The 54,978-nt window shown below is 69.9% G+C and carries 59 protein-coding genes (1 of these 59 only partly in view); 22 read left to right on the top strand and 37 right to left on the bottom strand.

Annotated elements, in window-relative coordinates; all coding sequences use genetic code 11:
• Positions 1–144 carry the final stretch of an NADH-quinone oxidoreductase subunit D gene (locus ABZW60_RS28515; RefSeq protein WP_355481923.1) on the top strand. 1,056 nt of this gene lie to the left of the window's left edge, so 144 of the gene's 1,200 nt are visible here — the last part of the coding sequence; its start codon lies off the left edge, out of view; its stop codon occupies positions 142–144.
• Between the two features lie 4 nt (positions 145–148).
• On the opposite strand, the gene ABZW60_RS28510 is transcribed toward ABZW60_RS28515, so the two are convergent.
• The 16 genes from ABZW60_RS28510 to dacB form a co-directional block, all read right to left on the bottom strand.
• Entirely contained in the window at positions 149–865 is a 717-nt protein-coding gene (locus tag ABZW60_RS28510) for an NAD(P)-binding domain-containing protein (protein WP_355481922.1), read from the bottom strand.
• Positions 866–871: 6 nt separating this feature from the next.
• Positions 872–1,657 carry an inositol monophosphatase gene (locus tag ABZW60_RS28505; protein ID WP_355481920.1) on the bottom strand — a complete coding sequence of 262 codons (786 nt, stop codon included), beginning with the start codon at positions 1,655–1,657 and terminating at the stop codon, positions 872–874.
• Between the two features lie 184 nt (positions 1,658–1,841).
• Entirely contained in the window at positions 1,842–2,237 is a 396-nt protein-coding gene (locus tag ABZW60_RS28500) for a hypothetical protein (protein WP_355481918.1), read from the bottom strand.
• A gap of 22 nt (positions 2,238–2,259) precedes the next feature.
• Positions 2,260–2,616 carry a hypothetical protein gene (locus ABZW60_RS28495; protein WP_344197441.1) on the bottom strand — a complete coding sequence of 119 codons (357 nt, stop codon included), beginning with the start codon at positions 2,614–2,616 and terminating at the stop codon, positions 2,260–2,262.
• A gap of 95 nt (positions 2,617–2,711) precedes the next feature.
• Positions 2,712–3,230 (bottom strand): DUF3180 domain-containing protein, encoded by a 519-nt coding sequence (locus ABZW60_RS28490; RefSeq protein WP_355481916.1) that lies wholly within the window; start codon positions 3,228–3,230, stop codon positions 2,712–2,714.
• Between the two features lie 2 nt (positions 3,231–3,232).
• Complete coding sequence (gene folK, locus ABZW60_RS28485) at positions 3,233–3,790, bottom strand: 2-amino-4-hydroxy-6-hydroxymethyldihydropteridine diphosphokinase (protein ID WP_355481914.1); 558 nt, start codon at positions 3,788–3,790, stop codon at positions 3,233–3,235.
• The gene (gene folB / locus ABZW60_RS28480) at positions 3,787–4,179 is read right to left on the bottom strand and encodes a dihydroneopterin aldolase (RefSeq protein WP_355481912.1); all 393 of its coding nucleotides are present in this window, start codon (positions 4,177–4,179) and stop codon (positions 3,787–3,789) included. The genes folK and folB overlap by 4 nt, the downstream gene beginning before the upstream one ends.
• Positions 4,176–4,649: a nuclear transport factor 2 family protein gene (locus tag ABZW60_RS28475; protein ID WP_355481910.1), complete on the bottom strand. Its 474-nt coding sequence runs from the start codon at positions 4,647–4,649 to the stop codon at positions 4,176–4,178. Before ABZW60_RS28475 ends, folB begins: the two co-directional genes overlap by 4 nt.
• Complete coding sequence (folP, locus tag ABZW60_RS28470) at positions 4,646–5,443, bottom strand: dihydropteroate synthase (protein ID WP_355482991.1); 798 nt, start codon at positions 5,441–5,443, stop codon at positions 4,646–4,648. Before folP ends, ABZW60_RS28475 begins: the two co-directional genes overlap by 4 nt.
• 126 nt (positions 5,444–5,569) lie before the next feature.
• Positions 5,570–6,715: a S1 family peptidase gene (locus ABZW60_RS28465; protein WP_355481908.1), complete on the bottom strand. Its 1,146-nt coding sequence runs from the start codon at positions 6,713–6,715 to the stop codon at positions 5,570–5,572.
• 136 nt (positions 6,716–6,851) lie between these two features.
• Positions 6,852–7,424, bottom strand: coding sequence for a GTP cyclohydrolase I FolE (folE, locus tag ABZW60_RS28460; protein ID WP_355481907.1), 573 nt, complete (start codon positions 7,422–7,424; stop codon positions 6,852–6,854).
• 88 nt (positions 7,425–7,512) lie between these two features.
• Positions 7,513–9,552 carry an ATP-dependent zinc metalloprotease FtsH gene (gene ftsH / locus ABZW60_RS28455; RefSeq protein ID WP_355481905.1) on the bottom strand — a complete coding sequence of 680 codons (2,040 nt, stop codon included), beginning with the start codon at positions 9,550–9,552 and terminating at the stop codon, positions 7,513–7,515.
• Between the two features lie 174 nt (positions 9,553–9,726).
• Positions 9,727–10,278, bottom strand: a complete 552-nt coding sequence (hpt, locus tag ABZW60_RS28450) for a hypoxanthine phosphoribosyltransferase (protein WP_355481903.1) — start codon at positions 10,276–10,278, stop codon at positions 9,727–9,729.
• Positions 10,279–10,282: 4 nt separating this feature from the next.
• The gene (gene tilS / locus ABZW60_RS28445; RefSeq protein ID WP_355481901.1) at positions 10,283–11,323 is read right to left on the bottom strand and encodes a tRNA lysidine(34) synthetase TilS; all 1,041 of its coding nucleotides are present in this window, start codon (positions 11,321–11,323) and stop codon (positions 10,283–10,285) included.
• A complete protein-coding gene (locus ABZW60_RS28440; RefSeq protein ID WP_355481899.1) occupies positions 11,295–12,389 on the bottom strand; it encodes a zinc-dependent metalloprotease in 1,095 nt (364 codons plus the stop codon). The genes tilS and ABZW60_RS28440 overlap by 29 nt, the downstream gene beginning before the upstream one ends.
• A gap of 39 nt (positions 12,390–12,428) precedes the next feature.
• Complete coding sequence (gene dacB, locus ABZW60_RS28435) at positions 12,429–13,790, bottom strand: D-alanyl-D-alanine carboxypeptidase/D-alanyl-D-alanine-endopeptidase (protein WP_355481897.1); 1,362 nt, start codon at positions 13,788–13,790, stop codon at positions 12,429–12,431.
• Between the two features lie 50 nt (positions 13,791–13,840).
• Here dacB and ABZW60_RS28430 point away from each other — a divergent pair, with 50 nt between their 5' ends.
• Positions 13,841–14,329 carry an inorganic diphosphatase gene (locus ABZW60_RS28430; protein ID WP_355481895.1) on the top strand — a complete coding sequence of 163 codons (489 nt, stop codon included), beginning with the start codon at positions 13,841–13,843 and terminating at the stop codon, positions 14,327–14,329.
• A gap of 21 nt (positions 14,330–14,350) precedes the next feature.
• Here the strand turns inward: ABZW60_RS28430 and ABZW60_RS28425 are convergent, their stop codons facing one another.
• Positions 14,351–14,788: a MarR family winged helix-turn-helix transcriptional regulator gene (locus tag ABZW60_RS28425; protein WP_355481893.1), complete on the bottom strand. Its 438-nt coding sequence runs from the start codon at positions 14,786–14,788 to the stop codon at positions 14,351–14,353.
• Between the two features lie 88 nt (positions 14,789–14,876).
• Here ABZW60_RS28425 and ABZW60_RS28420 point away from each other — a divergent pair, with 88 nt between their 5' ends.
• The 3 genes from ABZW60_RS28420 (at position 14,877) to ABZW60_RS28410 (ending at position 17,609) form a co-directional block, all read left to right on the top strand.
• Complete coding sequence (locus tag ABZW60_RS28420) at positions 14,877–15,836, top strand: zinc-binding dehydrogenase (RefSeq protein WP_355481892.1); 960 nt, start codon at positions 14,877–14,879, stop codon at positions 15,834–15,836.
• 126 nt (positions 15,837–15,962) lie between these two features.
• Positions 15,963–16,853, top strand: coding sequence for a LysR family transcriptional regulator (locus ABZW60_RS28415; protein ID WP_355481890.1), 891 nt, complete (start codon positions 15,963–15,965; stop codon positions 16,851–16,853).
• Positions 16,854–16,901: 48 nt separating this feature from the next.
• The gene (locus ABZW60_RS28410; RefSeq protein WP_355481889.1) at positions 16,902–17,609 is read left to right on the top strand and encodes an SDR family oxidoreductase; all 708 of its coding nucleotides are present in this window, start codon (positions 16,902–16,904) and stop codon (positions 17,607–17,609) included.
• A gap of 45 nt (positions 17,610–17,654) precedes the next feature.
• Here ABZW60_RS28410 and ABZW60_RS28405 read toward each other — a convergent pair whose 3' ends face one another.
• From ABZW60_RS28405 to ABZW60_RS28390, 4 genes are all read right to left on the bottom strand, one after another.
• Positions 17,655–19,073 (bottom strand): C40 family peptidase, encoded by a 1,419-nt coding sequence (locus ABZW60_RS28405; RefSeq protein WP_355481887.1) that lies wholly within the window; start codon positions 19,071–19,073, stop codon positions 17,655–17,657.
• A gap of 257 nt (positions 19,074–19,330) precedes the next feature.
• The gene (locus ABZW60_RS28400) at positions 19,331–20,143 is read right to left on the bottom strand and encodes an endonuclease/exonuclease/phosphatase family protein (protein ID WP_355481885.1); all 813 of its coding nucleotides are present in this window, start codon (positions 20,141–20,143) and stop codon (positions 19,331–19,333) included.
• Between the two features lie 117 nt (positions 20,144–20,260).
• Positions 20,261–21,331 (bottom strand): oxidoreductase, encoded by a 1,071-nt coding sequence (locus tag ABZW60_RS28395; RefSeq protein ID WP_355481884.1) that lies wholly within the window; start codon positions 21,329–21,331, stop codon positions 20,261–20,263.
• 21 nt (positions 21,332–21,352) lie between these two features.
• Positions 21,353–22,624: an RICIN domain-containing protein gene (locus tag ABZW60_RS28390; RefSeq protein ID WP_355481882.1), complete on the bottom strand. Its 1,272-nt coding sequence runs from the start codon at positions 22,622–22,624 to the stop codon at positions 21,353–21,355.
• A 108-nt stretch (positions 22,625–22,732) separates the two neighbouring features.
• On the opposite strand from ABZW60_RS28390, the gene ABZW60_RS28385 reads away from it, so the two are divergent.
• The gene (locus tag ABZW60_RS28385) at positions 22,733–23,674 is read left to right on the top strand and encodes a bile acid:sodium symporter family protein (RefSeq protein WP_355481880.1); all 942 of its coding nucleotides are present in this window, start codon (positions 22,733–22,735) and stop codon (positions 23,672–23,674) included.
• Here ABZW60_RS28385 and ABZW60_RS28380 read toward each other — a convergent pair.
• Complete coding sequence (locus ABZW60_RS28380; protein WP_355481878.1) at positions 23,650–24,495, bottom strand: helix-turn-helix transcriptional regulator; 846 nt, start codon at positions 24,493–24,495, stop codon at positions 23,650–23,652. The two genes, ABZW60_RS28385 and ABZW60_RS28380, sit on opposite strands and share 25 nt — an antisense overlap.
• A 99-nt stretch (positions 24,496–24,594) precedes the next feature.
• On the opposite strand from ABZW60_RS28380, the gene ABZW60_RS28375 reads away from it, so the two are divergent.
• Entirely contained in the window at positions 24,595–25,335 is a 741-nt protein-coding gene (locus ABZW60_RS28375; protein WP_355481876.1) for an SDR family NAD(P)-dependent oxidoreductase, read from the top strand.
• Here the strand turns inward: ABZW60_RS28375 and ABZW60_RS28370 are convergent.
• The 4 genes from ABZW60_RS28370 to ABZW60_RS28355 all read right to left on the bottom strand — a co-directional run bounded on the left by ABZW60_RS28370 (position 25,324) and on the right by ABZW60_RS28355 (position 28,351).
• Positions 25,324–25,623, bottom strand: coding sequence for a thiamine-binding protein (locus ABZW60_RS28370; RefSeq protein WP_355481875.1), 300 nt, complete (start codon positions 25,621–25,623; stop codon positions 25,324–25,326). The genes ABZW60_RS28375 and ABZW60_RS28370 overlap by 12 nt on opposite strands.
• Positions 25,620–27,185: an MDR family MFS transporter gene (locus ABZW60_RS28365; protein WP_355481873.1), complete on the bottom strand. Its 1,566-nt coding sequence runs from the start codon at positions 27,183–27,185 to the stop codon at positions 25,620–25,622. The genes ABZW60_RS28370 and ABZW60_RS28365 overlap by 4 nt, the downstream gene beginning before the upstream one ends.
• On the bottom strand, positions 27,182–27,805 hold the full coding sequence (locus ABZW60_RS28360; RefSeq protein ID WP_355482989.1) for a TetR family transcriptional regulator: 624 nt from the start codon (positions 27,803–27,805) through the stop codon (positions 27,182–27,184). Before ABZW60_RS28360 ends, ABZW60_RS28365 begins: the two co-directional genes overlap by 4 nt.
• A gap of 81 nt (positions 27,806–27,886) precedes the next feature.
• Entirely contained in the window at positions 27,887–28,351 is a 465-nt protein-coding gene (locus tag ABZW60_RS28355; protein ID WP_355481871.1) for an isoprenylcysteine carboxylmethyltransferase family protein, read from the bottom strand.
• Between the two features lie 63 nt (positions 28,352–28,414).
• On the opposite strand from ABZW60_RS28355, the gene ABZW60_RS28350 reads away from it, so the two are divergent.
• The gene (locus ABZW60_RS28350) at positions 28,415–28,972 is read left to right on the top strand and encodes a hypothetical protein (protein WP_355481869.1); all 558 of its coding nucleotides are present in this window, start codon (positions 28,415–28,417) and stop codon (positions 28,970–28,972) included.
• Here the strand turns inward: ABZW60_RS28350 and ABZW60_RS28345 are convergent.
• Both ABZW60_RS28345 and ABZW60_RS28340 read right to left on the bottom strand, forming a co-directional pair.
• The gene (locus ABZW60_RS28345) at positions 28,954–30,582 is read right to left on the bottom strand and encodes a hypothetical protein (RefSeq protein ID WP_355481867.1); all 1,629 of its coding nucleotides are present in this window, start codon (positions 30,580–30,582) and stop codon (positions 28,954–28,956) included. The two genes, ABZW60_RS28350 and ABZW60_RS28345, sit on opposite strands and share 19 nt — an antisense overlap.
• Before the next feature lie 9 nt (positions 30,583–30,591).
• Positions 30,592–31,257, bottom strand: coding sequence for a hypothetical protein (locus ABZW60_RS28340; RefSeq protein WP_355481865.1), 666 nt, complete (start codon positions 31,255–31,257; stop codon positions 30,592–30,594).
• A gap of 129 nt (positions 31,258–31,386) precedes the next feature.
• Between ABZW60_RS28340 and ABZW60_RS28335 the strand changes: the two genes are divergently transcribed.
• The 3 genes from ABZW60_RS28335 to ABZW60_RS28325 all read left to right on the top strand — a co-directional run bounded on the left by ABZW60_RS28335 (position 31,387) and on the right by ABZW60_RS28325 (position 32,971).
• On the top strand, positions 31,387–31,818 hold the full coding sequence (locus ABZW60_RS28335; RefSeq protein ID WP_355481864.1) for a hypothetical protein: 432 nt from the start codon (positions 31,387–31,389) through the stop codon (positions 31,816–31,818).
• A 90-nt stretch (positions 31,819–31,908) separates the two neighbouring features.
• Positions 31,909–32,535, top strand: coding sequence for a sigma-70 family RNA polymerase sigma factor (locus tag ABZW60_RS28330; protein ID WP_355481862.1), 627 nt, complete (start codon positions 31,909–31,911; stop codon positions 32,533–32,535).
• Entirely contained in the window at positions 32,513–32,971 is a 459-nt protein-coding gene (locus ABZW60_RS28325; RefSeq protein ID WP_355481860.1) for a hypothetical protein, read from the top strand. The genes ABZW60_RS28330 and ABZW60_RS28325 overlap by 23 nt, the downstream gene beginning before the upstream one ends.
• Before the next feature lie 7 nt (positions 32,972–32,978).
• On the opposite strand, the gene ABZW60_RS28320 is transcribed toward ABZW60_RS28325, so the two are convergent.
• The gene (locus ABZW60_RS28320) at positions 32,979–35,561 is read right to left on the bottom strand and encodes a CHAT domain-containing protein (protein ID WP_355481858.1); all 2,583 of its coding nucleotides are present in this window, start codon (positions 35,559–35,561) and stop codon (positions 32,979–32,981) included.
• A 97-nt stretch (positions 35,562–35,658) separates the two neighbouring features.
• On the opposite strand from ABZW60_RS28320, the gene ABZW60_RS28315 reads away from it, so the two are divergent.
• Together ABZW60_RS28315 and ABZW60_RS28310 are read left to right on the top strand one after the other, a co-directional pair.
• A complete protein-coding gene (locus ABZW60_RS28315; protein WP_355481856.1) occupies positions 35,659–37,182 on the top strand; it encodes a S8/S53 family peptidase in 1,524 nt (507 codons plus the stop codon).
• Between the two features lie 3 nt (positions 37,183–37,185).
• Positions 37,186–37,380 carry a hypothetical protein gene (locus ABZW60_RS28310; protein WP_355481854.1) on the top strand — a complete coding sequence of 65 codons (195 nt, stop codon included), beginning with the start codon at positions 37,186–37,188 and terminating at the stop codon, positions 37,378–37,380.
• Between the two features lie 9 nt (positions 37,381–37,389).
• Here ABZW60_RS28310 and ABZW60_RS28305 read toward each other — a convergent pair whose 3' ends face one another.
• Positions 37,390–38,349: a hypothetical protein gene (locus ABZW60_RS28305; RefSeq protein WP_355481852.1), complete on the bottom strand. Its 960-nt coding sequence runs from the start codon at positions 38,347–38,349 to the stop codon at positions 37,390–37,392.
• A 2-nt stretch (positions 38,350–38,351) separates the two neighbouring features.
• Complete coding sequence (locus ABZW60_RS28300) at positions 38,352–38,753, bottom strand: hypothetical protein (RefSeq protein ID WP_355481850.1); 402 nt, start codon at positions 38,751–38,753, stop codon at positions 38,352–38,354.
• Between the two features lie 76 nt (positions 38,754–38,829).
• Between ABZW60_RS28300 and ABZW60_RS28295 the strand changes: the two genes are divergently transcribed.
• The 4 genes from ABZW60_RS28295 (at position 38,830) to ABZW60_RS28280 (ending at position 41,665) form a co-directional block, all read left to right on the top strand.
• Complete coding sequence (locus ABZW60_RS28295; protein ID WP_355481848.1) at positions 38,830–39,276, top strand: MarR family transcriptional regulator; 447 nt, start codon at positions 38,830–38,832, stop codon at positions 39,274–39,276.
• Positions 39,273–40,487 (top strand): MFS transporter, encoded by a 1,215-nt coding sequence (locus ABZW60_RS28290; protein ID WP_355481846.1) that lies wholly within the window; start codon positions 39,273–39,275, stop codon positions 40,485–40,487. The genes ABZW60_RS28295 and ABZW60_RS28290 overlap by 4 nt, the downstream gene beginning before the upstream one ends.
• 139 nt (positions 40,488–40,626) lie before the next feature.
• Positions 40,627–41,157, top strand: coding sequence for a TetR/AcrR family transcriptional regulator (locus ABZW60_RS28285; RefSeq protein ID WP_355481844.1), 531 nt, complete (start codon positions 40,627–40,629; stop codon positions 41,155–41,157).
• 10 nt (positions 41,158–41,167) lie between these two features.
• The gene (locus tag ABZW60_RS28280; RefSeq protein WP_355481842.1) at positions 41,168–41,665 is read left to right on the top strand and encodes a DUF2867 domain-containing protein; all 498 of its coding nucleotides are present in this window, start codon (positions 41,168–41,170) and stop codon (positions 41,663–41,665) included.
• Here ABZW60_RS28280 and ABZW60_RS28275 read toward each other — a convergent pair.
• The 4 genes from ABZW60_RS28275 to ABZW60_RS28260 form a co-directional block, all read right to left on the bottom strand.
• Positions 41,622–43,448 carry an ABC transporter permease gene (locus tag ABZW60_RS28275; protein ID WP_355481840.1) on the bottom strand — a complete coding sequence of 609 codons (1,827 nt, stop codon included), beginning with the start codon at positions 43,446–43,448 and terminating at the stop codon, positions 41,622–41,624. The genes ABZW60_RS28280 and ABZW60_RS28275 overlap by 44 nt on opposite strands.
• A gap of 70 nt (positions 43,449–43,518) precedes the next feature.
• Complete coding sequence (locus ABZW60_RS28270) at positions 43,519–43,914, bottom strand: hypothetical protein (RefSeq protein WP_355481838.1); 396 nt, start codon at positions 43,912–43,914, stop codon at positions 43,519–43,521.
• Positions 43,914–46,220, bottom strand: coding sequence for a CehA/McbA family metallohydrolase (locus ABZW60_RS28265; protein ID WP_355481836.1), 2,307 nt, complete (start codon positions 46,218–46,220; stop codon positions 43,914–43,916). The genes ABZW60_RS28270 and ABZW60_RS28265 overlap by 1 nt, the downstream gene beginning before the upstream one ends.
• A gap of 50 nt (positions 46,221–46,270) precedes the next feature.
• Positions 46,271–46,825: a TetR family transcriptional regulator gene (locus tag ABZW60_RS28260; RefSeq protein ID WP_355481834.1), complete on the bottom strand. Its 555-nt coding sequence runs from the start codon at positions 46,823–46,825 to the stop codon at positions 46,271–46,273.
• Positions 46,826–46,943: 118 nt separating this feature from the next.
• Between ABZW60_RS28260 and ABZW60_RS28255 the strand changes: the two genes are divergently transcribed.
• The gene (locus ABZW60_RS28255) at positions 46,944–49,466 is read left to right on the top strand and encodes a bifunctional FO biosynthesis protein CofGH (protein WP_355482987.1); all 2,523 of its coding nucleotides are present in this window, start codon (positions 46,944–46,946) and stop codon (positions 49,464–49,466) included.
• Positions 49,467–49,948: 482 nt separating this feature from the next.
• Here ABZW60_RS28255 and ABZW60_RS28250 read toward each other — a convergent pair whose 3' ends face one another.
• Positions 49,949–50,575, bottom strand: coding sequence for a hypothetical protein (locus tag ABZW60_RS28250; protein WP_355481832.1), 627 nt, complete (start codon positions 50,573–50,575; stop codon positions 49,949–49,951).
• Positions 50,568–52,490, bottom strand: coding sequence for an acyl-CoA dehydrogenase (locus ABZW60_RS28245; RefSeq protein WP_355481830.1), 1,923 nt, complete (start codon positions 52,488–52,490; stop codon positions 50,568–50,570). The genes ABZW60_RS28250 and ABZW60_RS28245 overlap by 8 nt, the downstream gene beginning before the upstream one ends.
• A gap of 100 nt (positions 52,491–52,590) precedes the next feature.
• On the opposite strand from ABZW60_RS28245, the gene ABZW60_RS28240 reads away from it, so the two are divergent.
• The 4 genes from ABZW60_RS28240 to ABZW60_RS28225 form a co-directional block, all read left to right on the top strand.
• On the top strand, positions 52,591–52,986 hold the full coding sequence (locus ABZW60_RS28240) for a TOBE domain-containing protein (protein WP_355481829.1): 396 nt from the start codon (positions 52,591–52,593) through the stop codon (positions 52,984–52,986).
• Positions 52,986–53,762, top strand: a complete 777-nt coding sequence (gene modA, locus ABZW60_RS28235; protein WP_355481827.1) for a molybdate ABC transporter substrate-binding protein — start codon at positions 52,986–52,988, stop codon at positions 53,760–53,762. Before ABZW60_RS28240 ends, modA begins: the two co-directional genes overlap by 1 nt.
• On the top strand, positions 53,759–54,565 hold the full coding sequence (modB, locus tag ABZW60_RS28230) for a molybdate ABC transporter permease subunit (RefSeq protein ID WP_355481825.1): 807 nt from the start codon (positions 53,759–53,761) through the stop codon (positions 54,563–54,565). Before modA ends, modB begins: the two co-directional genes overlap by 4 nt.
• A partial coding sequence (locus tag ABZW60_RS28225) for an ATP-binding cassette domain-containing protein (RefSeq protein ID WP_355481823.1) occupies positions 54,562–54,978 on the top strand: 417 nt, incomplete at its 3' end. The genes modB and ABZW60_RS28225, both read left to right, overlap by 4 nt.

Genomic DNA, 54,978 nt, shown 5'->3' with positions numbered 1-54,978 from the left:
AAGACCCCGTGGCGGCTGAAGCTCCGCTCGGCGAGCTTCAACAACATCTCCGCCCTCCCGGCGCTGCTCCCCGGCACGATGATCCCCGACATGATCGCCATCCTCGGCAGCATGTTCTTCGTCGTCGGCGACATCGACAAGTAACGCCTCAGACGTCGCGCCGGGCCACCGGCGGGCGGTGTGCGGCCGCGATCAGCTGCACGAGACCGGCCACCGGCAGCGGCTTCCCCGGATCGGCCTGCCCGGCGGCGCGCTGCTTCGCCGTACTCGCCTTCGACAGGTACGGCGTCACGTACGCCGCCGTCTCCGGCTCGTAGCGCCAGCTCTCGCCCAGCGGACCGACGTCGACCACGTCGAATCCGAGCGTCTGGATCAGCGTCGTGGCCGCGAGCTTCGCGTCCGCGTCGTCGCCGGCGATCGGCAGCGCGCTGCGGTCCGGCGCGTCGGCCGGCCTGGCCAGCGTCACGATGTTGCGGGCGCTGATGTTGTTGAGCGCCTTCACGGTGCGAGCCTCGGGCAGGTGCTCCTGCAGCAGCTGCGCCGTCGTCACCTCCTCGCGGTCGAGGCGGTCGATCCGGCCGTCGCGACGCGGGTAGTAGTTCATCGTGTCCAGCACGACCTTGCCCGCGAACGGCGCCACCGGCAGTTCGGCGTACCGTCCGAGCGGGATGCTCACCAGGACCCAGTCCCCCGCACGCGCGGCCTCGTCGACGGTCGCGGCCCGGACGCCCAGGTCGCGGGCCTTGTCCGCCAGGCTCTCCGGGCCTCGTGAGTTCGCCATCACCACGTCGAGGCCCGCGCCGACGGCGAGCCAGGCCACCACGGACCCGATGTTGCCGCTGCCGATGACCCCGAGAGTCGCCACGGATCCTCACAGACCTCGCGGTCCGGCGAGCAGCTCCTGGAGGGGTTCGCGGATGCCGTCGGCCACCGCGAAGACGCCGCGGGACTCGGGTGAGTGGTCGGTGCCGTCGAGGTCCAGGACGGTGACGCCGGCCTCGCGGCAGATCGCCACGCCGGCCATCGTGTCCCACGGCTTGTTGGAGAACATGATCAGCGCGTCGAAGTACCCGTTCGCCGTCCAGGTCAGCGCGGTGGCCGCCGTACCGATCATCCGCAGCCGCTGCACGCGCGGGTAGAGCCGCTGGGTGAGGGCGATCCGGTCCGCGTTCACCCGGTCCGCGTCCGGCCCGACCGCATAGTCGCCCACGGCAACCAACGCGGCGGACAGGTCGGTGCACTCGCTGCCCCGGATCGGCTTGCCGTCGCGGGTCGCGCCCAGGCCCTCGGCGGCGGCGTACGTCGTACCGAGCGCCGGGTGGTCGATGACGCCCGCGACGGCGCGGCCCTCGTGGATCAGCCCGAGCGAGATCGCCCACAGCGGGACGCCGTGGATGAAGTTCACCGTCCCGTCGACCGGGTCCAGCACCCAGCGGGTCCCGTCGGTGGCGCCGCCCTCCTCCTCGCCCAGCACGCCGATCTCCGGCGTCTCCCGCTCGAGGAAGGCCCGCACCTCCCGCTCCACCGCGAAGTCCACCTCGGACGCCATGTCCCGGTCGCCCTTGAACGTCAGCTCCCCCACCGCCATCCGCGCGGTCACCTCCCGCCCACGCTCGACCGCAGCTTGAGCAACCTTCAGCATGTTTGCGAGATCCACACCCCTGAACCTACGTGCAACCGCCGCACGACCGCCCACACCCGTCCACCAACCGATCGTCGCGGCGCTGCGCGCCGCGAGAGCGGGCGGGGCCGGCAGCCCCGCAGCAGGCAAGGGCCGGTAGGCCCGGAGGGCGTGGCCGAGGCCAGGCGTCCCGCAGGCCCGGAGGCGACGGCCAGTGGCCTCAGGCGAGGCCCAGCTCGCGACGCCTCCGGCGCCAGGCGGCTGCTGCGGCTGCGCCGCCGATGGCCAGGGCACCGACGGCGGCTGCCTGGCCGATCTTGATCGGGCAGCCGCTGGCGCAGTCGGGGATGGGGTAGGGCTGGCCGGGGTTCAGCTCGTGGGTCTCGTCGGCGGAGACGTACGCCTCGTCGGCGGGAAACGGGAAGCCCTCGGGGTTCAGCAGGCGGTACCAGTACAGGTCGTCCCACGCCTTGCGCCGGCATGTCACGTTCACCGACGGCGACTCGTACGGCGTCGGGCCCAGCTGGCCGATCGGCAGATGGTCCTCGTTGTACACCGTGACGTGCCCGTCCGGGTTGTTCATCGTCACCGCGGGATAGCGTGCGTCCAGCCCCATACACCGCAGTATGGGGGCGGACTCAGGACGCGGCCAGGCCTCGGAGCTTGAGGTCCACTACGGTCGGCGCGTCGGCCTGCGAGTGCTTGTCGCCGGCGGCCACGACGGTCGCGACCTCCTGGTCGATCTTGTCGAGGCGCTGGTCGATCTTGTCCAGCCGGCGCTGCATCAGGTCGACGAACTCCGCGTTCTCGACCACGCGCGCGCTGGTGATCCGCGAGTACTCCTGCGCGACCTGCGCGCGCTCGTCGGAGTGGGCCAGCCGCTCGACCAGCAACTGGTGCCGGAACAGCACGGAGGCAGCGATCGCGACCAGGACAGCCCCACCCGCGGCGGCCCGGAGGATCCAGGCATTCTGCGAGAAGAGCGCGATACTCACGCCCAGGCAGACAACGACCAACAGACCGTTGGCGACGGTGAGAACTGTGGTCCTGGTTCGACGGCGGCTACCCCTTGACCCCATGGGTCGTCATGTTAAGGGGTCTCGTCGGGGTCCTCGGGAATCCGACACGCGCGTTCGAGCAACAATCCGGCCGTGACGACCAGCACCGAGATCACGGCCGCGGCTCCGGCCATGATCACCCGGTTACGGGGCCCCGAAGAGCCCATCGCTTGCAGGAAGCTTAACGCGAACCCTGCGTACACACCGGTGCACAACGCGCCGACGAAAGCGCTCGCCTTGCCGATCATCAGCAGGAAGACCGCGCGCGACGGCTCGATCCGTTCCCGGCGCACCTGGATCCGCTGGTGGGTGTTGCGCGCGGCGGCGAACAGCAGCGCGGCCAGGAACGCCCAAGCGATCAGCGTCAGCCACGACACCGCTGGCGCGACGCCGCCGCCGGCCTCGATCGCCTTCACCAGCGTGACGCCGACCGCGACGCCGAGGACGGCGATCGCGACCAGCAGCCGTCGCGAGGTCGGCCGCACCGAACCCGGGGGCGGCCCCTGCTCGTCGTCCCGGGGCGCCCGGCCGGGCTCGGTACCGCCGGACACCACTACTGCAGCTCGATGTCGAGCTTGGTCACACCGTCGGTTCCGACCTTGGCGAGCAGCTCCGCGACCGGGCCGTGGCCCGGCAGTACGGCGTCCCGCTCGATGTCGAGCCAGGGCGCCAGCACGAACGCACGCTCGTGCGCCCGCGGGTGCGGGATGGTCAGTTCCTCGGTCTCGATCGTCTTCTGCCCGTAGGTGATCAGGTCGACGTCGAGGGTCCGCGGCGCGCCGGGGACGCTGCGCTCCCGGCCGAACGCCTGCTCGACCGCGTGCGCGCGCTCCAGCAGCAGGTCGACGGCCAGCGTGGTGTCGGCGAGCAGGACGATGTTCAGGTACGGACCGGACTCGTCCGGGCCGCCCACGGGTTGGGTCTCGTACACCGGCGAGACCTCGACCACCACGACGTCCGGGGTGTCCCGCAGCGCGTCGACCGCGCCTTGCAGGTTCGCCTCACGGTCGCCGAGATTGCTGCCGAGCGACAGGATCACCTGGCGGATCGGCTTCAGGCCGCCGCTCAGGGTGTCCGCGTCGATGACGTGGGGACTAGGGGTCTCAGTCACGAGGATTCTCCGGCTCTGCGCTGCACGGTCAGGACAACGTCGTCGAACGGCACCGTGATCGGCGCCGAGGGTTTGTGGATGGTGACCGCCGTCGCTGTCACCCGCTCGTCGGCGAGGCAGAGATCGGCGATGCGCTGGGCGAGGGTCTCGATCAGGTCCACCGGGTCGGTCTCGATCGCCCGGTGCACCTGCTCGGCCACCACCCCGTAGTTCACGGTGTCGGCCAGGTCGTCGGACGCCGCCGCGGGCCGGGTGTCCAGCTCCAGCCGGACGTCCACGACGAACTCCTGTCCGTCGGCCCGCTCGTGGTCGAACACCCCGTGGCGCCCGAACCCGCGGATGCCCCGGATCTCGATCACATCAGGAGAAGCCTGCACGGGACCGCTCATTCCGCCTCCTCCTGTCGGCCCCCAGACGACAGTACCGGTGAGGCGTGGTGGATCCACAACCGCCAGCCGGAGGAAGTTCTGCGGAAAACGTTGGTCGCGAGCGCCTTCCCGCCCGCGAACCCCTCCTCCGGGGCGCCCTCGCCGGACGACAGGACATTCTCCGTGCACGTGACGTACGCCACGTCGCCGTCCACCCGCACCTGCACGTCGGTGAGGAAGAACTGGATGTACGGCGTGTTCGCGAAGATCATCGCCCAGGCCCGCATCATCTCGGCGTACCCGGAGATGGCCGCGTTGCCGGGATGGATGCACACCGGGTCCGGCTCCGGCAGCCAGACGGCCGCCATCAGGTCCAGGTCGCCGGCCTCGAACGCGTTGTAGAAGGCAGTGTTGGCCTGCAGCACGACGTCCTCCACCGTGGCGCCGGCCGGCCCCTTGGGCGCGCCGTCCTGCCGCGGTCCGTCCGTCATACGGTTCCCCATCTCTTCGCCACCCGGACCGCGTCCGCGTTCGGTGCCACCGCGTGGGCCCGGACACACCAGGCACCCGCGGCGGCGGCCAGGGCGGATACGGCCACGCTCGCGTCGTCTCGTCGTACGGCCGGTCTGGGTTCACCGGTCTGCTCGTCGGCGAGCAGCCTACCGAGGAACGTCTTCCGGGACGCACCGATCAGCAACGGTCTTTCCAGGACGGCGAATTCCCGCAACCGGCGAAGAATCTCCCAGTTGTGGTCCGCGTTCTTCGCGAAACCGAGGCCGGGGTCGAGCGCGACCCGGTTCAGGTCGATCCCCGCGCGGCTGATCACGTCGAGGCGCTCGCCCAGTTCGGCGATCACCTCGGCGACCACATCGGCGTACTCGGCCTTGTTCTGCATGTCGATCGAGTGCCCGCGCCAGTGCATGCACAGGTACGGCGTGCGGCGCTCGGCGACCAGCGGGAGCATGTCCGGGTCGGCCTGGCCGCCGGACACGTCGTTGATCATCGTCGCGCCGGCGTCGAGGGCCAGCTCGGCGACGTGCGCCCGCATGGTGTCGACGGAGATGATCGCGCCTTCCGCGGCGAGGGTCTCGACGACCGGGATCACCCGCCGGATCTCCTCCTCCGGCGACGGCCGGACGGCGCCCGGGCGGGTCGACTCACCGCCGACGTCCAGCAGGTCGGCGCCCTCGGCCAGCAACTCCCGGCCGTGCTTGATCGCGGCGGTCGGCTCGAACCACTCGCCGCCGTCGGAGAACGAGTCCGGTGTCACGTTCACCACGCCCATGACGAGACACCGGTCCAGCACCGGCAACCCGTCCACGTGACCCCACGGCTCTGTTCTCACCCACACACCGTAGTAGCCCGCGCCCCCAGGCTGTAGCGCGACCTCTGAGTTGGGTGCGGCCGGGGATCAGTTCGCGAGGATCAGGCGGGACTTCGTCGCCTGCAGGACCGGCGCGATGGGCTGCGCGTACGACTCGTTGGTCTGGCCGTACTTCTCCAGGCACTTCCCGTCGATCAGGGCCGCACCGCTGGTGATGCCCTGCGCGTAGTTCCCGGTCATGTTGGCGCCGCCGGAGTCGCCGGACTCGACACAGGCGGTGTGCTGGAACAGCCCGCGGACGACGCGGTTGCTGCCGTAGTTGACCGTCACGTTCCGCGCGACGATCCGCCCGCAGGTCCACCCGGTGCTCTTGCCGGACTTGCACAGCGTCGAGCCGACGGTGGCGTCCGCGATCCCCTTGACCGCCACGTTGCCGTTGCCCCAGCCCTCGACGTACCCCTGCTGGTCCCAGCCCTCGATCACGCCGACGGACCCGAAGTCGTGGCCGGGGAAGCTCGAGGTGGACGTGTTGCCGAGCACGTAGCCGTTGCGGGAGAACGACGGCCGCCCGGACGTGCAGTGGCCCGCGGTCAGGAAGATCCGGTTGCCCTTGCGGGTCTTGGCGTTGAAGCCGAGCGAGCACACGTACCCGGTGTTCTTCTCGACCTGGACGCCGCCGCGCAGGCTGAAATCGTCCGCGGTCGGCCGGATCGAGCCGGACACCCGGCGGACCGTCACCCGGTCCCCCTTCGACTCCGCGCGGGCCAGGAACCGGTTGGTGATCGAGTCGTGCGCGGTCCTCGGCACCGACACCACCACGGTCCCCGAGACCGGATCGACGTACCAGGAGCGCACCTTGCCGGCGCTGGACCTGGTCGCGAGCCGGTTCAGCTCGCCCTGGACGGCGTTCAACTGGCGTGCGGTGTACTTCACCAGGCGCGGGATCGCGCCGATCTGCCGCACCAGCGCGCCCGTCGACAGGTCCGACACTGCGACGACCAGCTCGCCGGCCTCGTCGTAGTAGCTGCCCACGAAGCCCTCGTCGGCGCCCAGCTCGGACTGCAGCGTCTCCGCCACGAGAGGGTCGACGGTCGGCTTCGCGGCCTGGTGCCCGTCCTGCTGGCCGGCCTTGGTCCGCGTGTCCGCGGTGGCCCAGTTCGCCGCGACCAGTCCGCCTGCCGTCAGGACGACGACCCCGGCCACTGCGGCGCCGACCCGGAAACGCCCCGACATCCTGTCCTCCTCACACCGGCACCTGGTCCCCGTTGGCCACGATGCCACTACGGAAAGTAAACGCTTAGCGACAGAATGTCCATAGTCCCGGACTCTCAAACTTCAACGAGGCCAGGGACCGGCGGGCTACGGGCGGTCAGCCGACGATCAGGCTCATCGCCTCGGCGCGGGTGACCGGGTTGCGGAGCTGGCCGCGAACGGCCGAGGTGATCGTCTTCGCGCCCGGTTTCCGGACACCGCGCATCGTCATGCACAGGTGCTCGCACTCGATCACGACGATCACACCGCGCGGCTGCAGGATCTCGACCAGGGACTCGGCGACCTGCGTGGTCAGCCGTTCCTGGACCTGCGGCCGTTTCGCGTACACGTCGACCAGCCGGGCCAGCTTCGACAGCCCGGTCACCCGGCCGTCCCGGCTCGGGATGTACCCGACGTGCGCCACCCCGGTGAACGGGACCAGGTGGTGCTCGCACAGGCTCCAGACCTCGATGTCCTTCACCAGGATCATCTCGTCGTGCTCGAGCGCGAACGTGGTCGTCAGCACATCCTCGGCGCCCTGGCCGAGACCGGCCGTGATCTCCGCGTACGAGCGGGCCACCCGGGCCGGCGTGTCCTGCAGCCCTTCGCGGTCCGGGTCCTCGCCGATCGCGAGCAGCAACTCGCGCACGGCCCGCTCCGCCCGCTGGTGGTCGAACTTCGGTGACGTCATCCCTGGAACGCTACCGGCAGCCCGAACGACGAACGCCGCCACCCGGACCGGGTGGCGGCGTTCGGTTCACTGTTTGCTCACTGCTTGGTCACTGCTTGCTGGGCGGCGGGGTCGGGCCGCTGCCGTACTCCGGCGGGCGGATCGCCTCGTCGGGGCCGACCGAACCGCCCGGCAGCACGTCGGACAGCGAACCGTTCTGCTCGGCGTGCGACCCGTTGACCGGCATCACCGGCGGCTGGTCGGACGGAACCCGGGTGGACGAGCCGGTCCAGGCCGGCCGCCGCTCCCGCTTGATCACCGGGGCGAACACCCGGGCGATCTGGTTCTTGTCCAGGGTCTCCTTCTCCAGCAGCTCCTCGACCAGGTGGTCCAGGACCGCCCGGTTCTCGACCAGGATGTCGAAGGCCTCCTGGTGCGCGTTCAGGATCAGCTTGCCGACCTCCTCGTCGACCGCGGCCGCGATCTCCTCGGAGTAGTTCCGCTGGCTGCCCAGGTCGCGGCCCAGGAACGGCTCGCTGCTGTCCTGGCCGAACTTGATCGCGCCGAGCCGCTCGGTCATGCCGTACTGCGTGACCATCGCCCGGGCCAGCGCGGTGGCCTTCTCGATGTCGTTGCTGGCACCCGTGGTCGGGTCGTGGAAGACCATCTCCTCGGCGGCGCGGCCGCCGAGCATGTAGGCCAGCTTGTCCAGCATCTCCGAGCGCGTGGTCGAGTACTTGTCCTCGTCCGGCATCACCATCGTGTAGCCGAGCGCGCGGCCACGCGGCAGGATCGTCACCTTCTGCACCGGGTCGGAGTGCGGCAGCGCCGCGGCGACCAGCGCGTGACCACCCTCGTGGTACGCCGTGAGCACCTTCTCCTTGTCCGACATCAGCCGGGTCCGGCGCTGCGGGCCGGCGATGACGCGGTCGATGGCCTCGTCCAGCGCGCGGTTGTCGATCATCTGCGCGTTCGACCGGGCGGTCAGCAGGGCCGCCTCGTTCAGCACGTTGGCCAGGTCGGCACCGGTCATCCCGGGCGTCCGGCGGGCGACCGCGGTGAGGTCGACGTCCTGGGCCATCGGCTTGCCGCGGGCGTGCACCTTGAGGATCTTCTGCCGGCCGGGCAGGTCCGGCGCGTCGACGGCGATCTGCCGGTCGAAACGGCCCGGCCGCAGCAGCGCCGGGTCGAGCACGTCGGGCCGGTTGGTGGCCGCGATCAGGATCACACCGCCGCGGACGTCGAAGCCGTCCATCTCGACCAGCAGCTGGTTCAGCGTCTGCTCGCGCTCGTCGTGACCGCCGCCGAGGCCCGCGCCGCGGTGCCGGCCGACGGCGTCGATCTCGTCGATGAACACGATCGCCGGCGCGTTCGTCTTGGCCTGCTCGAACAGGTCCCGGACCCGGGAGGCGCCGACACCGACGAACATCTCGACGAAGTCCGAACCGGAGATCGAGTAGAACGGCACCCCGGCCTCGCCCGCGACCGCACGGGCCAGCAGGGTCTTACCGGTACCGGGCTGGCCGTAGAGCAGCACGCCCTTGGGGATCTTGGCGCCGACGGCCTGGAACTTGCCCGGCTCCTGCAGGAACTCCTTGATCTCCTGCAGCTCCTCGATCGCCTCGTCGACACCGGCGACGTCGGCGAACGTGGTCTTCGGGGTGTCCTTGGTGACCAGCTTGGCCTTCGACTTGGCGAAGCTCATCACCCGGGAGCCGCCGCCCTGCATCGAGTTCATCAGGAAGATGAACACCACCGCGATCAGCAGGAACGGGATCAGCGTGGAGAACACCTGGCCGATGAAGCTCGGCTTCGGGTTCTCGACGTCGTACCGCTCGATCTTGCCGTCGGTGAACAGGGTCTGCAGGTCGGCGCCCAGGTTCTCGCCCTGGCCGTCGACCCAGTGCGCCCGGAGCTTGGTGCCGTCGGTCTTCTCGACCCGGATCTCCTGGTCGGGGTTGACCAGCGTGACCGACTTGATCGTCTTGTCGCTGGACGACTTGGCCTGCTGGATCAGCTGGACCACCTGGCCCGTGGGCTCGGTCTTGTACCCGGTCGAGCCGGTCAGGAGCTGCCCGATCACCAGCACGCCGAGGAAGGCGACGACGATCCAGAACAGGGGTCCGCGGAAGATGCGCTTCACGTCCATGATCGAGGCCTAGGCCCCGTCCCTCCTAGCTCGGCAGGCCCGGGTGTCGCGGGCTTGTGACGGTAATACCAGTCCAAGTGTCTCGTGCCGCACAAGACAACACAGCACGAGGGTCACCAATGGACAGTACGACCCGTTGTACAGGCCGTCACCAAGTCTGCCCTGAAGCCGAGATCAGGAATAGACGTGCGGGGCGAGAGTGCCGACGCAGCGCAGGTTCCGGTACTTCTCGGCGTAGTCCAGCCCGTACCCGACGACGAACTCGTCCGGCAGCTCCAGGCCGACGTACTTCACCGGGACCCGCATCTTGGCCGCGTCCGGCTTCACGAACGCCGTGCACAGCTCCAGCGAGGCCGGTTTGCGTGACTCCAGGTTGCTGACCAGCCAGCTCAGCGTGAGACCGGTGTCGATGATGTCCTCGACGATCAGCACGTGCCGGTTGGTGATGTCGGTGTCCAGGTCCTTCTGGATCCGCACGACGCCCGACGACTTGGTCCCGGAGCCGTACGACGAGATGGCCATCCAGTCCATCTCCACGTGCCGGCTGAACGACCGGGCCAGGTCGGCCATCACCATCACCGCGCCGCGCAGGACGCCGACCAGCAGCAGGTCCTTGCCCTCGTAGTCCGCCTCGATCCGCGCTGCCAGCTCGCGCAGCTTCGCGAGGATCTGCTCCTCGGTGTAATGGATCTTGGTCAGGTCCTTCTCGATGTCCGCCGCATCCACGCGGTCAGCCTGTCACATCCGGGCCGAGGATGATGAATCCGCCCTTGCGGATCGCCCGGACGCCCTGGGGCAGATCGATCCAGCGCTGGCCGCGCCAGTCGGTCACCAGCGCGTCGACCGACGCCACGTGGCCGGCGGTCAGGTCGGTGGCGCGGCAACCGGCTTCCAGGGCGGCCTGCCGCAGGACCCGCGTCCGGATCGCCGCGGGCTCTTCCTCGAGTACGCCGACGTCGCTGCGGACCTGCCCCTCGGCGCGGCTCAGGGCGGTCTCGGCGACGTCCGCGGCGAGCTGATCGAGTGCGTCGGCGTCCGCCCGGAGCAGGCCCGCCGTACGAGCCAGGGCCTCGACCACACCGGGCCCCAGCGCCTCCTCGAGCACGGGCAGCACCTCGTGGCGCACCCGGACCCGCGTGTACTGCGGATCGTCGTTGTGCGGGTCGTGCCACGGCCGCAGGCCGGACGCGATGCACGCAGCGGCCGTAGTGGCCCGCGGCACCTCCAGGAACGGCCGCCGCAACCGCCCGACGGCCGGCGCCATGCCGGCCAACGACCGAGCCCCGGACCCCCGCCCCAGCCCAAGCAGGACGGTCTCAGCCTGGTCGTCACGGGTGTGGGCCAGCAGTACGACGTCCGCGGCCAGCTCGTCCGCCGCGTCACGCAGAGCGTCGTACCGTGCTGTGCGAGCCGCGCCCTCCGGACCGCCTTCGCTGCCGACCTCGACCTCACGCACGAGGACAGGGTCCAGCCCGAGTCCCCGGCACTGCTCAGCAGCCGTCTCCGCCACGTGCGACGAGTCCGGCTGAAGTCCGTGGTCCACGATGACCGCACCAGCCCGTAGACCGAGCTTGGGCGCCTCGAAGGCGGTCGCTGCCGCCAGGGCGAGAGAGTCCGTGCCGCCGGAGCAGGCGACCAGCACCGTCGTCCCCTGCGGCAGCTCGCTCAACGTTGCGCGGACAGCCTCCCTGGTCCGAGCTACGGCCGGGTGGAGCTTCCCCCGCCGCTGCTCGACCAGGTGCTCAGCCGTGAAGTCGGGCGACCCAGGCATCGGGGTTCGCGATCTCGTTCTTGGTCGGCAGCGTGTTCGGGCCGGTCCAGACCCGGTTGAAGCCCTCCATCCCGACCCGGTCGACGACCCGGCGGACGAACGCCGCACCGTCCTTGTACTGCCGCAACTTGGCGTCCAGCCCGAGCAGCCGCTTCAGCAGCTGGTCCACCGGGTTGCCGCTCGCGCGCCGCGACGAGAACTTGGACCGGATGGTGTCCACGGTCGGGATGACCGACGGCCCGACCCCGTCCATGACGAAGTCGGCGTGGCCCTCCAGCAGCGACATGACCGCGGTCAGCCGGTCCAGCACCGCACGCTGCTCCGGCGACTGCATCAGGTCCACCAGGCTGAGCTCGGCCTCGCCACGCACCGACCTGCCCAGCCGCTGCACAGCCTCCCGGAACATGGCGGCGTACGCCGAGGCGTCCAGCTCGGCCTGGTCCAGGAACAGGGCGATCTCCGAGCGCAGGTGGTCCCGCAGCCAGGGGACCGCGGTGAACTGCACCCGGTGTGTCTCCTCGTGCAGACACACCCACAACCGGAAGTCCCGCGGTACGACGCCCAGCTCGGACTCGACGTGCATCACGTTCGGCGCCACCAGCAGCAGCCGTCCGGTCAGACCGGGCCGGTCCGGGTCGGGCTGCGCAGGGTAGAAGGGGTCGAACTGACCGAGCACCCGCGACGACAGGAAGGCCAGCAGCGCACCGGCCTCGATCCCAGTCACCCGGGAGCCGACAGCGGACGACAGGCCGGGCGTCCGGTCCGCCTTCTCGCGCAGCTTGTCGGCCAGCGGCTGCAGCACGGTCCGGAAGCCGTCCGCGTTCGCCTGCACCCAGCCGGGCCTGTCGACGATCATCACCGGGGCCGTGGCCGAGGTGGCCTGGAGCCCGGTGAACTCACGGACGTGGCCCTCGGACTCGGCCGCGAACTGACGCAGCTCGGCGACCACCTGGTCCGCCTCCGCGCGGCTGACCGCCGGGCCCGGGCGCAGCAACTTCCGCGCCACGCCGGTCGCCAGCTGCCAGTCGACCATCTCGGCCGTGGTCCCGCCTTCCGCCGTACTCATACAACGACCCTAGTGGTATGTCCCAACATGCGCGCCCGATCAGCAGCCGCAATTGGCCAGCGCGGCGGTCGCCCGGTCCAGGGCGGCGCGGGCGTCGAGGGTCTTCGGCACGGGCACGCTGTCGCTGGCGATCGCGAACACCAGGAGCGTGCCGGTGCGGTCACGGGCGTACCCGGCCAGGCTGTGGACCCCGGTGAGCGTTCCCGTCTTCGCGCGGACCATACCGGTCCCGGTGCCCGTCCCGGCGGTCGTGAACCGCTCCCGGAGGCTCCCGTTGAAGCCGGCCACCGGCAGACCGGTCAGCAGGTGCCGCAGCTCCGGGTGGTCCTTGGACACGGCCACCCGGACCGCACCGGCGAGCAGGTCGAGCGGGACCTTGTTCGCGCGGGTCAGACCGCTGCCGTCGTAGATCCGAGCCTTGCTGACGTCCAGGCCGAGCTTGGTCAGCGTGGCGCGGAGTCCTGTCACGCCACCGGCGTACGAGCCGCCGTTGCCGGTCGCGATACCGACCTGCCGCAGCAGGACCTCGGCCCCGTCGTTGTCGCTGTGCAGGTTCACGTACTCGACGATCTGGCCGAGCGTCGGCGACTTGACCTGGGCGAGCGGCGTGGCGGCGGCGGGCGCCTTCGCGGCCTTGGTCGCGGCGACCTTGATGCCGTACTGCAGCAGGAGCTTCTGGAAGGACGTGGCAGCCGCCTGCGCCGGGAGGGTCGACCGCTTGGCCATGCCGGGCGACAGGCGTCCTTCGTTGACCCAGAGCGCGGAGGTCGGGGCGGCGATGCCCTCAGGGACGTAGTTCGCTTCCCAGTTCGCGTTGATCGCCGGGCCGGAGAACAGCGAGGCGTCGTACCCGAGCGTCACCGAGGCGATGCCCTGCGCCTTCAGCGCTTTCGCCGTGCTCGCGGCCAGGGCCTGGAGGGTCGCGCGGGTCGGGAAGCCGTCGCTGGCGGAGGGCTTCACGGCGAGCAGCGGGTCGCCGCCGCCGACCAAGACGATCGAGCCCTTGCCGGCGCTGACCACCTTGGTGGCGAAGGTGCGGTCCGGTCCGAGGTTCGCCAGCGCCGAGACCGTGGTCAGCAGCTTCAGCGTGGAGGCCGGGGTGTACGGCGTCGCGGCCCCGACCGAGAAGACCGGCTTGTTGCGCGAGGCGTCGTACACGTAGATGCCGTGGTGCGGGCCGAGCGACGGGTCCTTGAGGATCGCCGTGAGCGCCTTGCCGACGCCGGCCGCGGTGGGTGCGGCGCCCTCGGTGGCGGCGGGCGCCAGGACGGCCGGCGCCTGTGCCGTGGCTTGCCGTGTGGTCTGCGCTGATCCGGGGACGGCGCGTGCGCTGCTCACCAGGCCGGCGCACAGCGCCGTCGCGACGAGCGTGACGAATGCCGCACGGGCAGGTCGGGCCACCGGGCTGCTCCTGTCATTCGGTCGGTCGGAACCGTGACAGTATCTGCCGTATGGAGTTCGACGTCTTCATCGAGATCCCCAAGGGCACCCGCAACAAGTACGAGCTGGACCACAAGACGAACCGTCTGCGGCTGGACCGGACGCTGTTCACCGCGACCCAGTATCCGTCCGACTACGGGTTCATCGAGGACACCCTCGGACAGGACGGCGACCCGCTCGACGCCCTCGTCCTGCTCCCCGAGCCGACCTTCCCGGGCTGCCTGATCCGCTCGCGCGCGATCGGCATGTTCAGGATGACCGACGAGAAGGGCCCGGACGACAAGGTCCTCTGCGTCCCGGCCGGCGACCCGCGCCAGGAGCACCTGCGCGACATCCACCACGTGCCGGAGTTCGACCGGCTGGAGATCCAGCACTTCTTCGAGGTCTACAAGGACCTCGAGCCCGGCAAGTCCGTCGAGGGCGCCACCTGGGTCGGCCGCGCCGACGCCGAGGCCGAGATCACCGCCTCCTTCGAACGCCTGAAGACCGAAGGCCACTAGTCGCCCGGTCCGGCCGGGAGATCAGCCCTGGTCGTCTGACAGCCGGCGGAGCAGGTTCAGCAACGTCTTGCGCTCCGCCGCGGTCAGTGGCTGCAGCAAATCCGTCTCGGCGGCGTGGATCAGCTCGTCCATCGTGGCGAGCTGCCGCTCCCCCGCCGGGGTGATCGCGACGATCTTCCGTCGCCGGTCGGCGGGGTCGACCCGCCGCGCCAGGAGCTCCAGCTCCTCCAGTTCGTCGAGCAGCGTGACCAGATCGCTGCGGTCGAACCCGATCCGGTCCGCGAGCGTCGCCTGTACGGCCTCGCCGTCGTCGGCCAGGCTCGCCAGCACATGGTAGTGCTGCGTCCGGACGCCGGCGTCGGTCATGTGCTGCCGCACCAGCCGCTGCGCGTGCTGGCTCGCCCGCCCCAACGCCCAGAGCGCGTGGTCGGACAGCCGGTGGTTCGGCGACTTCTTCACCGCACCAACTCTATTGGCAGCGGCGCCGCCTGCCATTATCGTGGGAATCACCCATTATTTATAGATCCCACGATATGGAGCACCCACCATGCGCGCAGTGCGCTTCCACCGCCACGGCGGTCCCGACGTCCTCCAGCTCGACGAGGTCGCCGTCCCCGAACCCGCTCCCGGCCAGGTGCTGATCCAGGCGGAGGCGATCGGGGCGAACGCGATCGACACCGTCCTCCGCCGCGGGAACTCCCCCTGGGACCGCCCGCTCCCCGGAACACTGACCGGCGACGTCGTCGGCCGCGTCGTCGAGCTCGGGCCCGGCACGCCGCCCGGCCTCCTCGGCCAACGGGTCAGCGCCCTGTCGGAGGACGCGTTCGGCGACTACGCGGTCGCCGACGCCGCCTTCCTCGCGCCGATCCCCGACGACGCCGACGCGGGTGAGGCGACCATGATGTCGATGACCGCCCCGCTGGCCCTGCGGCTCCTCGAGGCGGGCCGCGTCCCGGCCGGAGGCACTGTCCTGATCCAGTCGGCCGCCGGCACCGTCGGCCACCTCGCCGTCCAGCTCGCCCGCTCGTACGACCCGAAGACGATCATCGGTACGGCGTCCTCCGCCCGCCGCCTGGACTTCATCCGCGAGCTCGGCGCCGAGCCCGTCGACCTGACCGACCCCGCCTGGCCGGACCGGATCCGCGCGATCGCTCCCGACGGCGTGGACACGGTCCTCGACGCGATCGGCGGCACCGTCTTCACGCAGGGCCTCGACCTGGTCAAGCCGCTCGGCACGATGGTCTCGTACGGTGCCATCACCACCGAGGTCCCGATGATCCCGGCGCTCGGCCTGCGCTCGCGATCGGTGACCGGGGTCTCCCTCTACGGCTGGCAGCAGGCCCGTCCGGACGAGGCGCGCGCCGACATCGCCGAGGTCACCCGGCGCTGGCGGTCCGGCGAGCTCCGCCCGGTCGTACACGCCACCCACCCGCTCGCCGAAGTCGCCCGCATCCACGAAACCCTCGACGCCCGCGCAAACCTCGGCCGGCTGGTCGCGACGCCCTGAACCGCATCGAGGGGTTGCCCACTGAACTGACCGGTCGCCCCCTCGTATTTTCGGTGGGCAACCCTCCAGCTGAGTGGGCAACCCTGCGGCCCGGGCGGTCCACCGGTGCGGAACTAGAATCGCCGGGTGGAGCTTCGGCAGTTGCGGTACTTCGTGGGCGTCGCCGAGGAGCTGCATTTCGGGCGGGCGGCCGCGCGGCTGTACATCTCCACCCCGACGCTGAGCCAGCAGATCAAGCAGCTCGAACGCGAGGTCGGCACCGGCCTACTGATCCGGCACAGCCGGGGCGTCGAGCTCACCCCGGCCGGGCAGGTCTTCCTGGCCCGCGCCCGGGAGACGATCCAGGCGGCCGGCCTGGCGCTGAAGGACACGCGCCGGGCCGCCGGCCTGGACGAGCCGGTCCTGCGGCTCGGCCTGCTGAACGGCGTCCCCGGCCGGCTCCCGGCCGCCCTCGAACAGCTCGCCGCCGAACGCTTCCCGGCCGGCACGATCACCCTCGAGGCCGGCACCACCACCGACCAGCTCCGGATGCTCGACGCCGGCGAGATCGACCTCGGCCTGGTCCGCACCCCTGTGACGTTGCCACCGGCCATGACCTCCGAGCCGCTCGCCGACGAGGAGCTCGGCGTCCTGCTGACCGCGACCCATCCGCTCGCCGGCGAACCCGTGCTGACGGTCGACGACCTGACGGACCTCGAACTGATCTGGATCCCCCGCGCGGCGGCGCCCGAGTTCTACGACGACGCGATCGGCCGGATCGGCCCCGGTGTACGGCTGAGCGACATCAGCATGAGCCACTCGCAGCTGCGTTCGGCCCTGCTCGTCCGGCGCTCCGCGTTCAGCCTCGGCTCCCGCCGCGCCGCCACGCCGGACATCGTCTGGCGGCCGCTCGCGGGCCGTCCGCTGCTCGCACGGTACGCCGCCGTGTGGCGCACGGACTCGACCAATCCGGTGCTCCGCGCGATGACCGTTAGTCCCGGCCTAACGGTCGTTAGGCAACACGACGTGGTGGACTGACTCCCCCGGTGGTTGGCTCGAATCGTCAACCACCGAAGGAGAAACACGTTGCGGGAACACGTCGTGATCGTCGGCGGCAGCTCCGGTATGGGCCGCGCCCTCGCCGCCGAACTCGTTGCCCAGGGCAGCGAAGTCACCATCGCCGGGCGATCACCGGACAAGCTCGACGCGGTCCGCCGGGAGCTCGGCGTCCGGACCGTCGCCATGGACCTCGGCGTCGAACAGGACATCGAACGGCTCTTCGCCACCACCGGCAAGGTCAGCCACATCGTCACCACGGCCGCGGACGTCGGCGGTGCCTACCAGCCGATCGCGGCGTACGACGTCCGCGCGGCACGGTCCGCGGTCGACTCCAAGCTGCTCGGGCCGTTGCTGCTCGCCAAGCACGGCGCACCGCTGCTCGAGCCAGGCGGCTCGATCGTGTTCACGTCGGGCATCGCGGCGTACCGCCCGGGTCCTCGCGCGTCGTTGCTCGCGGCACTCAACGGCGCACTCGCCTCGCTGGCCGCGGCGCTCGCGGTCGAGCTCGCGCCGCTGCGCGTCAACGTGGTCTCACCGGGCTGGGTCGACACGCCGATCTGGCAGGACGTCGCCGGCGACGCCGCACCGGAGACACTGGCCGCGATGGCGGCCCGCCGGCCGGTCGGCCGGATCGGCCGGACCCAGGACATCGCCGCGGCGATCATCGCCCTGCTGCGCAATGGGTTCATCACCGGCACCGTTCTGCACGCCGACGGCGGACACCGGCTGGCCTAGGAAAGGAGCGTCCCCGGCAACGCGCCGTTGCCGGGGACCGCTGGATCAGGGGCGACCGAAGAAGTCCGGGGGCTCCCAGTAGTACACGCTGTCGATCTGCACCGGCTTGCCGGTCCGCGGCGCGTGGATCATCCGGCCGTTGCCGAGGTACATCGCGACGTGGTGGATGGTGCCCGGGTCGTCGGGATCCAGCGACCAGAAGATCAGGTCGCCGGGCCGCAGCTCGTCCTCGTCGATGTGCTGGATCTGCTCGTACTGCGCGACGCTGTAGTGCGGCAGCTGCACGCCGGCCTTCTCCCAGGCGCCCTGGGTCAGCCCGGAGCAGTCCCACCGGTTCGGGCCGGTCGCGCCCCACAGGTACATGTCGCCGAGCTGCCGCATCGCGAAGTCGATCGCGGCCTGCGCGCCCTTCCGGGTGCCGTGGCTGCCGCCGTCGTTGTCGCGCGGCGGGGTCGGCTTGTGCCGCTTCGGCGGGTTCTTCTTGCCGCTGTCCTGGTCCTGCTTCTGCTGCTCGCGCTCCTCGCGGGCCTTCTCCGCCGCCTCGCGGGCCGCCTCGGCCGCCTCCCGGCGCCGCTCGGCGGCCTCCCGGGCGGCGATCCGGCGCTTCAGCTCGGCGGCCTTCCGCGCGGCCAGCTCGGCGGCGCGCTGCCGGGCGAGCTCCTCGAGCCCGCGCTGCCGCTGGGCGGCGACCTGGACCGAGATGTTCTGCAGGGTGGCGAGCTGCGCGATCGACTGCTTGCGCTGGACGCCGATCGCGGTCACCGCGGCCGACTGCGCGGCCTCCGCCGCCTCGGCCGCCTTCTTCGCCTTGGCCGCCTCGTCGGTCGCCTTCTTGACCTTCACGACCGCCTGGTCGGCCTGCACCTTGAACAGGTTCGTCATCACCTCGGTCGCGGTGAACCGCAGATACGACCCTTGCATCGCCGACGACACCGAGTGCGCCGTGCCGGCCGAGTCGAGCAGTTCCTGCGGGCCCTCCGCGGTGAACAGCGGCGCCAGCTTCGCGACGTCGCCGCCACCTTGGTACGACGCGGCGGCGAAACGGCCGATCTGCTGCCGCTGGGCGGCCAGCGTCTTCTGCGCCTCGGCGGCCCGGGCCGCGGCGGCGGCCGCCTCGGCCTTGGCCTGCTGCAGCCGGTAGACGGCGCCGTTGTACGCCTCGTCGGCGATGCCGGACTGGACGCCGAGCTGCTCCAGCCGCGCGGCGGCGGCGGCGAGCTGACGCTCGATCGCGGCGACCTGGGCGGCCTTGGAGGCGGCGGCCTGCTTGGCACGCTCGACGGCGGCCTTGGACGGAATCACCGGCGGCTTCGGCTTGGCGGCCTCGGCCGGGAGGGTGGGCACGGCCATGGCACCGGCCAAGCAGATCGCGAGCACCCCGGAGAGCAGCACCTTGCCTGCCCTGCCGGTCTTCCCAGCACTCGTGACCCGCCCGCCGGACGTGGCCCTGAGGGGCGTCCGCATCGGGATGGTTCCTTCCGCCGGTCACGAACCCCTTCCCCAGGGTTCGTGAACTTTTGGTCCTCCTGGACCACATACGTGACACTAGTTGCCTGCAGCCCCATTGGGAACAGTTTTCACACAAGTATCTTTGTTTCACCCGTGTGTCGACTTGACAAACTACAAGCTTGTAATTCCGCGAATCCGCAGGTGGGCGCACGAAAACGCCCCTCCGGCCGGCGCCGGAGGGGCGTTTCCGATGGCCAGGTGCGGCCGCTGATTCAGCTCAGGACGAACGAGGCGACCACCGGCAGGTGGTCCGAGGCCGGCGTCACCGGGACGGCGGCCTTCGTCGGGCGCAGGCCCGCGCTGTGCAACTGGAAGTCGATGCGCTTGGTCGGGTTGTCCGCCTCGATCGTGTAGCCCGGGCCGGAGCCGACCTCCTCCCAGGTGTCGTCGTACACCGCGGTCAGCGTCTTGATCTCCGGCTTCTCCGGCGTCGCGTTCAGGTCGCCGACGAGCAGGGTCGGGGTCTTGGAGCCGCTCAGCAGCTCGACCACCTTCTGCGCCTGCTCGAGCCGTTCGGCGTTGTTGTTGCTGGTCAGGTGCGTGTTCGCGAACCGCAGCTTGGCGCCGCGCACCGTGATGTCCGCCACCGCCAGACCGCGCTGCTCACCGGTCGGGTAGAGCGGCAGCAGCGTGTTCTCGAAGTCCTGGATCGGGTACTTCGACAGGATCGCGGTCCCGTACTGGCGGCGCGGCTCGCCCGGGTTCAGCGGCGGGAGGTCGAGGTTGGCGGCGTACGCGTAGTGCATCTTCAGCCGCTGCGCGAACCAGGCCGGCTGGTCGACCCAGTCGCTCCGCTCGGACCAGTGCCGGTCGACCTCCTGCAGCCCGATCACGTCGGCCCCGGACTGCTCGATCAGGGCGGCGATCCGCTCGAGATCGAGGACGCCGTCGATCCCGGCGCCGTGGTGGATGTTGTACGTCATGACGGTCAGCGGCCGGCCCGGACGACCCGCGTCGGGCTGAGCCGCGGCGACGGTGGGGACCACCATCAGCAGCCCGACGAGAACGGTCAGCAATTTACGCATGACCTCATCCTTCCGGAAAACCGGCGACACCCGCGCGACGAACGGGTGTCGCCGGCCTGAACGTGCGAGGGCGGCTGTGGACCCCGCGCGGAAGGAGCGGGGTCCGCAACTGCTCGCCTAGTGCACCAGGCGGCCGACGGCGCCCTGGGCGCCGGAGGCCCAGCAGCCGGCGTTCGCGCCGTGGCCGGCGCACTCGACGCTGTCGAAGCTGCCGTCGTAGAACTGCTTCCAGCTGCGGCCGCCGTCGAGGCTGACGTCGCTGCCGGACGGACCGACCGCGATCACGGTCGTCGGCGACCACGGGACGAAGTGCGACCCGCTCCGGTAGCCCTTCGGCGCCTTGTCCGCCGGCACCAGCTTCCAGGTCCGGCCGCCGTCGGACGTGACGGACGCGGCCTTCACGGCCTCGGTCGGCTTGAGGAAGTCGCCGCCGACCGCGACACCGAACAAGCTGTTCCGGAACGCGAGGCTGAAGATCCCGGCCGCCTCGCCGCTGGCCATCGGCGAGTCCGAGACCGTCCAGCGCCGGCCGCCGTCGACGGTCCGGAACACCCGCGGCCGGTCGCCGCCGCCGCTCGCGAACCAGGCCGTCCGGCCGTGCCCGGCGACCAGGCAGGTGCCGCTCGCCGCGAACGCGAACTCACCGGCGAGCGCGGCCGGCATCCCGTCGTTCGGCTGCACCGTCCAGGACTTTCCGCCGTCGGCCGTCGCGGCGATCCGGAACTTTCCGTCCACCGGGTCGCTCAGTGCCAGGCCGTGCTTGTCGTCGTTGAACGCGATGCAGTCGTAGAACGCGTTCGCGTCCGTGTTCCGGAACGTTTCCGTCCAGGTCTTTCCGCCGTCGGCCGTGCGGTAGACCCGCGAGTCCTCGCCGGTCCCGATCGTCAACGCGACCGCGCGCTGCGCGTCGAACGCCTCGACATCGCGGAACTGCAGCGCCTCGGCGCCGGCGGGACTGACGTTCTGCCAGTGCTTCCCGCCGTCGACCGTCCGCAGCACCGTCCCGCCGGACCCGCCCACCCAGGCGACGTTCTTGCTGACCGCCGCGAGCCCACGGAACTGCGCCGTGGTCCCGGTCGGCGTCAGCTCCCAGCGGTACGACGATCCGCCGTGAGCCTGGGCGGGCACGACCTGACCCATCAACAACAGACCTCCTGCCGCCAAAGCGGCCACACGCAGGATTCTCATGCGCCGCAATCTAACGGGCGGTCAGGCTGGCGTCAGCTGGAAAGACTGAGCAGTTCCTCCGTTGCAGGTGAGTTGGACGAGTTGGGTGCTGTCGGCGGCCGAGCCGTTGGGGACGGTGAGGCACTTGTTGCTGAGGCGGCTGACGAAGTGGAAGTAGCCGCTGCCCTCGGGAACGGCCTGCCACTGCTGGTTGTTTCCGCCGCCGTACGTCCACAGCTGGAGACCGGCGTTGTCGGCCGCGGAAACGCCGGTCACGTCGATCACCTTGGTGGCGTCGTTGCGGTTGTTGACCCGCGTGAAACCGCCGGACGTCGGCTGGAACTGGAACTGCTGCGCCTGCGTGCCGTTGCAGCTGTACTGCTGGATCACGGTCCCGTTCGCGACTCCGGCCGCGCGGGCGTCGACGCACTTCCCGTTGGCCTTGTTCGCGATCTTGTACCAGGCGGTCGGCGACGGCTGGTCGGCCGGCGGCGTCGTACCGGCACCGCCCAGCCATTTCAGCGCGTCCATCATGAACTGGTTCTGCGCCGGACTGTCGAAGGTCGACGAGAGCCGGGTGTTGGTCTCGTAGTTCATCGCGTTGTGGCCGAAGTTCGCGTAGATCATCTTGTAGTTCTTGTTGGTCCAGACGATCGGGTAGTAGCCGCTGTACCAGGACTGGTTCGGGTCGGTGCCGACCGGGAAGCTGGAGGCGTCGATCGAGGCCAGGATCTGGATGTCCGGGTTGTTCCGCAGGTCGTTCTGCCAGCTGTACCACTCACTCACCGAGGAGCGGAACGTCGCGCCCGTGTTCACCAGGGCCGGGTGCGAGCGGTTCTCGGTCCGCAACGTGACCGCCGTCGGGCCCCAGGTGTTGGACTGGAACCGGCCGGTGCCGAGCAGCGTGTTGTTGAACCACGGCCAGCCGCCACTCGCGTCGTTGTACGCGGTGACATGGAAGCCGAAGAACGCGCCGCCGTTGTCCATGTAGTTCTTGAACCCGTTGCGCTGGGCGTCGGTGTGCGGCGAGTCGTCGAGGAACATCACCACCTGGTACTGCGAAGCACTCAGGTTGTTGAGCTGGTCCCAGTTGTTCGTCGCGGTGTAGGTGAAGCCGTGCTGCGCTCCGAACTCCGGAAAACGCTGGTTGGCCTCTTTCTCGAAGTCGATATGGGCGGCGTCCCAGGTGCCGCTGTAGAACGCGAGCACCTTGAAGGTCGCCTGGGTTCCGGCGACCGCGGTCGAGGTCAGGCCACTGATCAGCAGCACCAGGGCGAGCAGGAATGCGGGCAGGCGAAATCGATCGGAAAGCATGGGGGGCGGACCTTTCCGTAAGAACGCTCTGTAAATTTCAGAACTTAAATTAACTCATGATCTAAAGGTGGTAAAGACTCCACCGGTCCCGGAACCAAGCCCGACATCTTGCCGCCGTCCCGCACCGCTGTCACTCTGGGCCACCGACTTCCGAAGGAGCCGCCGATGAACGACTCGGTGCTCACCTCCGTCCTGCTACCGGTCGCGCTCGCGATCATCATGTTCGGCCTCGGCCTGACGTTGACGGTCGCCGACTTCAGCCGGGTGCTACGGATGCCCAAGGCCGTCCTGGTCGCGCTCGGGACCCAGGTGATCCTGCTGCCGGTGATCTGCTTCGGTCTGGTCACGTCGTTCGATCTGGAGCCCGCACACGCCGCCGGCATGATGCTGCTGGCGGCCTCCCCCGGCGGCACCACGGCGAACCTGTTCAGTCACCTGGCCGGCGGCGACGTCGCGCTCAACGTCTCGCTGACCGCGGTGAACTCGGTCCTCGCCGTGGTCACCCTGCCGATCGTGGTCAACCTGTCCCTCGCCTACTTCCTCGGCGACGGCCAGATCGGCCTGCAGCCGCTGAAGATGCTGCAGGTGTTCGCGATCGTGCTGGTCCCGGTGGCCCTCGGGATGCTGGTGCGGAGCCGGCGGCCCGGGTTCGCGGCGCGGATGACACGACCGGTGAAACTCGGCTCGATCCTCGTCCTGGCCCTGGTGATCTTCGCCGCGATCTACACCGAGCGCGCCCATGTCCTCGACTACCTCGCCGCGGTCGGCGCGGTCGCCCTCCTGCTGAATGTCCTCAGCCTGTTCTTCGGGTACGTCGTGCCGAAGCTGGCCCGGTTGGGTGAGCGGCAGTCGATCGCCTGCTCGATGGAGATCGGCATCCACAACGCCACGCTCGCCCTCACGATCGCGCTCAGCCCGGCACTGCTCGGCAGCAGCGAGATAGCGATCCCGGTCGCGGTCTACGGCATCGTGATGTTCTTCCCGACCGCCGCGTTCGCCTTCTACCTCAGCCGTCGTCCGACGGGTCAGCGCGCCGGATCGAGTGTCTGACTTCCCAGCACCGCCAGCAACTCCAGCTTCTCCGCGCTCTCACTGCCCGGCGTGGCGGTGAAGACGATCAGTGTCTGCTGCTGGTCCCGGTTGTCGATCAGTTCGCAGTACAGCTCCAGGTCGCCGACCACCGGATGGCGGAAGCGTTTGGTCCGGCTGTGTGCGACGACCACCTCGTGCGCGTCCCAGATTGCCGTGAACTCCGGGCTCAGCTTCTGCAACGCTCGCGCGATCGAGGCGGCGTACGACTTCGGGCCGTCGACCCTCGCGACCGTGCGGAGCATCGAGACGAGCAGCCGGCTGTGCGTCGAGAGCTCGGGTTCGGCGTACAGCGTCCGGGACTCCGGATGCGCGAACCAGCGGTAGACCTCGCTGCGCTCCATGCCGTCGAAGTTGGTCAGCTCGCCGGCGAACGCGACGTGCGTCGGCGTCTGCGCGACGACCTCGCCGCACCGGTTCAGCAGCATCGCGGGCGTGTCGTGCAGGCGGTCCAGGATCCGCAGCATGCCGGGGTCGACGTGGCAGGCCCGCGTCGTGCGTGGCGGCGTACCGTGGCCGGCCAGCAGGAACAGGTGGTCGCGCTCCTCCAGCGTCAGGCGCAGCGCCCGCGCGATCGCCCCGAGCATCTCCACCGACGGCTGCGGTCCGCGCCCGCCCTCGAGCCGGCTGTAGTAGTCGGCCGACATCGACGCCAGCGCGGCGACCTCCTCGCGGCGCAAACCCGGCGTACGGCGCCGTCGGCCGCGGGGCATCCCGACGTCCTCGGGCTGCAGGGCCTCGCGGCGTTTGCGCAGGAAATCGGACAGGTCGGCGTACTCCATGCATCCAGTGTCCACGGGCCCCGGCGGTTATCCACTGCCTGCCGAGCAGTGGCTGAGCGCAGCCTGGTTGCCCACGGCATCCGACTCCAGGCTGGAGGCATGAGAACAACTGGCAACACGATCTTCCTCACCGGCGGTACGTCGGGTATCGGCCTCGAACTCGCCCGCCGGTTCCGCGACCTCGGCAACACCGTGATCATCAGCGGCCGGCGCCAGGACCTGCTCGACAGGATCGCCGCCGAGGACGGCATCGCGGGCGTCCCGCTGGACGTCGCGGACCCGGCGTCCATCCGGGCGGCCTTCGAGCAGGTGACCAGCCGGTACGACGTCAACGTGCTGATCACGATGGCCGGCATCATGCAGGTCGAGGACCTCCGCGATCCCGCGCATCTGGAGACCGCCGAGCAGACGATCGACATCAACCTGCTCGGCACGATCCGCACGATCGCCGTGTTCACGCCGTACCTGCTGAAGCAGGCCGACCCGGTCATCGTCACGGTGTCGTCGGGTCTCGCCTCGGTCCCGCTGACGATCACGCCGACGTACAGCGCCACCAAGGCCGCGATCCACAGCTACACCCAGAGCCTGCGGATCCAGCTCGCGGACACCGGGATCCAGGTCATCGAGGTGGTCCCGCCCGCCGTCCGAACCGCGCTCCTCAACCAGGAGAACGACGAACGCGCGATGCCGCTGGACGAGTACCTCGACGAGACGATGACGCTCCTCCGGCAGCACCCCGACGCCGACGAGATCCTCGTCGACCGCGTCCGCTTCCTCCGCGACGCCGAACGCGAGAACCGCTACGCCGACGTCCTCGGCGTCCTGAACTCAGTCGGCTAACGCCTGCTCGATGCGCTCCACCTTCGCGGTGAGCTGGCCGGTGTAGCCGGGGCGGATGTCGGCCTTCAGGACCAGGCTGACGCGGGGTGAGGCCGCGGCGACCGCCTCGACCGCCTGTTTCACGACCGCCATGACCTCGTCCCACTCGCCTTCGATGTTCGTGAACATCGCGTTGGTCTCGTTGGGAAGACCGGAGGCGCGGACGACGCGGACGGCCTCGGCCACCGCTTCGCTCACGCCCCCGGTCTCGTCACCGGCTGACGGGCTGATGCTGAATGCGACGATCATGCATCCAGGATGTCAGGCTCTTCCTGGGCGCGGCGCTCGGCGCCGGAGGTGGTGAGCAGGGGCTTCTCCTTGATGAAGAGGACCGCGACCAGGGCCAGCACCGCGAACGGCACCGACATCATGAACAGGTCCGCGGTCGCCGCGCCGTACGCGTTCTCGACGATCGTCCGGACCTGCGGCGGCAGCTCGGCGATGTTCGGCACCGCGTTGCCGGCGCCGGAGGCGGCGCCGCCCGGGTTCAGCGTCTCGGTGACCTTGTTCGCCAGGATCGCGCCCAGCACGCTGACGCCGATGGTGCCGCCCATGCTCCGGAAGAAGCTGACCGCGGACGTCGCCGCCCCCAGCTCCCGGGCCGGTACGTCGTTCTGCGCGGCGAGGACCAGGTTCTGCATCACCAGGCCGATCCCGACGCCGAGGACCAGCATGAAGCCCCACAGCATGTACTTCGAGGTGTGCGCGTCGATCGTGCCGAACAGCGCCAGCCCGATCGGCAGCAGCACACTGCCGACGACCAGGTAGATCTTCCAGCGGCCGTACTTGGTGATCAGCCCACCGGCGATCGTCGACGCGACCATCATGCCGATGATCAGCGGCAGGCTCATCAGGCCGGCCTTGGTCGGCGTGTAGCCCTGGGCGATCTGGAAGTACTGCGCCAGGAACACCGAACCGCCGAACATCGCGACACCGACGAGCGCGCTGGCGATGATGGACAGCGTCACCGTGCGGTTGCGGAACAGGTCCATCGGGATGATCGGCTCCGGGTGCCGGCGCTCGACCAGGACCGCCGCCACCAGCGCGACCAGCGCGACCGCGACCAGTCCGAAGCTCCAGCCGGACACCCACTCGAACTTGTTGCCGGCGAACGAGGACCAGACCAGCAGCGTGCTCACGCCGCCCATGATCAGCACCGCGCCCCACCAGTCGATCTTGACGTCGCGGCGCACGGTCGGCAGCTGCAGCGTGCGCTGCAGCAGGATCATCGCGGCGACGACGAACGGCACACCGATCAGGAAGCACGCCCGCCAGCCGAGCGGCGAGTCGACCAGGAAACCGCCGAGCAAGGGCCCGCCGACGGTGGCCGACGCGAAGATCGCGCCGAAGATGCCGGAGTACCGGCCGAGCTCGCGCGGCGGGATGATCGCCGCCATCACGATCTGCACGAGCGCGGTCAGACCGCCGCCGCCGAGGCCCTGGAGCACCCGGCTCCCGAGCAGCACCTCGATGTTCGGCGCCAGGCCGGCGACCAGCGAGCCGACCACGAAGAAGCTCAGCGACAGCTGGATCAGCAGCTTGTTGTTGTAGAGGTCGGCGAGCTTGCCCCACAACGGCACGGTGGCCGTCATCGTCAGCAACTCGAGGGTGACGACCCAGGTGTACGACGATTGGCTCGCCCCCAGGTCGTGGATGATCCGCGGCAACGCGGTCGACACGATGGTGCCGGCCAGGATCGCCACGAACAGGCCCATCATCAGGCCGGACATGGCCTGGACGGTCTGCCGGGGCGTCAGAGTGGTGCTGACCTCACCCGCCGCGTCGGGCGAGGGTGACGAGGTCGTCGTCATGAGTGACCTTTCTGCTGGTGGACCGGCCCGAAGTCGGGATCGGTGCCTCGGGCAAGTAGTTGGAAGCCTTCGTCGAGCAGGTCGCGGATCGGGCGGTCGGGTGCGGTCTTGTGCAGCTCGACCGCGACCCGGCAGGCGGTGCCGGCGGCGCTGACGATCAGGCCCGGCCGGATCGATCCGGCCGGTTCGCCCATCCGCTCGGTGAGCGCGGCGGTCAGCTGCCGCTCGTCGTCGATACTCGACAGCATCAGCTGGTACAGCAGGCTCGGCGAGCTCATGATCAGCTCGCCGCGCCGGGACAGCTGGCCGTCGCTCTCCAGGTCCCGCAGGACGTCGTGGACGATGAACCACATCGTGGTCAGCGGCGACTCGTCGGCCGGTGCCGTCCGCATCCGCTCCAGCGCCGCCTCGAGGTGCTCGGGGTTGCGCGCGAGGATCGCGTGCTCCTTGTGCGGGAAGTAGTTGAAGAAGGTCCGCACCGAGACGTCGGCCGCCTCGGCGATCTCCTCGACCGTCACGTGGTCGGGCCCCTTCTCCAGCGCCAGCCGCAGCGCCGCGTCGGTCAGCGCCGCCCGCGTCTGCTGTTTCTTGCGCTCCCGCAACCCGCCCTCGATCTGCATCACGCACACCAGGCTACGGACAAACTTGCACTCACTGCAAACAATTATCGACTGCAACTTTGCAGCCGTGCAGCTTACTCCTTACCGTCGCGGACGCCGGGGGATCCAGGCCGGTACGGTCCGGCAGTACTCCTCGTACCGGCGGCCGTACCGCGCCCGCAGGACCGGCTCCTCGTACCAGCGCACGAACGACGCCATCACGGCCCACGCGAGTACGCCGTACGCCAGCACCCACCCGTCGACGAAGACCAGCGCCTGGCCGAGGATCGCCGCCACCACCCCGACGTACATCGGGTTCCGCACGAACCGGTAGTCGCCGCCGACCACGAGCTCCTCGGTCGGCGCGACCGGGGCCGGCGTACCGCGCCCCTCACGGACGAAGCGGACGAACGCCCGCAGTACGACGAACGCACCGGCCGCCACGATCACGAACCCCGGCCAGAACCGCGGCGCGGCCCACCCGCTGACCCACCACGGCAGGACTCCGGCGACCACGCACGGGGCCGCGAAGAAGAACACCGTGCTGCCGAGGATCGCTTTGACCATGGGGATCCCTTAGAATGTAGGGGCAGCCTCCGGCACGGTTCCCGTGTGCGGAGGCTTTTGTGTATGACGACTCTTCTTTACAAGGCCGCCGGTGACATCCGCGGTGACGACATCCTGCCGCTCAACCAGCTACGGGTGCACTACCCCGACATCTACGCACGCGAGCTCGCCAAGTACGCGGCCCGCCTGGAGACCCTGGACAACCCGGTCTACCCGCTCGACTGCTGCTGGGCCGACGTCGTGTTCCTGTCCCCCGTCCACCCGGCCCCGATCTTCGCCGCGCTCCAGATGTCCGGCCGCATCGGCCCCGCCACCCTCGACTACTGGACCCTCGATGCCACCCTGCTCGATCCCGCCGACACCTGCATCCTGCTCAAACGCCACGACCCCGAGCTCCGCCCGCAACCTCGCGAAGACTTCATCCCCTACACCCCCGACGCCGCCGCGGCCCTCTCCACGCCGCCGGACCGCGCGCTCGACCGACTCCGCAACCTCAATGCCACTGAACCGCTCTACCCCTGGGCCGACATCCCCCACATCCTGCACCGCGGACCGATCCCGCTGAACCTCTTCAGGACCCCGGCCGGCGCGGTCGTGACCCGCTACGCGACAGACGCGTGAGTCGTCCACCAGGTGTAGAGCTCGTCGAGGTCGAGGGACTCGTCCTGCGCGATGACCAGGACCGCGGCGGTCTCGTTGCCCCAGAGGATCGTCGCCTTGCCCGAGCGGGCGGTGTAGCAGGCGAGCGGGCCCTGCGGGATCTCGTCGGAGGTCCACGTGGTGCGGTGATCGGCCCCGGTCTCGCAGTCGCCGGTTTCCATCTCCCCGACGTAATCGTCGAACGACGCCTGCAGCGCCGTCCTGCCGGGGTAGACGAAGTAGCTCACGGTCTCCGGCATCGCCGCACCGAGCGGCGTACAGTGCACGACCAGCTCGGCCGGGTCGTCGCTTGCCGCCGTACCGGGGACGCAGGTTTCCCGCAGATCCGACGGCAGTCCGGCGATGAAGTCCGCCGTCGGGTCCGCCGTCGGGTCGATCGGAGTCGGCGTCTCGACCGGAGTCGGCGTCTCGACCGGCGCCGGAGAGACGGGGCCCGGCAGCGGCACGGGCTCGGGCTGGGGCTCAGACGTCCCACCGAAGATCTCGTAGGCGAACCTGGCGGCGGCAGTCTCTCCCACGGTCAGGCCGGCGACGAGTCCACCGGCGAGCAACAGGAGCGACGCCAGGACCGCGATGCCTTGGGCGCCCGGCAAGGGGCGGTGGCGGCCGAGGTCGGCGAGAACGCTGTCCAGCTCCCCGGAAGCCGGCGCGGCCCCCGCGCGGAACGCGTGGTACCCCGCGGGCTCCCGCACGGCGGCGAACGACAACAGTTCGAGGTACCTGTTGGTCGCGTGCGGCGTGGAGTGCAGCAGCTGCGAGAGCCGCAGGATCGCCCGGCGCCGTGCCCGCAGCGCCTGCGCCACGAAGCCGCCGTCCTGCAGGTGCGCCACGATGTCCTTGCCGACCAGGTCGCGATAGAAGGCGTGCAGGCTCACATCGAGATCGCCGCAGCAGGCCAGCGCGATCCGGTCACCGGTGTACACCGTCGCGCGGTGCCACGGCGCGACGAAGACACCGACCAGTTTCGGCAGCACCATGCCCTGCAGGATCGCGAGGTACGGCGACCACGTCGTGTGCCGCGCCTTCAAGGCGCCGACGCACGTGGCCAGCAGGAACACGAACTGCCCGCGCTGCCGCTGGTCCGAGAGGTCGCCGATCACGTCCCCCTCGACCAGGATGAAGCGGACGCCGAAGAAGCCGATCACCGTGACCGGCGGCGAGCCCTCGCCCAGCGAGCGGCTGGTCTTGTTCACCACGAAGACGTCCAGCCGCCGGTCGTAGGCCAGCCGCTCGCGCACCTCCTGGACGACCTCGTCGACGTCCGGGAGCGTCGCGGCCGCAACATGCACCGCGTTGGCGAGCAGCTGGATCCGCATCAGCATCCAGGTCACGACCGCGATCAGGATCACCGCCGTCAGGACGACGATCGCGGCCACGACCTCGAGGACATGTCCGGTCGACAGCAGGACGAACGCGGCGACGGCGACGACCGCGGTACTCGCGACACAGGCCAGCGCGAAGCGCGACCCCTCGGTCGGATGCCGCAACGCATCCACGTCAAGCCGTCCCGGGACGGGCCGCTGCCCGGCACTCTCCGGCTGGTAGGCCTGATACATCGGCGGCGTACTCATTGGTGCCCCCTACGGCTGTTGATCGGTTCTCGCTTGCCGCTGCGCGCGGGCCGTCGACGTCGAGTTGGCGCCGAAGTAGAAGGCCGCCACGGCGGTGACCAAGGTCGCGACGGTCGTGACGAGCTGCTTCGCGAGATCGTCGGAGGTCGCGGTGTTGGCTCCGCCCTTCTTGAGCGTGACGTCGTACACCGTGGCGCCGCCCTCGGTCCGGGGCTGCACCTTCTGGATCTCGCTGGTCGGGATCTCCGCGAACCGCTCGCTGGTGATTCCGGTCAGTTCGCGCTCGGGCGTCAGCTCGGTCTTCGTGCTGTTGAACAGGAAGACCGCGGCGATGAAGAAGAGCATGATCAGCAGCAGCGCGATGACCGCGCGGACGCTCCCCTTGGGCAGGCCCATCGCCTCCTGCCGGTCCTCGAGATGCAAGCGTTTGAAGACGATCGTCAAGGTGCAGACGACAAGGATCAGCACCACCGCGGTCGCGACGAACACCAGCGACAGCGCGGCTTCGGGCCCGCCGTCGCCCCGCTTGGCCAACTGCCCGAGCAGCAGGACAGCCGACGCCAGCACCACCACGGCGACAACACCGGAGGCGGCGAGGGCGCGGACTGCCGTCAGCTTCTGTGCCTCGGGCTGACCCGGGGCCGAACCCTGAGGTTCGCTTGTTGAACTGGTCATACCCGCACGGACCGGCCGGGACCGCCCGCAGATACCTGCCGGAGCCGATGTATCTGGCGCCGTTCGGACCGGGTCCGTCCAGTAAGAGCCCCTGATCAGCAGGGGCATCGACTTGGGGGGAAACCCGACATGGCAGATCCGAACTTCGACGGCCTTGCGGCACTCGAGGGGTCGGTGACCGCGGTCGCGATCATCGATCACGACGGCAACCCGAACCGGGTCATCGACGACCAGTTCCCGTTCGACGTCATCGTCAAGTGGACCGTCACGCCGCCGGCCACGGCCACGCTGCTGGACGGCACGTGGACCGTCAAGGTGTACGCCGAATCGATCGGCCCCGGCCCCGAGGTGCTGATCGGCACCCGGAACGAGCCGGCGAACGGCGGGCCGGCGTACAGCGCGAAACTCACCGTCCTGCCCGGCACGCTGCCGGCCGACGTACCGCCGGACTCCGGCGTGTACAAGCTCGTGGTGGTGATCACCTACCGGACCGCACTGAACGTGCTGACCGAGATGGCCGCCTTCCGCGAGGGACCGACGTTCCTGCTTCGCCGGCCCTGAGCCGGACGAGGACGAGCGAGCACGTCACCGGAGGAGGGGCCGGTGACGTGCGCCCGCCCAGGAACTCACCCGAACCAACTGGGAGCGGGAATGGAAGAAGATGTCTCGCCCGTCACCGCACTGGTCGCCGCGGCGGCCGATCGTGACCAGCAGGCCTGGCGCGAGCTCGTCCATCGCTACGCGCCGTTGCTGGTCTCCGTCATCCGGGGATTCCGCCTGACAACGAGCGAGATCGAGGACGTCGCACAGACCGTGTGGCTGCGCCTCGTCGAGCACCTGGACAGCCTGCAGGAGCCGCAGGCGATTCCGCGCTGGATCATCACCATCGCGCGGCGCGAGTCCATCAGGTACCTGTCGACCCAACGCCGGCTCCGCCCCAACGACCCACTGGACCTCGAGTACCAGGCAGTCGCCGCCGACACCGCGGACCTCGACGCCGGCCTGTTCCAGGCCGAACGCCACCAGGTGCTGCTGGCCGGACTGGCCGAACTGCCCCGCCGGCAGCGTGACCTGCTGTTGCTGCTGATCCAGGACCCGCAACCGTCGTACGCCGAGATCAGCAAGCACACGGGGATCCCGGTCGGCAGCATCGGCCCGACCCGGGCACGCGCGCTCGAACGACTCCGCAGGTCTGATCCGGTCGAGGCGTACGTCGCATCCTCGCGGCCGCCCGAAACCTCAGGAGATGATCGCCATGACACCGCGACAATGGGATGACGACGACCGCCTCATCGCGGATCTCGCGGCGGCGGTGCGCTCCACGGAGCCGTTGGCGAGCACGATCGCGGACCATGCCGAGGGCGCTCTCGCCTGGCGGACGATCGACGAGGACCTGGTGCGCGCGAGCCTGACGTTCGACTCCTCACTGGCGCCGGCGGCCGGCACCCGGACCGAGCCCGGCGAGGCCCGGGTCCTGGTCTTCAGCTCCTCCCCGCTGTCGGTGGAGGTGGAGGTGATGCACTCCGAAGTCGTCGGCCAGATCCTTCCACCCAGTGCGGGCGAGATCCTCGTCGAGACGGCCGACGGTGCCGAGTACCACGTCGACGTCGGCGAGTCGGGCTTCTTCGAACTACCGGTTCTGCCTGACGGCCCGGTGCGGTTGCGCTGCGACACAGCCACCGGCCGCGTCGTCACCGAATGGGTGCAGCTGTGACCGGCGCTCATGCCCCGAGAGCGATGAACGACTGCGCCGTCGCTCGCAGCGAGTCGCGGTCGCGGGCCGACGTACGATTCCAGGCGAGTGCTTCGGCGAGGCCGTCCCCGGCCCGCAGCCGGCCGTGCAGACCGAGCATCAACGGCACGGTCGCGCGGTCGCTCACCGGGACGACGCTCGCCACCACCCCTGCGGATCCGAGTGCGATCAGCGCACTGACCAGGCCGAGCAGCTCGTCGGCACCGCTGGGTCCGCCGAGCGCGGAGCTGCAACTCGACAGCACCACACGGTGTGGAGCCCGCTCGAGCCGTTCGAGGTCGTACACGGTCAGCGGACCGTCGTCCAGCTCGAGCGCCGAGAACAGCGGACTGTCCGCACGGAACGTGCCGTGCGCGGCCACATGGACCAACGAGGCTCCGTCGATGGCCTCGAGCACGACGTCGGCCGTCGCCTTCCCGTGCGCGAGCACGACCGCCCCCGGATACAGCTCGGCGAGGCGCTGTACCTCTTCCGCACCGGTCGAAAGGTGCGGCCCGCCGACCAGCACGACCCTTTCGGTCAGCGGTGCTACGGCGTTCCGCGCGCGCAGCCACGCCGCGGCGGAAGGGACCACCGAGGTCGGTCGATGCCGGAGCGAGGGCAACAGGCTCCACGGAACAGCGTGCAGCCGGCCGGTCGGCACGACGATCACGGCCCCGTCGTCGAGGTATCTGACCACGTCACCCAGCAGCGCCGTCTCGAGCCGGTCGGCGATGAGATCGACGTCGAGCTCGCCGGCGCCGCGCCCGGTCGCCTCGCGTCGCAGTGCGAACAGCGTGTGGGACAGGCGATGAGTCGCCACCGCGGTCGGCCCGATCGGCACCCGCCGGACGCGACCGCGCGCCACGACGACGGCGTGCAGCTGGTCGTCGACATCGGTCAGTTCGATCAGGCTGCGGTCTCCGAGGTGGGCGAGCAGGTCGGCGATGCGGAACGGGTCGGGCCGGTCGCCGGCCGCGGACGGCGTCAGCAGCACCCGGCGGCGGACGGCGTGCTCGAGGCGGCGACGCTCGCGGTGCAGCGGACCGGATCCGTGCCTGCGATCGTGGCTGCTCTCCATCCGGTGGGTCAGGTTGCGCAACGCCGCGAGGTCCGCCACCAGGGAGCCGTCGGCCTGCGGCCGCACCGGCGGAATCGCGAGGACCGTCGCGCGCCAGCGCTCGCTCCACTCGAGTACCTGCCGGGCCGTCCCCCGCTGCACGACGTACCGCAGCGCGAGCGCCGCGAGCTCCGCACCTTGGGCGGTGGCCAGGACGCGCAACTCGGTGGCGCCGAGCGTACGTACGTAGATCTCGATCAGGCTCAGTCCGCGACGGCACGCGGCGAGCATCGCGCGCGAGCGGCCGTCGCCCTGCTCGAGAAGGGCCTTGGCGAGCCAGCCGGCGCCACGCGTGCGCAAGCCGCGATTCCGGGCTCCGGCCGCCACGCTCAGATGGCGTACGGCGTCGGCCCTGTCGTCTCGGGCCAGCGCGAGCCGGCCGGTCAGCAGATGCGCCTCGACCGCGAGGTCCGGGTCGAGCTCGTCCAGCTCGGCACTGAGCCGCCGGCCGGTGTGAACGAGCGACGTCGCCCGTACGCCGCCGGCGGAGCGGGACTGCAGCAGCGAAAGCTCCGCGCGTGCGGCCCACCAGGGCCGTTGCTGCCGCCGGAACAGCCTCAACGCGTCACGGCTCCGGCGCTCAGCCAGGTCGAGGGAGCCGGACGCGTGCGCTGCCAGGCCGGCGCACAGCAGCAGCTCCGCCCGTCGCGCCGTCGAGCCGTGCTGTTCCTCGATCCGGTCGAGTGCGCCGTCGATCTCCGCCGATGCTTCCCGCGTCAGGCCGGCCGCGAGCAGGACGAGGCACTTGTTGGCGTAGAGGTCCGGCTCGAGGATGCCCAGCTCCTCATCGACCTGTTGGGCGTCGTCGAGATACAACAGGGCGGTCGGCAGGTCGCCGCGGGCGAAGGCTGCGGCGCCTCGCGCCTGCCGCGTGTCGGCGTACTCGGCCTGTTGACCGCATTTCGCGAACAGCTCCTCGCTGAGCGCGTAGTCCTGGTCCGCACGCTCGATCGCGCCCATCGCGAGCAGCACCATCGCGCGGTGCGTCAGCGCGCGGGCCTGCCAGACGAGATCGCCGCTGTCGGTCAGCAGAACCACTGCTCGCTCGGCATCCGCGAGTGCCTCGTCGTACCTGCCGAGCAAAGCGCCGTGGACCCACGCACGGCGGATCAGGAGCCGGCCACCGAGCACACCACCCCGGCCGGCGACCACCGCGTCGAGCGCGGCCAGACCACGCTCGGTGTGACCGGCCATGGTGAGTGCCACGCCGAGCGTCGCGAGGATCTCTGCCTCGCGATCGGGATCGGCCGCCCGGCGCACGGCCCGGTACGCCGCCTTGAGCTCCACCACCGCCTCATCGATGTCGCCGAAGTCGCGGTGCACCAGCCCCGCCGCGTGGTGGGCCGCCGCCGCTTCGGCGTCGGAGGGATTGTTCGCGAGCACGTCGCGGGCGAGCCTGAGGGCGTCGGCGGGCCGCGACAAAGCCAGCGCGTGCAATTCGTCGGCGTCCACGACAGATTCCGTCCTCCCCTGACCCGGACCTGGTCCGAGCGTAATACGCCGCCCGCAGATCAACTCCGGCATTTCCAGAACCGACGAGGGGGAACAAATGCCAAAGCAACGACGGCTCCAAGAAGCACTCGGTCTGATCCTCGACGAGCCGGCTCCGAATGAATTCGAGCGTTTGACCGCCGAAGAGCTGGAACGCCGGCAGCGCGAACGGCGGCACGGCACGCCGGCCGCGTGGCCGGACGACTGGCGAAGAGTCAAGAAAGTCGACTACTTCTATCGCCGGGACACCATTCTGGTCCGTACCGACGATGTGGATCTGGTCCTGCACGCGTTACGCGAGGATCAGCAGACACCGGAGGAGCGCGAGGCCGCGCGGGATCAGCACGGACCGATCCTGTCCGAGGACATCGCGATCGACCGCCTGCCGGTGATCGACGGCGTGACGGGCCTGGTCTGGCGTTACGGCAGGACGGCCGAGCGGGTCCGCGGCAACCGGCCCGGCCACTTCGGTGGCACCGGCTTCGGCCGTGAACCTGACGGCGATGGCCCCGACCTCCTCGCGACGCCCTACGTTCTGCGCCGGCTGGACGAGCGGATCGGCGTCGGGAAAGCGACTCCCGACCATGCGCTCTCGTTGTGCGGCAACGGCCACCCTTGCCCGGCGACCGAGCCGGCGGTGGTGTCGGCCGCGGCGATGGGTCCGGTACCGGCGACGACCACCGGGATCTGTTGCGGGACGCCGGGCTGGGACGGCGACGGGGTGCGGGTCGGCGTCGTGGACGGCGGCCTGGTCAAGGACGCCACGACGATGTGGCCGTGGATGGCCGGCATCCGCGGGGACCGTGAGGATCCCTATGTCGCGGGCAAGCACATCAAGCCGTACGCCTGCCACGGCACCTTCGTGGCCGGCTGCGTGCGGACCACGGCGCCGAAGGCGCAGATCCGCGTCAAGAAGGCGGAGTACGTGGACTCGCGACCGTGCGCCGGAATGGCCTACGAGCACGAGATCGTCCAGCGAATGCACGAATTGCTGAACTGGGGCGCAGACGTGATTGTCTGCGAGTTCGACGGATTCACCCGATTCCATCGGCCGATGCACACGTTCGACGCGTTCTACGACAAGCGTTTGCGTCATGTGAACGCGGTGGTCGTCGCGCCGGCCGGAAACGACGCGACACCGAAGCCGACTTTTCCGGCGGCCTATTCGTGGGTGATCGGCGTCGGCTCGCTGACCGCGAACGGCAACAGCCGCTCCGGCTTCTCCAACCACGGCGGCTGGGTCGACGTCTACGCTCCCGGCGAGGAGTTGGTGAACGCCTTCGCCGTCGGCGACTACCGGTGCGTCGAGAAGCCGCACAAGTGGCGGCTGGGATTCCGGGGCCTCGCGAACTGGAGCGGTACGTCGTTCTCCGCGCCGCTCGTGGCCGGGCTGATCGCGGCCCGGATGTCCGCGACCGGCGAGAACGCTCCGCGGGCGGCGGCGGCCCTGTTGCGGTTCGCTCTTGATCAGGCGCGTCCGGGTATCGGTCCGATTCTGCTGCCACACCAGGCGTGCGGGACGCCGCGGAAGTCCTGCGGTACCGGATGCGATTGCGCCTGCGGATGCGCGGTGCTGTCATGAGACATGGCCCGCACGCATCGGATGGAATGCACCGCCGGCCCCGCCGGCCTGCTGTTCGAATGTCTTGACGGCTGCGGCCGTCGTGTCGTCGTCGACGGAGCGACCGGCGACCTCACCATCGTCGACCACGGCGACCGCACCGCCCTCCACCAGGCCTCCAGCGGCGGCGTCGAGATCGCGTCCACGTCGGTGGACTGAGCCGCCCCTTCAAGGCCGGCGCTCGGGTCCCTGGGGGCGCCGGGTGACGGAGTATGCCGAACCGCTGCCGGCCGAATAACTGCCCCAGCCGGACGCCCCGCGCCCGGGTGCGGCCACGCCACGGAACGACACGGTCCTGGCGAAGTACTGCCCGGCGACGGACCGGCCCTCCTCGAACGCCTTCCGGCCGATCGCGCACGACCGGCTGAAGATCTGGTGCGAACCGAGCGCGGACAGCTCGGGAAGCTTCCCGAAGTGGTTCCACATCGCCTGCGTGATCCGTCGCTCGGCGGCCTCGCGCTCCCTGGCGAAGCGCGGGTCGCCGAGACCGTAGCGATCGGCGATGATGCCGGTCGCGACGGCCCACTTGCCGGTCGCGTTGACGACCGCCATCCGCCGCACGATCTCGAACCGATCGGTGTTGTCGAGCCCGGCGAGTTCGTAGGCCAGCGTCTCGGTCGCGGGGGTGAACCTCTCGTAGGCCGGGAACGCGACCACGTTCTTGATCCCGGGGGCGACGCGGTCGAGCTGGAACTCGTCGATGTAGTCGTCCAAGGTCTCGTGGCCGTAGCTCTCGGTCACGCCTTCCTCGAGCGCCCGCACCGCCGCGAAGCGGAAGTCCAGCTCCGCGTCCGCATGCTCGGTACCGGGTCCGGCGAGCATGTGCAGGTTCTCGTGGTACACGATCGCGAGGGCCTCGCGGTAGCGCAACAACGTCGCATCGTCCTGCTGCTGCCCGGCCTGCAGGAACATCTGCTGCAGCGGACGCAGCACGCGCTCCTCGTCGTACCGGATGGTGTGGTCCCAGCCGGCCGTGCCGAGCACCCGGAGTCCGTCGTCCGTCAGCTTGTAGGGCTGCGCCTCGTACGTCCCGTTCCAGCTGGAATGGTCGGCTCCGCTGACGTTGACGGCCGCCACGTGCTGCAGCCGCATGAACTCGTCGAACGTGGCAGGTTGCGGTAGCGGCATCCTCAGTCGCCGACGTCCGCTCGCCAGCTGTTCGCGAGCTGGGCCAGGGGTTCGTTCAGCGCGAGGACGGCGTTCTGCTCGGACTCGTCGTCGGTCTCGCGCGAGACCGCCGTGATGCCGCGGATCCCCTGCTCCAGCCGGGCGATCCGCTCCCGCGCGTCCCCCTCGTCCAGCTCCGCCGCCGCGGCGATCCGCTGGGCCCGCTCCCTCCGCTCCCGAACCTCGGGCGACAGCTGTGCCGCCCAGCGCTCGATCAGGAACGCCGCGGTCTGCCGCAGCCGAGCATCGTCGATCTCCGGCACGACACCACGCAACGCCGCGAGCGCTTCCTGAGCATCCACCGCCCCGAGCCGCCATCCACGCTGCGCGGACTTGTAGCGGGCGAGGAACTCGTCGTACTGCACGCGCTCACTGTAGTGCGCGGGGTGATCTCGTTCACTTCGATGGAGATGCATAGCATTGCTATGTATATTTGTGGGTGTGACGGCACGAGATCTGACCAGCCTCGGGGAAGACATGGTGGTCGCGTCGACGCGGTTGGCGCGGCTCGCGACGCGGAACGTGAACACGTTGCCGCACGCCGCGATGCGGGTGCTCGGGCGGTTGGACGAGCTCGGGCAGGCGCGGATCAGTGAGCTGGCCAAGGCCGACCGGTGTTCGCAGCCGACCATGTCCACCCTGGTGCAGCGACTCGAGGACCAGGGATGGGTGCGGCGCGCCCAGGACCCGGCCGACTCGCGCGCCAGCCTGATCAGCCTCACCGACGCGGGCCTCGCCGAGCTGCGCAGTGCGCGGCAGCAGGCGGGCGCCGCACTGGCCGCACACCTCACTCAGCTCCCCGCCGACGACCTCACCACGTTGGAGGCCGCCGTCGCCATCGTCCACAAGCTCCTCACCCTCGAACCTTTGGAGGCCACGCCCCGGTGAGCACGTCGTCGTTCCTGAAGCAGCCCAAGTCCGTCTGGGCGGTCGCGTTCGCCTGCGTGATCGCGTTCATGGGCATCGGCCTGGTGGATCCGATCCTCAAGCCGATCGCCGAGCAGCTGCACGCGAGCCCGTCCCAGGTCTCGCTGCTGTTCACCAGCTACATGGCGGTCATCGGTGTCGCGATGCTGATCACCGGCGCGGTGTCCAGCCGGATCGGCGCCAAGCGCACCCTGCTCATCGGCCTGGCGATCATCGTCGTGTTCAGCGCACTGGCCGGTCTGTCGAACAGCATCGGCATGATCGTCGCCTTTCGCGCCGGGTGGGGTCTGGGCAACGCGCTGTTCATCGCGACCGCGCTCGCCACGATCGTGAACTCCGCCGCCGGATCGGTCGCCCAGGCGATCATCCTGTACGAGGCCGCGCTCGGTGTCGGCATCGCGGCCGGCCCGCTGGTCGGCGGCGAACTGGGCACGATCTCCTGGCGCGGCCCGTTCTTCGGCGTCGCCGTCCTGATGACGATCGCGCTCGCCGCGACCGCGTTCCTGCTGCCCGCATCGCCGCGCGAGGCACGGCGTACGTCGGTCGTCGAGCCGTTGAAGGCACTGCGGCACAGGTCGCTGGCGACCGTCGCGGTCACCGCGTTGCTGTACAACTTCGGGTTCTTCACACTGCTTGCCTTCACCCCGTTCCCGCTGGCGATGTCGGCGCGGGAGATCGGGCTGATCTTCTTCGGCTGGGGTATCTGCCTGGCGTTCACGTCGGTGTTCGTCGCGCCGCGGCTGCAGCGCCGGTTCGGCACTCTTCCGGTGGCGATGACGGTGTTGCTGCTGTTCGGCGCCGACCTCGCGGTGATGGGTGTCTACGCGCACCACAAGCCGGTGCTTGCGGCCGGCGTGATCGTGGCCGGCCTGTTCCTCGGCATCAACAACACGCTGATCACCGAGGCCGTGATGGCAGCCGCGCCCGTCGAACGCGGTACGGCGTCCGCGGCGTACTCCTTCGTCCGCTTCTCCGGCGGCGCCGTCGCCCCGTGGCTGGCCGGCAAGCTCGGCGAGGAGTTCAACATCCAGCTCCCGTTCTACGTCGGCGCCGTCGCCGTACTGCTGGCCGTCGCCGTCCTCGCAACCGGCTGGAAGCCCCTCGCCCACCTCCGCGCCCCCGCCACCCACTCCACGTCAGAAGCCGAAGCCCTCACCGCCGCCGACGCCTGACCCACCCCCATCCCGCCGGGCCCATCCCGCCGGACCCACCCCGCCGGACCCACCCCGCCGGCCCACCCCCCGCCGGCCCACCCCGGCGGGGGTTCTTTCCGCCGGCAGAACATACCAAACGGTATGGTATGTTTTGGTGATGGTCAGGCCGGTGGAGTTCTTGGATGCGGGGCTCGAGTTGCTGGCGACCGAGGGGGCGCCGGCGATCACGATCGAGCGGTTGACTGGAGAGCTCGGGCGGACCAAGGGGTCGTACTACCACCACTTCGGAAGCGCTGCGGGTTACAAGCAGGCGCTCCTCGAGTACTTCGAGGCGCAGTACACGACGCGCCTCATCGACACCATCGACGCGGAGAACGCCGCGCCGGACGCGAAGCTCCGGCATCTGTTGCGGCTCGTGCTGGCTGATCCGGATTCCGCGGCGCTGGAGATCGCGGTGCGGGCCTGGGCTTTGCAGGATGCTGATGTGCGGGCCGCGCAGGAGCGGGTGGACGCGGCACGGACGGCGTATCTGCGGGAGCTGTGCCGGGGACTGGACGCGGACGTGGATCCGGACCGGTTCGCGCAGCTGCTGTACCTGATCCTGATCGGCGCCGAGCAGGTGCTGCCACCGATCGACAAGCGCGATGTGCGGGAGATCTACGACCTGGTCCTCCGCCTCATCGACTAGAGGAGTTCAGATGCCGACCACTCTGCACGAGCTCGACGACCTGGTGCCGGTCGTCGACGAGATCGATGTGAAGACGGCGCGTGGCGACGTCACGCTGCGGGAGTTCGTCGCGGGCGCGCTGGGGCACAGTCCGTTGTGGATCAAGGGGTTGTTCGCGGTCCGGATGGCAGTCGCGGCGGTGCTCCGCCTCGACACGACCGGCATCCCGGACACGCGGCGGTTGCGGCCCGAGACCGTGAGCTTCACGCCGGGCGAGAAGGACGCGTTCTTCACCGTCGTGCGCGGCGAGGAGGATCACTACCTGCTGCTGAAGGTCACCGACAACCACCTGATCGGATACCTCGCGTTCATCACCGACAACGAGCGGCCGGCGACGATCAAGGTCGTCACCCTGGTGCAGTTCCTGCGGCCCGCCGGGCGGTTCTACTACAACCTGATCCGGCCGTTCCATCACGTCGTCCTGCTCAGTATGTGCCGAGCCGGCGAGACGTGGCGCGATAGGCAGTGAGGGCCGCGGCCACTCCCACGATCACCAACGCCGAGGCGAAGATCAGTCCGAGCAACCGCCACGGAATCGCCAGCGCTGCAAGGCCGTAAGGCCCCGCCGCGATCCCGGCCAGCGCGGCCGCGGCGACCAACGATCCCAGCAGTACGCCGACCACGACCACCGTCCCCGACTCCACCAGGGCGACCGCCACGACCTGCCCTCGCGTCAGCCCTGCCAGCCGCGACAACCTGAACTCCTGGCGCCGGTCGGCGGTCGACATCACCACCGCGTTGACGACCGCGACCGCGGTGAAGATCCCGGCGAGCCCCATGAGTGCGGCGAACAGCCCGGAGTTGCTCCGCTGCTGCGCTTCACCCCGCGCCTGCGCCCAGTGCTCGACCGTCTGACCGTCCAGCGTGGCCCCGGGCGCGAGCTTCACCAGGGTCTCGGTCCGGCCGCCGGCCGGCAGCAGGCTCCTCGGGATGAAGAAGTTCTCGCTCACATCCAGCGTCTCCGGCATGATCGCGACCACCTTGACCGCGACCGATCTGTTGCCCAGCGCAACCTTGAGTGTCGATCCCAGCTTGTAGCCCTCGGCCGCCATGCCGGGGCCGATGGCGATCGTCCGCCCGGTCAGCCGGTCCAGCGATCCCTTCCGCGGCCGCAGCGTGTGCGTCTGCTGGTACGCCGCCGGATCGATCCCGATCGCCTCGGCGTACACCGTTTTCCGAAAACGTGTGACGGCGATCGGTACGGCGGTCTGCACCGAGGCGGCCGTGATCCCGGGTCCCGGCGCCACCGCGTGATCGGCGACGACATCGGCCGTGATCAACCGCTCCTGCTCGACCCCGACCGCCTTCGCCAGCGACCCGAACGTGCCCCACAGGCCGACGACCAGCCCGACGAGCACGATCAACGGTGCCGCGGTCGCCGCGCTCCGCCGTACGGCGTGCAGGACGCCGGCCCGCGCGAGGTCGGCGATCAAGTTGCCCCGGACAACCAGTGCGGGCAGCCGACCGACCAGCGGCACGACGACCGGGCTCAGCTGGCTCAGGGCCACGGACCCGCTGATCATCACCACCAGTCCGATCATCAACCCGGCCACGAGGTCCCGCGCGGCCTGCGCCGCGATCACCAGCAGCACCGTGCCGGACGCGGCGGACAACCCCCAGAACCAGCGCCATCGCGTCATCACCCGCCGCGCCGCCTGCCCCTCGACGATCGCCTCGAGCGCGTTGACCCGCGACGCCCGCCAGGCCGCGGCGAGTACGCCGGCCAGCGCGGTACTCACGCCGACGATCATCGCCGCCCACACCGCACCCTGGTCCCACGGCGCGTCGAACCACTCCGGCAGCATCCCCAGCCGAACGAGCAACCACGACTGAGCCCAGGTCGCCAGCAGGCCCACCGGCAGCCCGGCGACGCTGCCGACCGTCCCGAGCAGGCCGGCCTCGGTCACCACCATCAGACACAGGTAGCCGCGCTGCGCCCCCACCAGTCGCAACAGCCCGAACTCGCGCCGCCGCTGCACGGTCATGAACCCGAACGTCGTGCTCACGATGAACACGCTGAGGAAAACAGCCAGCATGACCGACATTCCGAGCAGCGTCGCGGCACCGACGTACCCCTCCCGGACCTTGGCCCGCTCGAACGCCGACAACCCCGGCGGCACCACCGGCCGATCCGTCGCCGCCAGCATCTGCAGCCCCGACTGCACCAGACCGACCCCGAGCGCGACGGCAACCACCGCGCCGGCGAACAGCTGCCACCTGGTCCGCAGCGCCCCGACAGACAACCTTAGCATGCACCCAGCCAACCGGCCCGGCGGCTGCCGCGCCCGGGCTCCAGCACCCGACCTCGGGGTAGCTCATGCGCTACCGGGCGGACAGCAGCAGATTGACCGTGCTGTGGTTGGCAAGCCCGCCGAGCGCGCCCAGAGCCCGGAACGTCAGCGTCACGTCGACAACGGTGGGCGCGTCGAGCCGAACGCGGAACACGGTTTCTTGCCGATGCTCCCCGGTGAGCTCGTGCGCCGGCGACTCCAGTTGGAGACCGCTGACCGGCTCGGATTCGACCGCCAACGGCCCGGTGACGAAGCCGTCGTTGACGATCGTCACGGCGACCGGGTGCCACTCACCCGGCGTCAAGGAGCCGATCGGCGCGCCGCTACGGGCCACGTTCACCCGAGCCTCCGGGTTGATCGTGACCGCGATCGGCGCGTCGGTCGCCACCGGCCCGCAACACCCCACGGCAGGTGCGTGGTGAGTCATCAGTCGACCTCGCATTCCTCGAGCCGGGACAGGTAGATGGCCTGCGCCTCGTCGTACGCCTGCCGCGCAGCGTCGCTCTCGTCCTCCCGGATGAACCCGGACTTCGCCTTCCACAGCTGGTCGACGCAGTCATGCAGCCATTGCGCGCTGCGCCGCGACGCCCGGATCGGCCGGCCGCCGACCTCGAGGAAGACCGGCTGGGTGTGCACGCTGCGCAGGATCCGCAGCGCCAGCCAGGACGAGCGGTCCACGGTCACGTCGAACGCGACCTCCTGCTCGGTGCCATCGGCAACAATTTCCTGAGATGCCACCGCGACGCCGTTCACCACCACCTCGACGACGACCGACCGCGACGTACCGATCCGCGCCCGCTCGAGGTGCCAGCCGACCGGTGCGCTGTACGCCGGACGTCCCGCCGCCGGTGCCGGCGGCTGCTCGGGCAGCCAGGCGGCGACCGCCGCGCTGACCCGCACCGGGCCGGGCGCGTCCAGCGGATGCTCGCGGCCGAGGTCACCGTCGATCGCCAGGTCGAAGACATGACTGCGGCCGTCACCGAAGTACGACGCTTTCTCGCGGAGGCCGGTGATCCAGGCCTCGATCGCCTGCGGGCCCGACGGCGGATCGGTCAGCTGCACGTACGTACGCCCGACGCCGGGGCCCTCGTCGTAGATGCACGGATAGTCGGTCTCGCCGAGCATCAGCGTGCGGTAGCCGACGCTGAGCAGGTGGTACCAGATGTTCAGTTCGGACGCGGGCGCGAACTCCGCGCCGCACTGGAAGTCGGCGGCGCCGAGCGGGACGTCGACGACGATCTCGTTCGAGCCGATGCTCTGGAACGACGGCACGATGTAGTTGGGCAGCTCCTCGGTGCCGACCGCCAGACCGAGCCCGCAGTGCGCGTACCCGACCAGCGCGTTCTGCGCCTTGCCCCAACGCATCACCGGCAGGTTCCACGACGGCCAGTCCTCGATCACGGACGTTCCCGGGTAGTCCTGGTCGGACAGCCCGAGCAGGATCACGTGTCCGGAATGACTGGACGGAAAGCCGGAAACCTCGACGTCGTACCGCAGGGCACTCTCGCCGTCGCGGTCCGTCGGTCTGGGCGTCCACGTCATGCCCTGCGCGGCCTGCATCGCCGGATACTCGAGGTCGGCCGGCGGGCTGATCGACGCACCGCTGAAGAACTGTTTCTGGTGGTAGTAGCACGGCGCCCAGGTGAGCACACTGCCGAGCCACAGTCCCTCGCCACGGACGTGCCGGATCATCGTCTCCGGCGTGACGCCCTCGCTCGGCACGTTGTAGTGCGAGCAACCGCCGGCGTGGATGTGCGGGTCGCCGGAGTAGTACCCGTGGCTCGCCGGATCGACCCAACGGTCGAGCGCGACCGGAATGCTTGCGGTTTCCGCACCGACCTCGGTGTCCAGGGCCACCGGCCGGTACTCGGGCCCGCGGATCGCCGAGACCCGGTACCGGCCCTCGGGCAGCCGGACGACCTCTCCGGTTGCGCGGTAAACGTGTTCGTGGAAGAACATGTCCGGCGCCAGCCGCATCGCCTTGGACGGGTACGAGCGGCCCTGCTCGTCCTGGATCGTGATCGCGGCCATGCAACTGCGGCCGTCGGGCTCGCGGATGTCGAGCTGGATCTCGCGCGCCGGCGCACAGTCGAACTCGAACGAGGCACCGTAGCCGCGCAGCTCGAAGTTCGTCCGCTGGCCGGCGAGCTGCAGCGGCGATCGACTCAGACTGCGATGGTTGTGCTGGTCCGCGGCGAACAGCAACAGTCCGCCGGACCGGACGCCGTCGTCGCGGGCGTACAGGCTGATGACCTTGTACTCGACCTCGAGACCGGACAGTTCGCCGGGCGCCGCGAGCTTCGCGTCCAGCCATGCGTTCTTGATCCGCGGGACGACGGTCAGCGTGTCGTGCAAGGCGATCCGCGCGGAGTGGCTCTGGTAGTCGATCAGTCCGTACGTGCCGCCGTTCCACGTCGCCAGCTCGGCTTCGATGCGGTGCGGATTCGCCACCCGTACGAGGAAACTCCGCCAGCCGTGCTGGACCAGGCGCGGCGGCGCGGCACCGGGCGCGCTCAGCGCCATACCCTTCTCGTCGATCGACACGTCCACCAGGACGAACGGCCGCAGCAGGGTCTCGAGCTGGCTGCGGCGCTCCGCCTCGCTCAGCGAGCTGCTCTCCAGCTTGGACAGTTGGGTGACAGCGTCGGCCGGTAACGGATCGCCGAGTTCCTGCAGTTTCCGGGCGGCGCGGACCGCGGACGCGAACAAGGGCTGCACTGGGGGCTCTGACACCGAGGGACCTCCCTGATGGCGAGTTCCTTCGCGACCCTACTCGGCGCCGGCTACCTCAGCACCTCCAATAACGCGGCGACGTCGGCCTGGTCCAGGTCGCGCGCACCGATCAGGGCTTGCATCAGCAGTCCGTCGAGCGCGGCCACCAGGAGCCTCGCCTTCTGCGGATCCGCGGTGAACGCGCGAGCGATTTCCGTCAGCGGCTCCAACCACGCCCCGGCCGTCTCGCGCAGATCCGGCCGCCGGGCCGCGTACAGGTACAGCTCGTACAACGCCAGCGTCCGGCCGCGTCGCCGGACGACGCTGTGCTCGATCAGCCTGGCCAGCTCGTCGGCCGGCCGCGCGCCCAGCTCGCTCCCGCGACCGTGCAGCTCGACGGCGAGGTCCTCGGCGGCCGACTGCAGCGCGGCGACCAGCAGGTCGTCCAGTGTCGGAAAGTGATAGGTGATCGACGCGACGGAAACGTCGGCCACGGCGGCCACCGCGCGATGACTGACACCTGCGACTCCGTCGCGTTCGATGACGGTCAGCGTCGCCGCGAGCAGCTCGCCGCGGCGCTGCTCACCACGCGCCCGGCGCCCGTCGACACCCCGCCTGACCTGCACGAACAGCAAACTATCAGGACGTTCGTACGGATTGATTTTGGTTGCCGGAATCGCGGGATCCGGCGTTTTCCGCGACTTAGGCTCGGATCTCGTGGCCCCCTCAGAACTGACGACAGCGATGCGGCGCGCGCTGAAGCGCGCGGACGACGGCAAGACCCTGGACCCGGCGGAGGCGGAGGTGCTGCTCGGCGCGAGCGGCGACGCGCTGACCGCGCTGATGACGACCGCGGCCAGGGTCCGCGACCAAGGCCTGGCCGACGCCGGCCGCCCCGGGATCATCACGTTCTCGAAGAAGGTCTTCATCCCGCTGACGCGGCTGTGCCGGGACCGGTGTCACTACTGCACGTTCGCGACCACGCCCGGCCGGGTGCACGCCCCGTACCTGTCGCCGGACGAGGTGCTGGAGATCGCGCGGCAGGGCGCGGCGCTCGGCTGCAAGGAGGCGCTGTTCACGCTCGGCGACGCACCCGAGGAGCGCTGGGACGCGGCGCGGACGTGGCTCGACGAGGCCGGGTACGACAGCACGCTCGACTACGTCCGGGCGATGGCGATCCGGGTCCTCGAGGAGACCGGTCTGCTACCGCACCTGAACCCGGGCGTGATGTCGTGGCAGGACCTGCAGCGGCTGAAGCCGGTCGCGCCGAGCATGGGGATGATGCTCGAGACCACGTCGCGGCGGCTGTTCGAGGAGAAGGGCCAGCCGCACTTCGGGTCGCCGGACAAGGACCCGGCGGTCCGGCTCCGGGTGCTCGAGGACGCCGGGCGCTCGAACGTGCCGTTCACGACCGGGCTGCTGATCGGGATCGGGGAAACGCTGACGGAACGTTCCGACTCGATTTTCGCGTTGCGGAAAATCGCCCGGCAGTACAACGGTCTCCAGGAAGTCATCATCCAGGGTTTCCGGGTGAAGCCGGACACCGCGATGCGCAACGACGCCGACGTGCCGCTCGACGAGTGGCTGGCCGCGATCGCCGTGACGCGGATCGTGCTCGGGCCGCGGGTGCGGGTCCAGGCGCCGCCGAACCTGGTCGACCTGGCCGAGTGCCGTGCGCTGCTGGACGCGGGCGTGGACGACTTCGGCGGGGTCTCGCCGCTGACGCCCGACCACGTGAACCCGGAGCGGCCGTGGCCGCAGATCGACGACCTGGCGAAGGTGACCGCCGATGCCGGATTCGTGTTGCGCGAGCGGCTGACCGCGCATCCGGAGTACCTGCGGGAGCCCTGGCTCGACCCGCGGCTGATCTCGCACGTCGAGGCGCTCGTCGACCCGGCCACCGGCCTGGCGAACGAGGACGCGAAGCCGGTCGGCCTCCCGTGGCAGGAGCCCGACGGCGGCTGGGACAGCGTCGGACGAACCGACCTCCACACCGCGATCGACACCGAGGGCCGCCGCACCGAAACCCGCTCCGACTTCGACGCCGCCTACGGCGACTGGGACGTACTCCGCGAGCAGGTCGCCGAACGGCGCACCGCAGAAGCAGCAACCGCAGCCGGGGGTTCCTCGCCGGAGCGGATTTCTGCTGAAGTGAAGGCGGCTTTGGCTGCCGCCGAGCGGGATCCCGCCGGACTCTCGGATGCTCAGGCGCTGACTCTGATGACTGTTACCGGCCCGGCGTTGGACGAGCTGGCGCGGATCGCCGACGACCTGCGGAAGGCGACGGTCGGCGATGACGTGACCTACGTGGTGAACCGGAACATCAACTTCACCAACGTCTGCTACACCGGCTGCCGGTTCTGCGCGTTCGCGCAGCGGCGCACCGACGCCGACGCCTACTCGCTGTCGATGGACGAGGTCGGCCAGCGCGCCGAAGAAGCCTGGGTGATCGGCGCGACCGAGGTCTGCATGCAGGGCGGTATCCACCCGGACCTTCCGGGTACGGCGTACGCCGACCTGGTGCGCGCGGTCAAGGACCGGGTGCCGGACATGCATGTGCACGCCTACTCGCCGATGGAGATCGTGAACGGCTCGGTACGCACCGGCCTGTCGATCGAGGAGTTCCTGATCTCGGTGAAGGAGGCCGGGCTGGACAGCATCCCCGGCACCGCGGCCGAGATCCTCGACGACGACGTGCGCTGGATCCTCACCAAGGGGAAGTTGCCGACGGCAAGCTGGATCGAGGTGATCAGCACCGCGCACAAGGTCGGCCTGCCGTCCAGCTCGACGATGATGTACGGCCACGTCGACGCGCCGCACCACTGGGTCCAGCACCTGCGCACGATCGCCGCGGTTCAGGACCGGACCGGCGGCTTCACCGAGTTCGTGCTGCTGCCGTTCATCCACCAGAACTCGCCGATCTACCTGGCCGGCGTCGCCCGGCCCGGCCCGACGTACGACGAGAACCGCGCGGTGCACGCGATGGCGCGGATCATGCTGCACGGCCGGATCGACAACATCCAGTGCTCGTGGGTGAAGCTCGGCGTCGACGGCTGCGTCGCCGTCCTGAACGGCGGCGTCAACGACATCGGCGGCACGCTGATGGAGGAGACCATCAGCCGGATGGCCGGCTCCAAGCACGGCAGCCGCAAGTCGATCGCCGAACTGACGGCGATGGCCACCGCCGCCGGCCGCCCGGCGCGGCAGCGCACCACGACGTACGGCGACGTCCCGGCCCGCCCGGCCACGGAGCTCGAACTCGCCTGATCAGGCCCCCGGACGACGGGATGTGCGGCCCGGCAGGGAATCTTGACAACTGGTTAGTTGTTGCAGAAGGCAACATCTGTACGGAAAGTGAAGGAAGTTTTACTGAGCGTTGCTTACTTCAAAGGCAATGCAAATGTTTGAACCGGAGGATTCCCGGTACGCCGGGCGCCGTGACAACGTTCAGTTGTCGGCGACGGACGGGTCGCCGGCGCAAGGTCCAGGTGGTTCCCGCAGCACTCCCGTCCGCGACCGGACTGTACCTCCCCTGCCGGTCACGGAATGAGACGCGGGCCCGCCCTCCTTCGGGCCACTGCCCTCTCGGGGCAACAGCAGGACGCCGGCCGTGTCGGTGGGGTGTTGGTCGCCAGTGAGGTGGCGACCAACGCCCGGCACGGTCGGCGTTTCTTTCTGGAGGCTGCCTTGCTGTACCGGTGCTGCTGGGGACCGGTACAGCGGGCAGCTTTCTGGTGCGTGCGGCTCTTCTAGTACGGGTACGTGTCGTCGCGACGGGTCGGGTCCAGGTCCCACAGGGAGAACTGGACGACCTTGTGCGACTCCTCGCCGCCGCCCGGGACCAGCCCGAACGACTCGTACTCCTTCGAGCCGAGTCCGTCCAGGTAGCAGAGCAGCTCGAACGCCGACTGCGCGTCCTCGATGTCGTCGACGACCTCGTCGTTCTGCGCCTCGTCCGCACGGCTGCGCACATACTCCACGAAGGCGTCCGGGTCGGTCACCACGTAGTCGTAGCGCGCCTGGTAGCTCAGCCGGACGCCGTTCTCCGGGAGCAACGGCTCCTCGAGCTCCTCGAGGTCGTCCAGCGGGCCGCCCTCGACGATCTCCCGGTAGTCCGCGGGGTCGTCGAAGTCGTCGGGCCCCAGCGGCAGGTCGTCCAGTTCGTCGGGGTCGTACGAGTCGATCCCGAGGAAGATGTCACCCCAGCCTCGTTCGTGGACGGCGTCCGCGAGCGCCCGGGCCTGGACCCGGACGTTCTCGATCGCGCCGGTGGCCCGCAGGTCGTGCAGATCCAGAGCGTCAGCCTGCTCCAGGAGCACCCGGGCGAGTTCACGGGCGGCCTCGGCGGCCGAGGCGGGTTCGATCGGCTCACTCATGCTGTGACGGTACAACCATGGGCACCTCCACTGCCGAGCCCGGTACTCCGAACGCGTCGACGAGCTCCACCGCAGCCGGCCGGACGACCGCGCACAACTCGTTGACCAGCGCGGTGATCGCCTTCGAGCGGCCGGGCGAAAGCCGGCCGTGCTCCAGGTACCACGCGCGCTCCGCCTCGATCGTGGCCAGCGCGTGCAGGTCGTACAGCTCCTGCAGCCGCGGCCGGACATTGTCCGGAGCGTTCCGCACCGCGGACTGGAAGGCTTCGAGGACGACCCGGTCGACATGCGCACGACCGGCCGCGATCACGTGGTCCTGGCACCGGTTGAAGACGTCGAACGGCTCGTCCCCCGCATCGATCCCGCCCTTCAACCGCCGCGCCACCCCGGACAGCATGTGCTCCTCCCGGAACCGCAGCAGACCCGAGTGGTACGCGTCGTCGCGCAGCCCCGCGTCGGGGTCGGCGGCGTCGCTGCGATTCGGCACGGCGTCGCGCAGCCGCTCGATCAACGGCCGCAGCGCCGCCTTCTCGACCGCGATCTCCACGGCCTGCGCCGCGACGAACCGGGCCGTGCCCAACGGGTCCAGCTTGCCGAACGACTCGCGGTAGTCAGTCAGCAGACCCTTCGCCACCAGCTGCAGCAGGACCGTGTTGTCGCCCTCGAAGGTGGTGAATACGTCGGTGTCCGCCTTCAGCGTCGCCAACCGGTTCTCGGCGAGGTAGCCCGCGCCGCCGCACGCCTCCCGGCACATCTGGATCGTCTCGGTCGCATGCCACGTCCCGAGCGCCTTCGTCCCCGCGGCCTGCGCCTCCAGCGCGCGCCGGTCGTGCTCGTCCCGGTCGTCGTTGAACACCCGGACGAACTCCTCGACCAGGTCCGCCTGCGCGAAGTGCAGCGCATACGTCCGGGCGAGCAACGGCAGGAGTCTGCGCTGATGCATCCGATAGTCGAGCAGCAGCGCCTCCTCGTCGCTGCCCGGTGCGCCGAACTGGCGCCGCTGGACCGCATACCGGATCGCGATCGCGAGGGCGACCTTGCTCGCATTGATCGCCGCGCCGCCGACCGACACCCGGCCCTGCACCAACGTGCCGAGCATGGTGAAGAACCGGCGGTCCGGATTCTCGATCGCGCTGCTGTAGTTGCCGGCTGCATCGACCTGGGCGTAGCGGTCGAGCAGCGCGTCGCGCGGCACCCGGACCTGGTCGAACACGATCCGCCCGTTGTCGACGCCGTTCAGCCCGAGCTTCGGCCCGCAGTCCGACAGCGTCACACCCGGCAACGCCGACCCGTCCGCCGCACGGATCGGCACCAGCAGGCAGTGCACACCGTGGCTCTCGCCGCCGACGACCAACTGCGCGAACACGGCCGCCATCCGCCCATGACGTGCCGCGTTGCCGATGTAGTCCTTGCGCGCCGCCGCGGTCGGCGTGTGCACGACGAACTCTCCCGCCGCCTCGTCGTACGTCGCCGTCGTGCCGAGGGCCTGCACGTTCGACCCGTGGCCGGTCTCGGTCATCGCGAAGCAGCCGAGCAGCCGCCCGCTGACCGCGTCCGCCAGGTAACGCTCGTGATGCCGCTCGGTCCCGAGATGCAGGATCGCGCCGGCGAACAGGCCGAACTGCACACCGGCCTTGACCATCAGCGACAGGTCACCGAAGGCCAGCGTCTCGAAGGCCGCGATGAACCCGCCCAGGTCCGCCTCGCCGCCGTACTCCTTCGGATAGCCCCGCGCGGGCAGGCCGTCCGCGGCCGACTCCAGCAACAGGTCCAGGATCCGGTCCCGATACTCGTCGCGGGGCAGCCGCACCGCCAGGTCACCGAAGTCGGCGTGCGCGGCCAGGCCGGCCCGCACGACGTCCCGCGCCGCCTTGTGCGGCCCGTCCAAGTAGTCCCGCATCGCCGATGTGCTCATGCCCTCTAACTTACGAGTTCTCGCCACTACTTTCCGTCACCGTTCTCTGACTGTGGAAAAGCTGGCATCAATCCGCATCTGCGGCGGTACGCTTTCTCTCGTGCCGAACTTGCGGATCAGCGAAGCGGCCGCGCTCCTGGGGGTCAGCGACGACACGGTTCGGCGCTGGATCGATCAGGGCCGGTTGCCGTCGAAACAGGAGAGCGGGCGGATGGCCGTCGACGGGCAGGCGCTCGCCGCGTTCGCCCAGGAGCTGGCCGACTCCCCCGAGCCGGGTCACACCGCCGCGGCCTCGGCGCGGAACCGGATGCGCGGCATCGTCACCCGGGTCCTCAAGGACGGCGTGATGGCCCAGGTCGAGATGCAGGCCGGGCCGTTCCGCGTCGTCTCGCTGATGAGCCGTGAGGCCGCGGACGAGCTCGGCCTGGAGCCCGGGGTGGTGGCCGTCGCCTCGATCAAGTCCACCCATGTCGTCGTCGAGATCCCGGAGGCCTGATGTTCCGCCGTGCCACGTTCGCCGCCCTCGCCGCGGTCGCCGTGCTCGCCGTCGCCGGCTGCGGGGACGACACCCCGGCGGCCTCGTCCGGCAGTTCGGGTGCGCCGACGCTGTCCGGTGAGGTCAACGTGTTCGCGGCGGCCTCGCTGACCGGGACGTTCACCCAGCTCGGCAAGGACTTCGAGGCCGCGCACCCCGGCGTGAAGGTGCACCTCAACTTCGCCGGCAGCTCGGCGCTCGCGAAGCAGATCAACGAGGGCGCGCCCGCGGACGTCTTCGCCTCGGCGGCGCCCAAGAACATGGACGACGTCAAGGACAAGGGCACGCCGACGACCTTCGTGAAGAACACGCTGGAGATCGCCGTGCCGAAGGGCAACCCGGGCAGGATCACCGGGATCAAGGACTTCGCGGACAAGGACAAGAAGATCGCGATCTGCGCCGCGCAGGTGCCGTGCGGCGCGGCCGCCGAGAAGGTGTTCAAGGCCGTCGGGATCACCGCCCAGCCCGACAGCCTCGAGCAGGACGTGAAGGCGGCACTCACCAAGGTCGGCCTCGGCGAGGTCGACGCGGCGCTCGTCTACAAGACCGACGTGCTGGCCGCCAAGGACAAGGTCGAGGGCATCGAGTTCCCGGAGTCGGCCAAGGCCGTCAACGAGTACCCCATCGCCACGCTGACCAAAGGCCCGAATCCTGATGGAGCCAAGGCGTTCGTCGACTACGTGCTGTCCGACAAGGGCAAGGCCGTGCTGACCGCGGCGGGCTTCGACGCGCCATGAGCCGTCGGGGCAGGAGTACGAGCGGGCGCGTCCCACTTGTGCTCCTGCTGCCTGCTCTGCTCGGGCTGGCGTTCCTGCTCGTCCCGTTGGTCGGACTGCTTGCCAAAGCCCCGTGGTCGACCTTGCCGGGCCGGCTGTTCAGTGCTGAGGTGTGGCAGGCGCTGAGGCTCTCGTTGGTGTGCGCCACTGCTGCTACTGCTGTGTGCTTGCTGCTGGGCGTCCCGCTTGCCTGGCTGCTCGCTCGCGGCGGCCTGCCCGGCCGGAGTCTGATCCGGGCGTTCGTGACGGTCCCGCTGGTACTGCCGCCGGTAGTCGGCGGTGTGGCGTTGCTGTTGGTGCTCGGGCGACGCGGTCTGATCGGTCAGCACCTCGACGCGTGGTTCGGCATCTCGCTGCCGTTCACGACCGCCGGCGTGATCGTCGCCGAGGCGTTCGTGGCCATGCCGTTCCTGGTCATCTCCGTCGAAGGCGCACTGCGTGCCGCGGACCCGCGCTACGAGGAGGCGGCCGCAACGCTCGGCGCGGGACGCTGGACGACGTTCCGGCGCGTGACGCTCCCTTCGATCGCACCAGGGATCGTCGCCGGGACAGTGCTCTGCTGGGCGCGCGCACTGGGCGAGTTCGGCGCCACGATCACGTTCGCGGGCAACTTCCCGGGCCGTACGACGACCATGCCACTGGCCGTCTACCTGGCGCTGGAGACGGATCCCGACGTGGCCGTCGTACTGAGTCTGGTGCTTCTGCTCGTGTCTGTCGTCGTACTGGCCTCTCTCCGCGAGCGCTGGATCGGTGGGCTCCGTTGACCCTGTACGCCGACCTGCGCGTGAGCCGTGGCTCCTTCGAGCTCGCACTGGACCTCACTGTCGAGCCGGGCGAGGTCGTCGCGCTTCTCGGGCCCAACGGCGCCGGCAAGACCACAGCGCTGCGTGCGATCGCCGGACTGCTCGCAGTGGACAGCGGGCGGATCGCGCTGGACGCCGCGGTCTGGGACGAGCCGCCGAGCACCTTTCGTACGCCGGACCGTCGGCCGATCGGCGTCGTGTTCCAGGACTACCTGCTCTTCAACCACCTGAGCTGCTTGGAGAACGTGGCCTTCGGTCTCCGCGCCCGCGGTGTCGAGATGAACCGTCCCGGGTTTGGTGCACCCTCGGTTATGTGTGGACGACCGGTCGGTCGTCTCGGGTTTGTGCATAGTAGTCGGCCTCGGCTTCGGCGG

It is taken from the genome of Kribbella sp. NPDC003557, from assembly GCF_040610805.1.
GTDB lineage: Bacteria > Actinomycetota > Actinomycetes > Propionibacteriales > Kribbellaceae > Kribbella.
This window is presented reverse-complemented; position numbering and strand designations above follow the sequence as displayed.

Bases quoted from the DNA above. Each gene is read 5' to 3' on its own strand.
- ABZW60_RS28500 (WP_355481918.1), bottom strand. From the start codon at position 2,237: ATGGGGCTGGACGCACGCTATCCCGCGGTGACGATGAACAACCCGGAC.
- folB (WP_355481912.1), bottom strand. From the start codon at position 4,179: ATGAGCGGTCCCGTGCAGGCTTCTCCTGATGTGATCGAGATCCGGGGC.
- ABZW60_RS28475 (WP_355481910.1), bottom strand. From the start codon at position 4,649: ATGACGGACGGACCGCGGCAGGACGGCGCGCCCAAGGGGCCGGCCGGC.
- folP (WP_355482991.1), bottom strand. From the start codon at position 5,443: ATGGGCGTGGTGAACGTGACACCGGACTCGTTCTCCGACGGCGGCGAG.
- ABZW60_RS28465 (WP_355481908.1), bottom strand. From the start codon at position 6,715: ATGTCGGGGCGTTTCCGGGTCGGCGCCGCAGTGGCCGGGGTCGTCGTC.
- folE (WP_355481907.1), bottom strand. From the start codon at position 7,424: ATGACGTCACCGAAGTTCGACCACCAGCGGGCGGAGCGGGCCGTGCGC.
- ftsH (WP_355481905.1), bottom strand. From the start codon at position 9,552: ATGGACGTGAAGCGCATCTTCCGCGGACCCCTGTTCTGGATCGTCGTC.
- tilS (WP_355481901.1), bottom strand. From the start codon at position 11,323: ATGCCTGGGTCGCCCGACTTCACGGCTGAGCACCTGGTCGAGCAGCGG.
- ABZW60_RS28440 (WP_355481899.1), bottom strand. From the start codon at position 12,389: ATGAGTACGGCGGAAGGCGGGACCACGGCCGAGATGGTCGACTGGCAG.
- ABZW60_RS28430 (WP_355481895.1), top strand. From the start codon at position 13,841: ATGGAGTTCGACGTCTTCATCGAGATCCCCAAGGGCACCCGCAACAAG.
- ABZW60_RS28420 (WP_355481892.1), top strand. From the start codon at position 14,877: ATGCGCGCAGTGCGCTTCCACCGCCACGGCGGTCCCGACGTCCTCCAG.
- ABZW60_RS28405 (WP_355481887.1), bottom strand. From the start codon at position 19,073: ATGCGGACGCCCCTCAGGGCCACGTCCGGCGGGCGGGTCACGAGTGCT.
- ABZW60_RS28400 (WP_355481885.1), bottom strand. From the start codon at position 20,143: ATGCGTAAATTGCTGACCGTTCTCGTCGGGCTGCTGATGGTGGTCCCC.
- ABZW60_RS28395 (WP_355481884.1), bottom strand. From the start codon at position 21,331: ATGAGAATCCTGCGTGTGGCCGCTTTGGCGGCAGGAGGTCTGTTGTTG.
- ABZW60_RS28390 (WP_355481882.1), bottom strand. From the start codon at position 22,624: ATGCTTTCCGATCGATTTCGCCTGCCCGCATTCCTGCTCGCCCTGGTG.
- ABZW60_RS28380 (WP_355481878.1), bottom strand. From the start codon at position 24,495: ATGGAGTACGCCGACCTGTCCGATTTCCTGCGCAAACGCCGCGAGGCC.
- ABZW60_RS28375 (WP_355481876.1), top strand. From the start codon at position 24,595: ATGAGAACAACTGGCAACACGATCTTCCTCACCGGCGGTACGTCGGGT.
- ABZW60_RS28370 (WP_355481875.1), bottom strand. From the start codon at position 25,623: ATGATCGTCGCATTCAGCATCAGCCCGTCAGCCGGTGACGAGACCGGG.
- ABZW60_RS28365 (WP_355481873.1), bottom strand. From the start codon at position 27,185: ATGACGACGACCTCGTCACCCTCGCCCGACGCGGCGGGTGAGGTCAGC.
- ABZW60_RS28360 (WP_355482989.1), bottom strand. From the start codon at position 27,805: ATGCAGATCGAGGGCGGGTTGCGGGAGCGCAAGAAACAGCAGACGCGG.
- ABZW60_RS28355 (WP_355481871.1), bottom strand. From the start codon at position 28,351: ATGGTCAAAGCGATCCTCGGCAGCACGGTGTTCTTCTTCGCGGCCCCG.
- ABZW60_RS28350 (WP_355481869.1), top strand. From the start codon at position 28,415: ATGACGACTCTTCTTTACAAGGCCGCCGGTGACATCCGCGGTGACGAC.
- ABZW60_RS28345 (WP_355481867.1), bottom strand. From the start codon at position 30,582: ATGAGTACGCCGCCGATGTATCAGGCCTACCAGCCGGAGAGTGCCGGG.
- ABZW60_RS28340 (WP_355481865.1), bottom strand. From the start codon at position 31,257: ATGACCAGTTCAACAAGCGAACCTCAGGGTTCGGCCCCGGGTCAGCCC.
- ABZW60_RS28335 (WP_355481864.1), top strand. From the start codon at position 31,387: ATGGCAGATCCGAACTTCGACGGCCTTGCGGCACTCGAGGGGTCGGTG.
- ABZW60_RS28330 (WP_355481862.1), top strand. From the start codon at position 31,909: ATGGAAGAAGATGTCTCGCCCGTCACCGCACTGGTCGCCGCGGCGGCC.
- ABZW60_RS28325 (WP_355481860.1), top strand. From the start codon at position 32,513: ATGACACCGCGACAATGGGATGACGACGACCGCCTCATCGCGGATCTC.
- ABZW60_RS28315 (WP_355481856.1), top strand. From the start codon at position 35,659: ATGCCAAAGCAACGACGGCTCCAAGAAGCACTCGGTCTGATCCTCGAC.
- ABZW60_RS28310 (WP_355481854.1), top strand. From the start codon at position 37,186: ATGGCCCGCACGCATCGGATGGAATGCACCGCCGGCCCCGCCGGCCTG.
- ABZW60_RS28305 (WP_355481852.1), bottom strand. From the start codon at position 38,349: ATGCCGCTACCGCAACCTGCCACGTTCGACGAGTTCATGCGGCTGCAG.
- ABZW60_RS28285 (WP_355481844.1), top strand. From the start codon at position 40,627: ATGGTCAGGCCGGTGGAGTTCTTGGATGCGGGGCTCGAGTTGCTGGCG.
- ABZW60_RS28280 (WP_355481842.1), top strand. From the start codon at position 41,168: ATGCCGACCACTCTGCACGAGCTCGACGACCTGGTGCCGGTCGTCGAC.
- ABZW60_RS28275 (WP_355481840.1), bottom strand. From the start codon at position 43,448: ATGCTAAGGTTGTCTGTCGGGGCGCTGCGGACCAGGTGGCAGCTGTTC.
- ABZW60_RS28270 (WP_355481838.1), bottom strand. From the start codon at position 43,914: ATGACTCACCACGCACCTGCCGTGGGGTGTTGCGGGCCGGTGGCGACC.
- ABZW60_RS28255 (WP_355482987.1), top strand. From the start codon at position 46,944: ATGCGGCGCGCGCTGAAGCGCGCGGACGACGGCAAGACCCTGGACCCG.
- ABZW60_RS28250 (WP_355481832.1), bottom strand. From the start codon at position 50,575: ATGAGTGAGCCGATCGAACCCGCCTCGGCCGCCGAGGCCGCCCGTGAA.
- ABZW60_RS28245 (WP_355481830.1), bottom strand. From the start codon at position 52,490: ATGAGCACATCGGCGATGCGGGACTACTTGGACGGGCCGCACAAGGCG.
- modA (WP_355481827.1), top strand. From the start codon at position 52,986: ATGTTCCGCCGTGCCACGTTCGCCGCCCTCGCCGCGGTCGCCGTGCTC.
- modB (WP_355481825.1), top strand. From the start codon at position 53,759: ATGAGCCGTCGGGGCAGGAGTACGAGCGGGCGCGTCCCACTTGTGCTC.